This is a genomic window from Streptomyces sp. ISL-36, assembly GCF_018614205.1.
In the GTDB taxonomy this organism is placed as follows: domain Bacteria; phylum Actinomycetota; class Actinomycetes; order Streptomycetales; family Streptomycetaceae; genus Streptomyces.
Window position 1 is genome coordinate 1 of sequence record NZ_JAGGOS010000109.1, and the last position, 53,951, is coordinate 53,951.

The 53,951-nt window shown below is 72.3% G+C and carries 48 protein-coding genes and 1 pseudogene; 22 read left to right on the forward strand and 27 right to left on the reverse strand.

Annotated elements, in window-relative coordinates:
• Positions 1-15: 15 nt before the first annotated feature.
• The 6 genes from J7E93_RS38150 to J7E93_RS26330 form a co-directional block, all read right to left on the reverse strand.
• A complete protein-coding gene (locus J7E93_RS38150) occupies positions 16-1,032 on the reverse strand; it encodes a GNAT family N-acetyltransferase (RefSeq protein WP_215072435.1) in 1,017 nt (338 codons plus the stop codon).
• A 344-nt stretch (positions 1,033-1,376) separates the two neighbouring features.
• Positions 1,377-2,651: an ABC transporter substrate-binding protein gene (locus J7E93_RS26310; RefSeq protein WP_215072436.1), complete on the reverse strand. Its 1,275-nt coding sequence runs from the start codon at positions 2,649-2,651 to the stop codon at positions 1,377-1,379.
• The gene (locus tag J7E93_RS26315) at positions 2,648-3,757 is read right to left on the reverse strand and encodes a branched-chain amino acid ABC transporter permease (protein ID WP_215072437.1); all 1,110 of its coding nucleotides are present in this window, start codon (positions 3,755-3,757) and stop codon (positions 2,648-2,650) included. The genes J7E93_RS26310 and J7E93_RS26315 overlap by 4 nt, the downstream gene beginning before the upstream one ends.
• A complete protein-coding gene (locus J7E93_RS26320) occupies positions 3,750-4,640 on the reverse strand; it encodes a branched-chain amino acid ABC transporter permease (protein WP_215072438.1) in 891 nt (296 codons plus the stop codon). The genes J7E93_RS26315 and J7E93_RS26320 overlap by 8 nt, the downstream gene beginning before the upstream one ends.
• Positions 4,637-5,377, reverse strand: coding sequence for an ABC transporter ATP-binding protein (locus J7E93_RS26325; protein WP_215072476.1), 741 nt, complete (start codon positions 5,375-5,377; stop codon positions 4,637-4,639). The genes J7E93_RS26320 and J7E93_RS26325 overlap by 4 nt, the downstream gene beginning before the upstream one ends.
• A 245-nt stretch (positions 5,378-5,622) precedes the next feature.
• Positions 5,623-6,459, reverse strand: coding sequence for an ABC transporter ATP-binding protein (locus J7E93_RS26330; RefSeq protein ID WP_215072439.1), 837 nt, complete (start codon positions 6,457-6,459; stop codon positions 5,623-5,625).
• Between the two features lie 184 nt (positions 6,460-6,643).
• On the opposite strand from J7E93_RS26330, the gene J7E93_RS26335 reads away from it, so the two are divergent.
• On the forward strand, positions 6,644-7,846 hold the full coding sequence (locus tag J7E93_RS26335; protein ID WP_215072440.1) for a CdaR family transcriptional regulator: 1,203 nt from the start codon (positions 6,644-6,646) through the stop codon (positions 7,844-7,846).
• Between the two features lie 158 nt (positions 7,847-8,004).
• On the opposite strand, the gene J7E93_RS26340 is transcribed toward J7E93_RS26335, so the two are convergent.
• Positions 8,005-9,171: a glycerate kinase gene (locus J7E93_RS26340; protein ID WP_215072441.1), complete on the reverse strand. Its 1,167-nt coding sequence runs from the start codon at positions 9,169-9,171 to the stop codon at positions 8,005-8,007.
• Positions 9,172-9,282: 111 nt separating this feature from the next.
• Between J7E93_RS26340 and J7E93_RS26345 the strand changes: the two genes are divergently transcribed.
• From J7E93_RS26345 to J7E93_RS26355, 3 genes are all read left to right on the forward strand, one after another.
• Complete coding sequence (locus J7E93_RS26345; protein WP_215072442.1) at positions 9,283-11,004, forward strand: BCCT family transporter; 1,722 nt, start codon at positions 9,283-9,285, stop codon at positions 11,002-11,004.
• Positions 11,005-11,258: 254 nt separating this feature from the next.
• Positions 11,259-12,332 carry an ADP-ribosylglycohydrolase family protein gene (locus J7E93_RS26350; RefSeq protein WP_215072443.1) on the forward strand — a complete coding sequence of 358 codons (1,074 nt, stop codon included), beginning with the start codon at positions 11,259-11,261 and terminating at the stop codon, positions 12,330-12,332.
• Positions 12,329-12,820: an NUDIX hydrolase gene (locus J7E93_RS26355; RefSeq protein WP_215072444.1), complete on the forward strand. Its 492-nt coding sequence runs from the start codon at positions 12,329-12,331 to the stop codon at positions 12,818-12,820. The genes J7E93_RS26350 and J7E93_RS26355 overlap by 4 nt, the downstream gene beginning before the upstream one ends.
• A 223-nt stretch (positions 12,821-13,043) precedes the next feature.
• Here the strand turns inward: J7E93_RS26355 and J7E93_RS26360 are convergent, their stop codons facing one another.
• The gene (locus J7E93_RS26360; RefSeq protein WP_215072445.1) at positions 13,044-13,250 is read right to left on the reverse strand and encodes a type II toxin-antitoxin system VapB family antitoxin; all 207 of its coding nucleotides are present in this window, start codon (positions 13,248-13,250) and stop codon (positions 13,044-13,046) included.
• Positions 13,251-13,315: 65 nt separating this feature from the next.
• On the opposite strand from J7E93_RS26360, the gene J7E93_RS26365 reads away from it, so the two are divergent.
• Positions 13,316-14,032, forward strand: coding sequence for a Sir2 family NAD-dependent protein deacetylase (locus J7E93_RS26365; RefSeq protein WP_215072446.1), 717 nt, complete (start codon positions 13,316-13,318; stop codon positions 14,030-14,032).
• Here the strand turns inward: J7E93_RS26365 and J7E93_RS26370 are convergent.
• Both J7E93_RS26370 and J7E93_RS26375 read right to left on the reverse strand, forming a co-directional pair.
• Entirely contained in the window at positions 14,029-14,529 is a 501-nt protein-coding gene (locus tag J7E93_RS26370; protein WP_251067120.1) for a methylated-DNA--[protein]-cysteine S-methyltransferase, read from the reverse strand. The genes J7E93_RS26365 and J7E93_RS26370 overlap by 4 nt on opposite strands.
• Positions 14,530-14,544: 15 nt before the next feature.
• A complete protein-coding gene (locus J7E93_RS26375) occupies positions 14,545-16,227 on the reverse strand; it encodes a DNA-3-methyladenine glycosylase 2 family protein (protein ID WP_215072447.1) in 1,683 nt (560 codons plus the stop codon).
• 247 nt (positions 16,228-16,474) lie between these two features.
• Between J7E93_RS26375 and J7E93_RS26380 the strand changes: the two genes are divergently transcribed.
• Positions 16,475-19,252, forward strand: coding sequence for a SpoIIE family protein phosphatase/ATP-binding protein (locus tag J7E93_RS26380; protein ID WP_215072448.1), 2,778 nt, complete (start codon positions 16,475-16,477; stop codon positions 19,250-19,252).
• 101 nt (positions 19,253-19,353) lie between these two features.
• Here J7E93_RS26380 and J7E93_RS26385 read toward each other — a convergent pair whose 3' ends face one another.
• The 9 genes from J7E93_RS26385 to J7E93_RS26425 all read right to left on the reverse strand — a co-directional run bounded on the left by J7E93_RS26385 (position 19,354) and on the right by J7E93_RS26425 (position 28,601).
• A complete protein-coding gene (locus J7E93_RS26385; protein WP_215072449.1) occupies positions 19,354-21,414 on the reverse strand; it encodes a SpoIIE family protein phosphatase in 2,061 nt (686 codons plus the stop codon).
• A 572-nt stretch (positions 21,415-21,986) separates the two neighbouring features.
• Complete coding sequence (locus tag J7E93_RS26390; protein ID WP_215072450.1) at positions 21,987-22,430, reverse strand: hypothetical protein; 444 nt, start codon at positions 22,428-22,430, stop codon at positions 21,987-21,989.
• Positions 22,427-22,930: an RNA polymerase sigma factor gene (locus J7E93_RS26395; RefSeq protein WP_215072451.1), complete on the reverse strand. Its 504-nt coding sequence runs from the start codon at positions 22,928-22,930 to the stop codon at positions 22,427-22,429. The genes J7E93_RS26390 and J7E93_RS26395 overlap by 4 nt, the downstream gene beginning before the upstream one ends.
• Entirely contained in the window at positions 22,917-23,354 is a 438-nt protein-coding gene (locus J7E93_RS26400) for a DUF3995 domain-containing protein (protein WP_251067121.1), read from the reverse strand. Before J7E93_RS26400 ends, J7E93_RS26395 begins: the two co-directional genes overlap by 14 nt.
• Before the next feature lie 365 nt (positions 23,355-23,719).
• Positions 23,720-24,397 carry a carbohydrate-binding protein gene (locus tag J7E93_RS26405; RefSeq protein WP_374105437.1) on the reverse strand — a complete coding sequence of 226 codons (678 nt, stop codon included), beginning with the start codon at positions 24,395-24,397 and terminating at the stop codon, positions 23,720-23,722.
• Positions 24,398-24,547: 150 nt separating this feature from the next.
• Positions 24,548-25,231 (reverse strand): response regulator transcription factor, encoded by a 684-nt coding sequence (locus J7E93_RS26410; protein ID WP_215072452.1) that lies wholly within the window; start codon positions 25,229-25,231, stop codon positions 24,548-24,550.
• A gap of 516 nt (positions 25,232-25,747) precedes the next feature.
• The gene (locus J7E93_RS26415) at positions 25,748-26,272 is read right to left on the reverse strand and encodes an O-acetyl-ADP-ribose deacetylase (RefSeq protein ID WP_215072453.1); all 525 of its coding nucleotides are present in this window, start codon (positions 26,270-26,272) and stop codon (positions 25,748-25,750) included.
• A 7-nt stretch (positions 26,273-26,279) separates the two neighbouring features.
• Entirely contained in the window at positions 26,280-27,701 is a 1,422-nt protein-coding gene (locus J7E93_RS26420) for an NAD(P)/FAD-dependent oxidoreductase (RefSeq protein WP_215072454.1), read from the reverse strand.
• A gap of 63 nt (positions 27,702-27,764) precedes the next feature.
• A complete protein-coding gene (locus tag J7E93_RS26425) occupies positions 27,765-28,601 on the reverse strand; it encodes an inositol monophosphatase family protein (protein WP_215072455.1) in 837 nt (278 codons plus the stop codon).
• Positions 28,602-28,713: 112 nt separating this feature from the next.
• Here J7E93_RS26425 and J7E93_RS26430 point away from each other — a divergent pair, with 112 nt between their 5' ends.
• Both J7E93_RS26430 and J7E93_RS26435 read left to right on the forward strand, forming a co-directional pair.
• Positions 28,714-29,769: a biotin/lipoate A/B protein ligase family protein gene (locus J7E93_RS26430; RefSeq protein WP_215072456.1), complete on the forward strand. Its 1,056-nt coding sequence runs from the start codon at positions 28,714-28,716 to the stop codon at positions 29,767-29,769.
• Positions 29,770-29,967: 198 nt separating this feature from the next.
• Positions 29,968-30,852, forward strand: a complete 885-nt coding sequence (locus tag J7E93_RS26435) for a hypothetical protein (protein ID WP_215072457.1) — start codon at positions 29,968-29,970, stop codon at positions 30,850-30,852.
• Here the strand turns inward: J7E93_RS26435 and J7E93_RS26440 are convergent.
• Positions 30,849-32,417, reverse strand: a complete 1,569-nt coding sequence (locus J7E93_RS26440) for an NCS1 family nucleobase:cation symporter-1 (protein WP_215072458.1) — start codon at positions 32,415-32,417, stop codon at positions 30,849-30,851. The genes J7E93_RS26435 and J7E93_RS26440 overlap by 4 nt on opposite strands.
• A gap of 332 nt (positions 32,418-32,749) precedes the next feature.
• On the opposite strand from J7E93_RS26440, the gene J7E93_RS26445 reads away from it, so the two are divergent.
• From J7E93_RS26445 to J7E93_RS26505, 13 genes are all read left to right on the forward strand, one after another.
• Complete coding sequence (locus tag J7E93_RS26445; RefSeq protein WP_251067122.1) at positions 32,750-33,811, forward strand: lytic transglycosylase domain-containing protein; 1,062 nt, start codon at positions 32,750-32,752, stop codon at positions 33,809-33,811.
• A 60-nt stretch (positions 33,812-33,871) separates the two neighbouring features.
• Positions 33,872-34,981, forward strand: a complete 1,110-nt coding sequence (locus tag J7E93_RS26450) for an RNA polymerase sigma factor (RefSeq protein WP_215072459.1) — start codon at positions 33,872-33,874, stop codon at positions 34,979-34,981.
• 99 nt (positions 34,982-35,080) lie between these two features.
• Entirely contained in the window at positions 35,081-36,199 is a 1,119-nt protein-coding gene (locus tag J7E93_RS26455) for an ABC transporter ATP-binding protein (protein ID WP_215072460.1), read from the forward strand.
• A complete protein-coding gene (locus J7E93_RS26460) occupies positions 36,196-36,966 on the forward strand; it encodes an ABC transporter permease (protein ID WP_215072461.1) in 771 nt (256 codons plus the stop codon). The genes J7E93_RS26455 and J7E93_RS26460 overlap by 4 nt, the downstream gene beginning before the upstream one ends.
• 2 nt (positions 36,967-36,968) lie before the next feature.
• Positions 36,969-37,787, forward strand: a complete 819-nt coding sequence (locus J7E93_RS26465; protein ID WP_215072462.1) for an ABC transporter permease — start codon at positions 36,969-36,971, stop codon at positions 37,785-37,787.
• Positions 37,788-37,793: 6 nt separating this feature from the next.
• Positions 37,794-39,047 (forward strand): MCE family protein, encoded by a 1,254-nt coding sequence (locus J7E93_RS26470; RefSeq protein ID WP_215072463.1) that lies wholly within the window; start codon positions 37,794-37,796, stop codon positions 39,045-39,047.
• The gene (locus tag J7E93_RS26475; RefSeq protein ID WP_215072464.1) at positions 39,044-40,111 is read left to right on the forward strand and encodes an MCE family protein; all 1,068 of its coding nucleotides are present in this window, start codon (positions 39,044-39,046) and stop codon (positions 40,109-40,111) included. Before J7E93_RS26470 ends, J7E93_RS26475 begins: the two co-directional genes overlap by 4 nt.
• Positions 40,108-41,091, forward strand: coding sequence for an MCE family protein (locus tag J7E93_RS26480; protein ID WP_215072465.1), 984 nt, complete (start codon positions 40,108-40,110; stop codon positions 41,089-41,091). Before J7E93_RS26475 ends, J7E93_RS26480 begins: the two co-directional genes overlap by 4 nt.
• Positions 41,088-42,275: an MCE family protein gene (locus J7E93_RS26485; protein ID WP_215072466.1), complete on the forward strand. Its 1,188-nt coding sequence runs from the start codon at positions 41,088-41,090 to the stop codon at positions 42,273-42,275. The genes J7E93_RS26480 and J7E93_RS26485 overlap by 4 nt, the downstream gene beginning before the upstream one ends.
• Entirely contained in the window at positions 42,272-43,588 is a 1,317-nt protein-coding gene (locus J7E93_RS26490) for an MCE family protein (RefSeq protein WP_215072467.1), read from the forward strand. The genes J7E93_RS26485 and J7E93_RS26490 overlap by 4 nt, the downstream gene beginning before the upstream one ends.
• Entirely contained in the window at positions 43,585-44,772 is a 1,188-nt protein-coding gene (locus J7E93_RS26495) for an MCE family protein (protein ID WP_215072468.1), read from the forward strand. The genes J7E93_RS26490 and J7E93_RS26495 overlap by 4 nt, the downstream gene beginning before the upstream one ends.
• Positions 44,769-45,284: a hypothetical protein gene (locus tag J7E93_RS26500; RefSeq protein ID WP_251067123.1), complete on the forward strand. Its 516-nt coding sequence runs from the start codon at positions 44,769-44,771 to the stop codon at positions 45,282-45,284. Before J7E93_RS26495 ends, J7E93_RS26500 begins: the two co-directional genes overlap by 4 nt.
• 13 nt (positions 45,285-45,297) lie before the next feature.
• Positions 45,298-46,011 (forward strand): hypothetical protein, encoded by a 714-nt coding sequence (locus J7E93_RS26505; RefSeq protein ID WP_215072469.1) that lies wholly within the window; start codon positions 45,298-45,300, stop codon positions 46,009-46,011.
• A gap of 29 nt (positions 46,012-46,040) precedes the next feature.
• Here the strand turns inward: J7E93_RS26505 and J7E93_RS26510 are convergent, their stop codons facing one another.
• From J7E93_RS26510 to J7E93_RS26535, 6 genes are all read right to left on the reverse strand, one after another.
• On the reverse strand, positions 46,041-46,856 hold the full coding sequence (locus J7E93_RS26510) for a family 1 encapsulin nanocompartment shell protein (RefSeq protein ID WP_215072470.1): 816 nt from the start codon (positions 46,854-46,856) through the stop codon (positions 46,041-46,043).
• Complete coding sequence (locus J7E93_RS26515) at positions 46,853-47,845, reverse strand: Dyp-type peroxidase (protein ID WP_215072471.1); 993 nt, start codon at positions 47,843-47,845, stop codon at positions 46,853-46,855. The genes J7E93_RS26510 and J7E93_RS26515 overlap by 4 nt, the downstream gene beginning before the upstream one ends.
• 155 nt (positions 47,846-48,000) lie before the next feature.
• A complete protein-coding gene (locus J7E93_RS26520; RefSeq protein ID WP_215072472.1) occupies positions 48,001-49,005 on the reverse strand; it encodes a TIGR03842 family LLM class F420-dependent oxidoreductase in 1,005 nt (334 codons plus the stop codon).
• An 11-nt stretch (positions 49,006-49,016) separates the two neighbouring features.
• A complete protein-coding gene (gene hydA, locus J7E93_RS26525) occupies positions 49,017-50,420 on the reverse strand; it encodes a dihydropyrimidinase (protein ID WP_215072473.1) in 1,404 nt (467 codons plus the stop codon).
• 40 nt (positions 50,421-50,460) lie between these two features.
• Entirely contained in the window at positions 50,461-51,741 is a 1,281-nt protein-coding gene (locus tag J7E93_RS26530) for an aspartate aminotransferase family protein (RefSeq protein ID WP_215072474.1), read from the reverse strand.
• On the reverse strand, positions 51,738-52,580 hold the full coding sequence (locus J7E93_RS26535) for a nitrilase-related carbon-nitrogen hydrolase (protein WP_215072475.1): 843 nt from the start codon (positions 52,578-52,580) through the stop codon (positions 51,738-51,740). Before J7E93_RS26535 ends, J7E93_RS26530 begins: the two co-directional genes overlap by 4 nt.
• Positions 52,581-52,789: 209 nt before the next feature.
• On the opposite strand from J7E93_RS26535, the gene J7E93_RS26540 reads away from it, so the two are divergent.
• Positions 52,790-53,431, forward strand: coding sequence for a GNAT family N-acetyltransferase (locus J7E93_RS26540; protein ID WP_251067124.1), 642 nt, complete (start codon positions 52,790-52,792; stop codon positions 53,429-53,431).
• Between the two features lie 42 nt (positions 53,432-53,473).
• Here the strand turns inward: J7E93_RS26540 and J7E93_RS26545 are convergent.
• Positions 53,474-53,951: pseudogene (locus J7E93_RS26545) on the reverse strand (UL36 very large tegument protein); the annotation flags it as partial.

Genomic DNA, 53,951 nt, shown 5'->3' on the forward strand with positions numbered 1-53,951 from the left:
CCCGGGGCAATACACCTAGGGCAGCCGCTTGTAGTAGAGCGTCGTGGGGCGCAGGGTGCCCATGGGGTCCGCGGCGAAGTCCGGGATGGTCCCGGCCGGTGTCCAGCCCGCCTTGCGGTAGAGGCCCTCGGCGGGGCTGTCGGTCTGGGTGTCCAGGATCAGCAGGGTGAGGCCCTGGGCCGCCGCGTGGGACTCCGCCGTGGCGAGGAGGCGGGCGCCGAGGCCCTGGCCGCGCGCGGCGCGGTGGACGATCAGGCGGGCGATCTCTCCGCGGTGGCGGCCGTTCGGCTTGTCCGTACGGACGAGGGTGACCGCGCCGAGGATCTCACCGCCGGTGCCGTACGCCGCCCACACCTCCCGTACGCCCCGCTCGGCCTCGTCGGCGACCTCGCGCCACCAGGACGCGGCCTCTGCGGGGTCGAGGGGCGCCAGGAAGCCGAGGGAGGCTCCCCCGTCGACGGCGTCCACGAGGAGGGCGGCGAGGCCGTCGGCGGCGTGGGCGCGGATCCGCGCGGGGTCGAGCCGCTCGACGCTCGACGTGGGGTCCAGGACCTTCTCCAGGCAGAGCAGACCGGGGCGGTCGTCCCAGGGGTGGACCGTCTCGAAACCGAGCCGGCGGTAGAGCGCGAGGGCGTGCTCCCGCCAGAGCCAGACCGAGAGGCGTACGGAGCGGGCTCCGGCCGCCTCGGCATGCCGCAGGGCCCCGTCCATCAGCGCGGCGGCCGCGCCGCGGCCCCGGGCCGCGGGGTCGACCCAGAGGCGCTTGATCTCCGGTGCGCCGTGGGCGCGCGGCGCGGTCAGGACCACCACGCCGGCCGCCGTGTCCTCCCCGTCCACGGCCAACAGGACGGTGTCGCCCGCGAAGGCGGCCTCCGGGTCGAGCACCTCGGCGCGGTAGGCGGACGGCAGCTCGGCGGGCGAGTCGGCGGGAGCGCCCTTCTCGGCCTCCGTGCTCAGGTGGTAGGCGGCGACGAGGGCGGGGATCCGGGGGTCGCCGAGGACGGCGGGCCGGACGGTGACGAAGTCGTTCATGGCCCGAGCCTCACACTCCGTTGTTTCCTTCGGATGACGACATGCCCATGCCGACGATGATCACATGCGTGTATGCGTCGCGGGCGCCACGGGCGCGATCGGCCGGCGCCTCCTTGCCGCTCCTTCTCGACGCCGGGCACCGGGTGACCGGCCCATCCCGCTCGGCGGAAGGGGTCCGGCGGATCCGCGACGCCGGCGCGCAGGGCGTCCGGGCCGACGCCCTGGAGGGGTGAACCCGGCCCGGCGCGCAGCGGCTGTGCGGGCGCCGACGCGGGGGCGTCGTCGGACACGCCGTCGTCCCGCCGCGCGAGCCGCGCGGCGGGACGATGCGTGGTGCGCCCGGGTCAGCCCGCCTTCGGGGTGAAGCTCTTCGCCGCGTCCGAGACGAACGGCTCACGGACCGTCCGCATCCCGCCGGGGACCGTCTTGTCCGGCTGCAGGATGACGGACTCGCGGGACGACGGGGCCTTCGGGTCGCTGAAGTCGTGCTTCATGCCGAAGCCCGCGTCATAGCTGTTGAGCGTCAGGAGCGCCTTGTCGACACCCTCGCGGGTGAGGTCCTTGGCTGCGCAGGCCTTCTTCAGGGCCTCTCCGAAGACGCTCGCCGCGGTCCAGCCGGCGACGATGCCGTTGTCGAGGCTGTCGCCCGGGTAGGCGGCCTTGTAGTCGGCGACGAGCTTCTTGGCGACCGGGGTGTCCGCGCCGATCGGAAGGCTCGGGGAGGCGAACCAGTACATCTTCTCCAGGGCGGGGCCGGCCTGGGTGCCGAGCAGCTGCGGGGCGAACGCCGAGTTGTTGCCGACGACCGGCACCTGGAGCTTGGTCGCCGCCGCGACACCGACCAGCGAGGCGGCCTGGCGCGGGCCCGCGCTGATCACGATCGCCTTGACGCCCGCCTGCTTGAGCGCCGCGACCTGCGCCGACATGTCGTTGTCGGTCGGCTTGATCTTCTGCTCCACGACCGTGAGCCCCGCCTTCCCTGCGGCGTACTTCGAGCCGGCGAGCGCGTTCTCGCCGTAGTCGCCCTCGAAGTAGACATGGCCGAGCTTGTCGCCCGCCTTCAGGCCCTTCTCGGTGACCAGGAAATCGACGGCGTTGATCGTCTCGACGTCGTAGGTCGCCCCGAGGACCCGGATGTACGGGGAGCCGAGCAGCGAGGCCGACCAGGCCTGCGGCAGCACGACGCCCTTGTCCTGGCCGTCGACGCGCTGCTTGACGGCGGCGACGAACGGGGAGCCGATGAACTGGGCGTAGCCGACGACCTTCGGCTCCAGCTCGGTGTAGGCGGACAGCGCCTTCTGCGGGTCGTAGCCGTGGTCACGGACGGTCAGTTCCAGCTGACGGCCGCAGATCCCGCCGGCCGCGTTCACCTGCTTCACGTACAGCTGCTGCGCCTGCGTGACGCTCTTGCCGAGCGTGGCGTACACACCGGTCATGTCGGTGAGCGCGCCGACGGCGATCGTCTTGTCGGTGACGCCCGTGCCGGACTTCACGCCGCCGGCGTCGGTGCCGGTCGCGTCTCCGCCCTTGGCCTTGGAGCTGCAGCCGGCGGCGGTCAGGACGACCAGGGTGGCGAGCGCGGCGGCCAGGCCTCTGGACGCCTGTCGTCGGTGGATCATCGTTCCTCCCCAGAGGAGTGCGAGGGTTGGGCGGTTCGCTTGGTTTTCCGGGCGGCCGGCCGGACCAGGCCTCCGGGCAGGAAGAGCACCACCGCGACGACGGCGGCGCCGTAGAGATAGCGCGAGGCCTCCCCCGGTGCGATCCCGCCCGTCCCGGGGGCGGAGACCAGGGGAAGCACATCGCTGTACCGGTTGAGGAGCTGCGGGAGCAGGGAGACGAAGACGCCTCCGACGACCGCGCCGGCGACCGAGCCGAGACCGCCGATGACGATCATGGCGAGGTATTCGAGGGAGAGCATCATGCCGAAGTACTCCGGCACGGTTCGCTGGAAGACCAGCGCGAGCAGGACGCCGGCCAGCCCCGCGTACATGGATGACAGGACGAAGACGGCGGCGCGGTAGCGGGCCACGGGGATACCCATGACGCCCGCGGCGATCCGGTGGTCCCGGATGGCGTTCATGGCGCGGCCGGGGCGGCCGCGGAGCACCCCGCGGGCGAACAGCGCGCCCGCGAGGAGAAGGACGAGCCCGAGGTACCAGAGCTTCTCGGCCGAGCCGAACGGGATCTGGGCGACGAGGAGTTCGTGGTCGTCAAAGGTGATCCCGAAGAGGCTGAGCGGCGGTACCGCCCGGCCGTTGAAGCCGCCGGTGAGATCGTGCGCGTTGAAGAGGACGTGCTGGCCGATGAAGATCAGCGCGAGGGTCGCGATGCCGAGGTACGCGCCCCGCAGCCGGCCCGCGATCGGGGAGAACACGCCGCCGGCCAGACCCGCGAGGGCGACGGCCAGGACGGCGGCGAGCCAGCCCGGCAGGCCGAGGCCGGTGAGGCCGTCGGCGCCGTCGCCGGCGAAGGCGCAGTAGCCGTAGGCGCCGACGGCGAGGAAGAAGGCGTGACCCATGGAGAGCTGGCCGGTGGCGCCGGTCAGCAGGTTGATGCCGATGGCGCCGATGGCGGCGGCCATCGCGAACAGCCCGGCCTGGAGCCAGAAACGGTCCAGGTAGAACGGGAAGGCGGCGAGGACGACGCCGGCGACGGCCCAGACCCAGGTGCGGGGCCGGATGAGGGCGGCGCGTGCGGCGACGGGCCGGGCGAGGAGATCAGACACGGGCCAGCTCCTTCGTGCCGAAGAGTCCTGCCGGGCGGATCAGCAGGACCGCGACCATCACCAGGTACGGCGCGAGGTCGCCGATCCCCCGGCCGAGGAAGGTCAGGTCGCCCTGGTAGCCGGTGGCGAGGGACTCGGTGACCCCGACCAGGAGTCCGCCGACGAGGGCGCCGGTGGTGGAATCCAGGCCGCCGAGGATCGCGGCCGGGAAGGCCTTCATCGCGGCGAGCGAGGTGGAGCGCTCCAGACCGGGGGTCGGGAAGACGGTCAGGAAGAGCGCGGCGACGGCGGCGAGCCCGCCGGCCACGGCCCAGGCGCCGATCGAGACCCGGCCGAGGCGGATGCCCATGAGGGCCGCGGTCTCCTGGTTCTCGGCGGCGGCGCGCATGGCGACGCCCCATGAGGTGTGGCGGAAGGCCAACAGGAACGCGGTGATGAGCAGGGCCGCGGCGAGGAAGGCGGCGATCCGGGTCTGGGCGATGGAGACCGGGCCGAGGGTGACGACGGCGTCGCCCCACGGGTCGCCGAGCGAGAGGATGTCGGTGCCGATGCGGCGGGTCAGTTCGGTGGCGAGCAGGATGTCGACGCCGATGGTGACGATGGCGAGGACGCTGTGGTCCGAGCCCCGGTAGCGGCGCATGACGAGGAACTCGATGGCCGCGCCGACCAGGGCCGCGCCGGCGATGCCGGCGAGCAGGGCCGGCCAGAAGCCGATCTCGTCGTGCAGGACGGCGGTGAAGTAGCCGCCGGCCAGGAGGAGCGAGGCGTGGGCGAAGTTGACGACCTCGGTGGCGCGGAAGATCACCACGAAGCCGAGGGCGATGAGGGCGTAGATGGAGCCCAACGAGACACCGTTGAGCAGGAGTTCGGCGAACGTGGTCACTCGGCGGTCTCCTCTCCGAGATAGGCGCGGACGACCGCCGGGTCGTTCTGTACGTCTGCGGGGGCGCCGTCGGCGATGCGACGGCCGAAGTCGAGGACGGTGACGGAGTCGGCGAGCCGCATCACCACCCCCATGTCGTGCTCGACGAGGACGATGGAGATCCCGAGGCTGTCGCGTACGCCGGCGATGACGGCGGCCGTACGGCGCCGCTCGTCGGCGGTCATGCCGGCGACGGGCTCGTCGAGGAGGAGGAGCCTGGGCTCCATGCAGAGGGCGCGGGCCAGTTCGGCGAGCTTCTGCTGCCCGTACGGGAGGGAGCCCGCGGGCTGTCCCAGCTGCTTCTCGAGGCCGACGAACGAGGCGATCTCGCGGACGCGGGCGCGGTGGCGGGCGTCCTCGCGGGAGGCGGAGGGCAGCCGGAGTCCGGCGGCGAGGAAGCCGGTCCTGGTGAGCCGGTGACGGCCGAGCATCAGGCTGTCCTCGACGGTGGCGCGGGGCGGCAGCGCGAGGTTCTGGAAGATCCGGGCGACCCCGAGGTCGGCGATCTTGTGCGGGGGCAGTCCGGTGAGCTCGTGCTCGCCGAAGCGGACCGAGCCGGAGGTGGCCTTGTAGACCCCGGAGAGCACGTTGAAGCAGGTGGACTTGCCGGCTCCGTTGGGGCCGATGACGGCGTGGACGGTGCCGGGGCGGACGGTGAAACCGATGGAGTCGAGGGCGGTGAGCCCGGCGAACCTCACGGTGACGTCGTCGACGTGGAGGGCGGGGACGGGCGCGTGGGCGGTGCCCGCACCCGTACGGGACGACCGGTCGCCGGTCGGGGTGCCGGTCTCGCCGGTCGGGGTGCCGGTCTCGCCGGTCGCGCCGGCCGTGGTGCCGGTCTCGCCGGCCGCTCCGGCCGTGGTGCCGGTCTCGCCGGCCGCTCCGGTCGGGGGGCCGGTCGTCCCGTACGGGGTGCCGGTCTCGTCGGGGGGCGGGGTCTCGCTCATCGGGCGTCCTCCCAGCGGGACAGCACGGGGTGGGCCGTGGCGGCGCCCGCCGCGTCGGCGGCGGCGTCCTCGTCCACGACGCCCAGATAGCGGCGGCGTACCTCGTCGGATGCGGCGAGTTCGGCGGCCGGTCCGGAGAGCGTGACCTCGCCGACCTCCAGGACGTACGCCCGGGAGGCGAGCCGCAGGGCGAGCGCCGCGTTCTGCTCGACGAGCAGCACCGCCGTGCCCTGGGCGTTGATCTCGCGGATCGTGTCGGCGATCCGGGCGGCCATCAGCGGCGCGAGGCCGAGCGAGGGCTCGTCGAGGAGCAGCAGCTTCGGCGAGGCCATCAGCGCGCGGCCGACGGCGAGCATCTGCTGTTCGCCGCCGGACAGCAGCCCGGCGCGCTGGTGGGCGCGGTCGGCCAGGACCGGGAAGAGTTCGTGGACCCGCTTCAGGGCCGCCGCCTTCGTGGCACGGTCACCACGGGCGCCGCGTTCGCCGCGGGCCCCGAGCGCTCCGGCACGCAGGTTGTCCTCGACCGTCATCCGGGCGAAGACCTGGCGGCCCTCCGGCACCTGGGAGACCCCGGCGGCGACGACCCGGTCGGGGGCGAGCCCGCCGAGCGCCCGGCCGCCGAAGGTCACCGTGCCGGAGGTGACGGTCCCGCCGTGGAACGACAGGGTGCGCGAGACGGCCCGCAGCAGTGTGGACTTTCCCGCGCCGTTGCCGCCGAGCACCGTGACGACGGCGCCCTCCGGCACGTCGAGCGAGACGTGCCGCAGTGCACGCACCGGTCCGTACCCCGCCGACAGGTCCGCCACCTCGAGTGCGAGTGCGGTACCTCCCATGGTTCCCCTTCCACCGATTGCCCCGTTCAGTGGCGCTCACCCCAGCACCGCTCGGGCCGCCCGTCCACGTTCGGCGGCCGAAACGCTGCCGGTGACCATCGGGCGCGGCGGCGGGTTGTGCACGCGCACAACACTGCGTGTCAGGGGCCTGTCGGAACGGGCGCAGGGGTGGCATCCTCCGGGCATGGGACGGCGCAGACCGCGGACCGGCGACGACTGGAAACTGTTGGCAGAGGCATGCACGGCGCTTCTGGAGCGGCTGCCGGAGCTGGTGGACGAACATCTGAGGGAGCTGCACGAGTACGAGCCGGCGTACGCCCGGATCGTGCCGTACGACCAGCACTGGCAGGAGGCCCACGAGGCGATGCGGATCGGGATCGAGATGATCTCGGCACCCCGGGACTCGCCCCGGCGGGACCTGGAGCACGCGGACGAGATGGGACGGCGGCGGGCCGAGCAGGGCATGCCGCTGGAGCTGGTGGTGCACGCGTACCGGCACGCCGGCCATCTGGTGTGGGACGCGCTGATCGAGGACGCGTCCGCGTTCCCGCCGCGGATGGCCGCGCTGACGCAGGCCGCGACGATGGTGTGGTCGGCGGTCGACGCGCAGGCGGACACGGCCTCGGAGGCGTACCGGGCGACGGAGCTCGAGCTGCGGCGGCGCACGGACGAGCAGCTGCAGGCGCTGCTCGACGCCCTGCTCCAGGGGCAGCGCTCACCGGAGGTGACCTCGCGGGCGGCGGCGGGCCTGGACCTGCCGGAGCACGGGCGGTACGCGGTGGTGGTGCTGCGCTACGACCGGCGGGAGATCCCGGAGCCGTTCCACCGGCGGGTGCAGGGGGCCGGGGTGCGGTTCCTCTGGCGGATGCGGGCGGACTGCGAGATCGGCGTGGTCTCGCTGACGGAGGGCACGGGCCTGGACGCGCTGTCGGAGCTTCTGGAGGGCCGCTGCCCGGGTCCCGGCGGGATCAGTCCGGTGGTCACCGGCCTCTCGGAGCTCGGCCGCGCCCGGCACCTGGCCGAGCTGGCGCTGCGCACCTGCCCTCCGGAGTCCCAGCAGATCGTCCGGCTGGACCGGCGGATGGCGGGCGCGCTGGTGGTGGGCCAGCCGGAGCTGGCCGGTCTGCTGGTCGCGGACGTGCTGGGCGGTCTGCTGGAACTGGACCCGGCGGACCGGGCGATCCTGCTGGAGACCCTCGACGTGTGGCTCGACTGCGAGGGCTCGGCGGGACGGGCGGCGGGCCGCCTGTACTGCCACCGCAACACGGTCTTCAACCGCCTGCGCCGCCTGGAACAGCTGACGTCACGGTCCCTGTCCCGGCCCCGGGACCTGACGGAGATGACTCTCGCTCTGGACGCGTTCCGCCTGACGGCGCCGGCGGCGTAGCGAACCGGGGCTGGGCCGCCGCCCCGGCCCCGGTCCCGGCCCTGGCCCCGGATCCCGGCCCCGGGGCGGCGAGTTTCCGCCGCCGGAGGGCCGGGGCACCCGGGGACGCCGGACACCCCGACAATGGCTTTGGGGCCGCCGGCTACGCCTCCCGGGTCCTACGCCAAGAAGTCACGGGCGATGTTCGCCGCGACCTGTTCGAGCAGCGGGCCCGCGTTCGCGATGCACTTCGCCGTGTCCGGTTCGAGGTCGGTGAGCGGGTAGGCGCGGCGGATGCCGGCCGCGCCCAGCGTCTCGGGGGCCAGGGCCAGACGGCCGCAGACCGCGACGACCTCCTTGCCGGCCGCTCGGGCCGCCGCGGCGACGCCCGCGGGGGCCTTGCCGTGGAGGGTCTGCTCGTCGAGGGAGCCCTCGCCGGTGATGACCAGGGTGGCCCGCTCCAGCGCCGGGGCGAAGCCGAGGACGTCCAGCATCAGCTCGATGCCGGGGCGGAAGCTCGCGTCGAGGCCGACCAGCGCGCCGTAGCCGATGCCGCCCGCGCCGCCCGCGCCCGGAGCGACCGCGCACTCGGAGGCCTTGGGTCCGATGGCCTTCTCGAGGACGGTGACGAAGTGCGAGAGCGCCGCGTCCAGGGTCTCGACGTCCTCGGGCGAGGCGCCCTTCTGCGGACCGTAGACCGCCGGGGCGCCCTTCGGACCGGTCAGCGGGTTGTCGACGTCGCTCGCGAGGATCAGGTCGACGGAGGCGAACCGGGGGTCGAGCCCGGAGAGGTCGGCGGTGGCCAGCGAGGCGAGCGGCGCGCCGCCCGGGCCGACCGGCTCGCCCGCCGCGTCGAGGAAGACCGCGCCCAGCGCGGCCAGCATGCCGGCGCCGCCGTCCGTGGTCGCGCTGCCGCCGACGCCGAAGACGATCGTCGTCGCGCCCGCGTCCAGTGCGGCCCGCAGCAGCTCGCCCGAGCCGTACGTCGTCGAGGTGAGCGGCGCGAAGACGCCCGCGGGCAGCAGCTGGAGGCCGGAGGCCTCCGCCATCTCCACGACGGCCGTCGTGTCGCGCAGCGCGAACGCCGCCGTCACCGGCTCGCCGAGCGGCCCGGTCACCCGTACCTCACGGCGCTCGAAACCGGCGGCCACCGCGGCCGCGACCGTACCGTCGCCGCCGTCCGCGACGGGCAGCGTCTCGACCTCCAGCTCCGGGACGACCCGTCGCAGTCCTGCTGTGACCCGCTCCGCGACCTGTACGGCCGTGAGCGAACCCTTGAACTTGTCGGCCGCGACGAGCACGCGTGCTCGCCCGTGTGCGACCTCAGTTACTGCTCCGTCCGTCACCTTGCATCCCTTGCTTTCGAACAGGCAGTCGCGCCGAGGCCGACCTTATCCGCACCGCCAGACGGCGTGCCACCCCCTGATAAGGCGATATTCCGCACGATAGTGGGCCACATGCGCGAGGAACCGATCGATCAAACCGATGACGCCTCCCCCGATCCGAAGGTCGTCGGCATCGGTATCGCGGCCGTGGTGGCGGTGGTGGCCTGGGCGGCATTGGCCGGGGACTCCTTCGACAGGGCCTCGTCCTCCGCCCTGGACTGGGTCCTTGGCGACTTCGCCTGGCTGTTCGTGATCGCCGCCGACATCTTCCTCGTCCTGTGCGTGGTGATCGCGTCCAGCCGCTTCGGCCGGATCCGGCTGGGCGCCGACGACTCCGAGCCCGAGTTCACCAACCTCGCCTGGATCGCGATGATGTTCAGCGCGGGCATGGGGATCGGCCTGATGTTCTACGGGGTCGGCGAGCCCCTCCAGCACTACCTCTCGCCGCCCCCGGCGACCGGCGCCGAGGCGGGAACGGGTTCGGCCGCCCGTACGGCCATGGAGTACTCCTTCTTCCACTGGACCCTCACCCCTTGGGCCATCTACGGCATCGCGGGGCTCTCCCTCGCGTACGCGGGCTTCCGCAAGGGCCGTGGCAGCCGGCTCAGCTCGGCCTTCGTGCCGTTGATCGGCGCGCGTCGGGCGGCCGGGTGGCAGGGCACGGCCATCGATCTGCTGGCCGTCTTCGCCACGGTCTTCGGCACCGCGACGAGCCTCGGGGTCGGCGCCCTGCAGGTCACCAAGGGCCTGAATCTGACGATGGACGTCGAGGACTCCACCGCGACCCAGCTGATCGTCATCGCGTCGCTCTCGGCCGCGTTCGTCCTGTCGGCGTTCTCCGGGCTGCACAAGGGCGTCAAGTGGCTCTCGACGATCAATATCGTCCTCGCCGCGTGTCTGGTGCAGTTCGTCTTCCTGCTCGGACCGACGGTCTACATCCTGGACACCCTCCCCGCGTCCGTCGGCGGCTATCTCCACCAGCTCCTGCCGATGGCGAGCCGGACCGGCGCCTTCTCGGACCCGGAGTGGCTGGGCACGTGGACGATCTTCTACTGGGCGTGGTGGCTGTCCTGGGCTCCCTTCGTCGGGACCTTCATCGCCCGGATCTCGCGCGGCCGCACGATCCGGGAGTTCCTGATCGGGGTGCTCCTCGTCCCCTCCGGCGCCACCGTCGTCTGGTTCTGCGTGATGGGCGGAACGGCGATCCGACTGGAGTCGACGGGTGCGGCGGATCTGGCCGGCGCGGTGAAGGACGGGGCGGAGGCCTCGCTCTTCGCGATGTTGGACGCGCTGCCGATCGGCACGGTGACGTCGGTGCTCGCGATGGTCCTGGTGATGACGTACTTCATCACCAGCGCCGACTCCGCGTCGCTGGTGATGGGGTCGCTGTCGAGCCGCGGCTCGCTCCATCCGCCGACGTGGCTGGTGGTGACCTGGGGGATCCTCATGGCCGCGGTCGCGGCGGTCCTGCTGCTGGCGGGCGGGCTGAACTCGCTGCAGACGGCGACGATCCTGGTCGCGCTGCCGTTCGTGATCGTGATGCTGGGGCTGTGCTGGGCGCTCCTGAAGGAGCTCCGGGAGGACCCGGGTGCCGGTCCGGCCCGTCACCACGCGCTGCACGGCGTACGGGACGCGGTCCTGGCGATGGTCGGGGAGGCGATGACGGAACAGGGCGCGTCCCGCCACCACCGCCTGCGGCGTGCGGCGAGATCCCGGACGGAGACGGAGACGGGGACGGGGACGGACACGGACACGGACGGCAGGACGGACGAGGACGGCCGGGGAGGGGGCTGAGCGCCGGGCGAGGAGCCGGGTCGAGGTCCGGGTCGCGGTCCGGTCGAGGTGCGAGGCGAGGTGCGAGGCGAGGAGCCGGGTCGAGGCCCGGGTCGAGGTCCGGGTCGCGGTCCGAGCCGAGGTCCGGTCGAGGTGCGAGGCGAGGTCCGGTCGAGGTGCGAGGCGAGGTCCGGGTCGAGGTCCGGGTCGAAGGCCGGCCGCCACTCGGGTCCCTTCGGCGCGCGGTGGAGTCCCCGGTTCGGTAGACCGGACGTATGGCGCTCAACCACGGTGAACTCGCCGACCGCATCCTCGGCGGCTGGACGGGCCGGATCGCGGGCAACATGCTCGGCAAGCCCGTCGAACGCGGCGACCACTGGACCCCCGAGCGCATCGACCGGTATCTGCGCCTGACGGACGCGCTCCCGCTCACCGACTACCTCCCGCCGCCGCCCGCCGACGCCCCGGCCGAGGAGTTCGAGCTGCGGCCCGAGTGGCCGCAGTGCGTCCGCGGCCGCATCCACGGGAGCTGCCGGGACGACGACGTCGACTACTCGATCCTCGGGCTGCACCTGCTCGAGACCCGCGGCTTCGCCTTCACCACCGAACAGGTCGGCGAGCACTGGTTGCTCCGCCTCCCCTATCTGCAGACCTTCACCGCCGAGCGGACCGCCTACCGCAATCTCACCAACGGCCTCAAACCCCCGCTCACCGCCACCTTCGACAACCCGTACCAGGAGTGGATCGGCGCCCTGATCCGGGCCGACGTCTACGGCTGGACCTCCCCCGGCGACCCGCGCCGGGCGGCCTCGCTCGCCCGGCGGGACGCGGTGCTGTCCCACACCGGCAACGGGGTGTACGGAGCGATGTGGGCGGCCGCGCTGATCGCCGCCGCCTTCACGGCGCCGACCCCACAGGCCGCCCTGGAGGCCGCCCTCGAACGGATCCCCGCGAGCAGCCGCCTCGCCCGCACGGTGCGGCACACGATCGCCCTGTACGAATCGGGCGTGGAGTGGTCCGACGCCCTCGCCGAGCTCGCGGAGCGCACGGACGGCCTCGGCTGGATCCACACCGTCCCCAACGCGGCCGTCCTGGCGGCGGGAGTGCTCTACGGCGAGGGCGACTTCACCGCCACGATCGCCCTGACGGTGCGCGGCGGCCTGGACACAGACTCCAACGGCGCGACGGCGGGCTCGGTGGCCGGGGTGCTGTGCGGGGCGGCGGCGATCCCGCCGCAGTGGTCGGAGCCGCTGCGGGACCGGGTGCGCAGCGCGGTGTTCGGTTTCGACGGGGTACGGATCACCGAGCTGGCCGAGCGGACGCTGCGGCTGGCTACCCTGGCGGCATGACGACGACCGACTACGCCACGTACATCGCGAGTCTCCCGCGCGTCCTGGCGGGGGCCGCGGTGCTCTTCCGGGACGGGACGGGCCGCGTCCTGATCGTCGAGCCGAACTACCGTGAGGGCTGGGTGCTGCCCGGCGGCACGATCGAGTCCGACACGGGTGAGACGCCCCGGCAGGCGGCCCGGCGGGAGACGGCGGAGGAGATCGGCCTGGACGTGGAGCCCGGCGCGCTCCTCGCGCTCGACTGGGCGCACGGGACGGCTCGGCCGCCGATCGTGGCGTACGTGTACGACGGCGGGGTGCTGACCGACGCGCAGCTCGCGGCGATCCGCCTCCAGGAGGAGGAGCTGGTCTCCTGGAAGCTGATCGACCGCGAGGAGGTCACCACCTATCTGCTCGGCAGCCTGGGCCCGCGGGTCCTGGCGGCGCTGGACGCGCTGGCGGACGGCCGTGGCCCGGCGGAGCTGGAGAACGGTCGACCGCCGCGCTGAGCAAGGGCCGGTGACTCGGAGGGCGGGCCGGTGGAACGTACGGCCGCCGGGAGCTCCGCCGGCTCGGGCGGCCAGAGGGCCTCCTCGCCCGCCGCTCTCGCTCGACCGGGCTCCACCGGCGGCTGTACCGGATCCGATCCGCCGCGTCTGCGGCGGCCACCGCGTCGGCCGGCTTCCCGACGCGGCCCGCACGCGAGGTGGATGTGCTCGTGCCGTCAGGAGGTCAGCCCTGCGACGGCTCCGGCGGGGTGAGGCCCTCGCCCGTGCGGTGGGGTTCGTCGCGGGAGGCCACGCGGGCCTCCGTGCGGTGGCCGCGGGCGATGTAGTCGCGGACGACCGCCTCGACGGCGTCCTGGGGGTTGCCCACACCCGCGAGGACCATGACTTCCACGACGAGTTCGGCGTCGAGCGCGATGTTCACCTTGGCCATGCGGGGAACGTAGCACCGGGAATTCCGTTCGCGGGAGCCGCGGGCGGGGTTCTACGCTCGCTCTCATGACCATGGTCGCGATTCTCACCGGCGCCGGTATCTCCACGGATTCCGGCATCCCCGACTACCGGGGTCCCAACGGAGTGTGGACGCGCGACCCGGAGGCCGAGAAGCTCGCGACGTACGAGCACTACATGGCCGATCCGGAGATCCGGCGCAGGGCGTGGCGGATGCGGCTCGACGGGCCGGTGCTGCGCGCCGAGCCGAACGCGGCGCACCGCGCCATCGCGGCGTTCGAGCGGCGCGGCCACCCGGTCCGGGTCATCACCCAGAACGTCGACGGGCTGCACCAGATCGCCGGGGTCCCGGAGCGCAAGGTCCTCGAACTCCACGGTTCGGCACGGTCGGTGGTGTGCACCGGGTGCCATGCCCGTTCGTCGATGGCGGACGCCCTGGAGCGGGTGAAGGCCGGCGAGGACGATCCGAAGTGCCGGACGTGCGGGGGCGTCCTCAAGTCGGCCACCGTCATGTTCGGGCAGCGGCTCGATCCCGTCGTGCTCGGGGAGGCGATGGGGATCGCCAAGGCCACCGAGGTGTTCCTCGCCGTGGGTACGAGCCTCCAGGTCCAGCCCGCCGCCTCGCTGGCGGGGATCGCCGCCGAGCACGGCGCCCGGCTGATCATCGTGAACGCCGAGCCCACGCCGTACGACGCACTCGCCGACGAGATCGTCCGCGAGCCGATCGGGAGTTCACTGCCCGCGCTGCTGGAACGGCTGGGTTAGAAGAGCGCGTCCGGTGCGGCGGCGCCCGATTCGAAGGCGAGCAGTCGCTGCTTGCGGCCGAGCCCGCCGCCGTACCCGGTCAGAGAGCCGCTCGCGCCGATCACCCGGTGACAGGGGACGACGATGCTGACCGGGTTCTTGCCGTTGGCGAGACCCACCGCGCGGGAGGCGCCGGGGCTGCCGAGGGCTTCGGCCAGTTCGCCGTAGGTGCGGGTCTCGCCGTACGGGATCAGGCACAGCTGCTCCCACACCCGCAGCTGGAACGGCGTACCGATCAGCTTCAACGGCAGGTCGAACGTGGTGAGTTCACCGGCGAAGTACGCGTCGAGCTGGCGGATCACCTCACCGAAGGGGCGCGGGTCGGGGTCGCCGAAGGTCTCCTCGGGCGGGCGGTGGCGCTGGTCTGTCATGTGGATGCGGCTGAGGACGCCGTCGACGGCGACCAGCGTCAGCGCGTCGTACGGACTGTCCACGACCATGTGCTGGACGGTCGGCATGGCTCGGTGACTTCCTTACGCGGGGAGGTGGTTGATCGGGTGGCTCTCGGTGGCCCAGAGGTACTGGACGGCGTAGGCGCGCCAGGGCCGCCAGTGGGCCGCGCGGGCGGTCAGGGCGGCGGGGGTGGAGGGCAGCCCGAGGCCCTGGGCGGCTCGGCGGATGCCGAGGTCGCCGGGGAGGAAGGCGTCGGGGTCGCCGAGCGCCCGCATGGCGATGACCTCGGTGGTCCAGGGGCCGAAGCCGGGGAGGGCGAGGAGCCGGGCGCGTGCCTCGTCCCAGTCGCCGCCCGGTCCGAGGCTGAGGGAGCCGTCGGCGAGCGCCTCGACGAGGGTGAGGAGGGTGGCGCGGCGGCTGCGGGGCAGTGCGAGGGCTTCGGGGTCGAGGCCGGCCAGGGCCTCGGGGGTCGGGAAGAGGTGGGTGAGGCCTCCTTCGGGGTCCTCGAGCGGCACGCCGTGCGCGGTGACGAGGCGGGCGGCGTGGGTGCGGGCGGCGGCCGTGGAGACCTGCTGGCCGAGGACGGCCCGTACGGCGAACTCGGCGGCGTCGACGGTTCTCGGGACGCGCCGCCCCGGCGCCCGGTCGACCAGCGGGGCGAGCAGCGGATCGGTCCGCAGTTGTTCGTCGACGGCGACCGGATCGGCGTCGAGGTCGAGCATCCAGCGGCAGCGGCTGATGGCGAGGGTGAGATCGCGCGGGTCGGTGAGGGACAGGCGGCAGGCGATGTGGTCGGGGCGGGGGGTGAGGGCGACGATGCCGTGCCCGTGGGGAAGGGTCAGCGTCCGGCGGTAGGCGCCGTCGCGCCACTCCTCCACGCCGGGAACGGCGGTCGCGGCGAGGTGGCCGAAGAGGTTCGAGGGGTTGAGGGGGGCGCGGTAGGGCAGCCGGAGCGCGATCACCCCGGGCGTCCCCGGCGCGGACCGGTCGGGGCGGGACGCCCGGTCGGTCCCGTCGGTCCCGTCGGTCCCGGGAGCCCCGTCGGTCCCGGGAATCCCGTCGGTCCCGGGAATCCCGTCGGTCCCGGGAATCCCGTCGGTCCCGTCGGTCTCCGCGGTCCGGCCGGCTCGGGCGGTCGCCTCGGTCCGGTCGGTCCGGGGAGTCCGGGGAGTGCGGGCCGTCGCGGCGGTGGCCGAGGACCGTGCCGCCCGGGCGCGCAGTTCACCGGGGGCGAGGGCGAAGACCTCGCGCACGGTGTCGTTGAAGGCGCGGACCGAGGAGAAGCCGGCCGCGAAGGCGATCTCGGCCATGGGCATCGACGTCGTCTCGATGAGCAGCCGGGCCGTCTGCGCACGCTGGGCGCGGGCCAGCGCGAGCGGTCCGGCGCCGAGCTCCGCGAGGAGCTGACGCTCGATCTGGCGGGTGGACCAGCCCAGCCGGGCGGCGAGCCCCGGGACGCCCTCGCGGTCGACGACACCGTCCTGGATGAGGCGCATGGCCCGGGCCACGGCGTCGGCCCGGACGTTCCACTCCGGCGAGCCGGGGCTGGTGTCGGGTCGGCAGCGCTTGCAGGCCCGGAACCCGGCGCGCTGGCAGGAGGCCGCGCTGGGATGGAACACCATGTTCTCGACCTTGGGCGGCACGACCGGGCAGCTCGGACGGCAGTAGATCCCGGTGGTCAGGACCGCGGTGAAGAACATCCCGTCGAATCGGGCGTCCTTCGACCGGACGGCCCGCACGCAGCGCTCGGTGTCGGTGTGCATGTACCCATCGTCGCCGACCGGCCGCGGCGCGGCTGGCGAGAAAACGACATCGACGTCCGGTCGATCCAGCGTGTTCGGTCCACTCTGTGCGGACACCCCGTGTCACCAGTCGCCCACCTCGCCTCGATATCCCGCCGTACCAGGAGCAGCATGGAAGGAGCGGATCCCCCGACGCGTCGGCGAAGCGAGGAAGTGAACGGGTGACAGTCGAGTCCGTGACGACAGCCGAATCGCAGAGAAGCACGCCATGACCGGACGTCTCGGCCGGCCCAAGGGGCTGGGGCTGCGCAGCGTCGCCGGTCAGGTGTTCGCGCTGCAGGCGATCATCGTGGTGCTGCTGGTGTCCGTGGGGGCGCTTGCCCTGATCCTGCAGACCCGTTTCGACAGCGAGCGCGAGGCGCGTCAGCGCTCGCTCGCCGCCGCCGAGGCCTTCGCCCACGCGCCGGGTCTCGTGGACGCCCTGAAGACCCCCGACCCCACCGCCGTACTGCAGCAGCGGGCGGAGGCCGCGCGACAGGCCTCGGGGCTCGACTTCCTCGCTGTGATGACCCCCGACGGGATCCGCTACACCGACCCCCGGCCGGAGCTGATCGGGCAGCGCGCCACCGGCGACATCGCACGGGCCAGGGCCGGCGAGTCCTTCACCGAGATCTTCACCGGTGAGCCGACGGACGCGGTCCGGGCGATCGTCCCGGTACGGACCGACGACGGCGACATCGTCGGTCTCGTCGGTACCGGTATCGAGATCGAGAACGTCGGCAATGTGGTCGAGGGTCAGCTGCCGTTGCTGTTGGGCACCGCGGCGGGCGCCCTGCTGCTGGCGGTGGGCGGAGCGGCGCTGGTGAGCCGGCGGCTGCGCCGGCAGACCCACGGCCTGGGCCCGCTGGAGATGACCCGGATCAACGAGCACCACGAGGCGGTCCTGCACGCGGTACGCGAGGGTGTGCTCATCATCGACGCGGACCGCCGGCTGCTGCTCGCCAACGACGAGGCCCGGCGCCTGCTCGACCTCTCCCCCGACGCCGAACAGCGGCACGTCACCGAGCTGGGGCTCGACCCCGGCACCGCGGCGCTGCTCGCCTCCGGACGGGTCGCGACGGACGAGGTGCATCTGGCGGGCGACCGGCTGCTCGCCGTCAACGTACGCCCCACGGAGCCGTACCGGGGCCGGCCCACCGGGACCGTGATGACGCTGCGGGACACGACCGAGCTCGCCACGCTCACCGGCCGGGCGGCGGTCGCCAGGGGCCGGCTGCAGCTGCTGTACGAAGCGGGGGTACGGATCGGAACCACCCTGGACATCGTGCGCACCGCCGAGGAGCTGACGGAGGTCGCCGTACCGCGCTTCGCCGACTTCGTGACCGTGGAGCTGCTCGAACCGGTGCTGCGGGGCGAGGAGCCGTCGGGCGCGTACACCGAGATGCGCCGTACGGCGCTGACCGGGACCCGCGAGGACCATCCGCTGCAGCCGGTCGGCGACGCGATCCGGTGCGTGGTGCCGACCACGCCGATGGCCCAGGCGCTCGACAGCGGTCACGCGGTGCGGGAGGTGGACCTGCACACGGCCGAGGGCTGGCGGGCCCAGGATCCCGAGGGCGCCACGGCCGCCCTGGAGTACGGGTTCCACTCGCTCGTGTCCGTCCCGCTGCTCGCCCGGGGGGTCGTGCTGGGCATGGCCAATTTCTGGCGGGCCGACACCCCCGAGCCCTTCGGGGAGGAGGACCTCTCCTTCGCCGAGGAGCTGACCGCGCGGGCGGCCGTCTCCATCGACAACGCCCGCCGGTTCACCCGCGAGCACACCATGGCGGTGACGCTCCAGCGCAGCCTGCTCCCCCGGGCCCTGCCGGAGCTGTCCGCCGTCGACGTCGCCTTCCGCTACCTGCCCGCGAAGGCGGGTGTGGGCGGCGACTGGTTCGACGTCATCCCGCTGCCGGGGGCCCGGGTGGCGCTGGTGGTCGGCGATGTCGTCGGGCACGGGCTGCACGCCGCCGCCACCATGGGCCGGCTGCGCACGGCGGTACACAACTTCTCCACCCTCGACCTGCCCCCGGACGAGCTCCTGGGCCATCTCGACGAGCTCATCGACCGGATCGACCGGATCGACCGGCCCGAGGCGGATGACGGGGACGACGAGAGCGAGGCCGACGCGATCGAGGGCGAGGGCGCCCAGCCACGCGACCGCATGACCGGCGCGACCTGCCTTTACGTCATCTACGACCCGGCGGACGGCCGCTGTGTCCTCGCCCGCGCCGGGCACCCCGGGCCGGCGCTCGTGCACCCCGACGGCCGGGTCGAGTTCCCCGAGTTGCCCGCCGGCCTCCCCCTGGGCGTCGGCGGGATGCCTTTCGAGGCGACCGAGCTGCGTCTGGCGGAGGGCAGTCGGCTGGTGCTGTTCACGGACGGTCTCGTGGAGGACCGCGACCGGGAGTTCGACAGCGGCCTCGTCCTGCTCGGCGATGCGCTGGCCCGGCCCGGGCGCAGCCCGGAGGAGGCCTGCGCGGACGTCCTGACGGCGCTGCTCGTCCCCGCGCCGGACGACGACATCGCCCTGCTCATCGCCGACACCCGGCGTCTGGAGCCGGAGCGGATCGCGCAGTGGGACGTACCCGCCGACCCGTCCGCCGTCTCCCGGTTGCGCAACGCGGGCGCCGCGCAGCTGTCGGAGTGGAAGCTGGACGACATCGCGTTCACCGCCGAACTTATCCTCAGCGAGCTGATCACCAACGCCATCCGGTACGGCGCCGAGCCGATCCGGGTGCGTCTGCTGCGCGACCGCCGTCTCATCTGCGAGATCTCGGACGGCAGCAGCACGGCGCCGCATCTGCGGTACGCGGCGACCACCGACGAGGGCGGCCGAGGGCTGTTCCTCGTCGCGCAGTTCGCCGAACGCTGGGGGACCCGCTACACCGAGCGCGGCAAGGTCATCTGGGCCGAACTCGCGCTGACCACGGGAGGGAGGCCGGAGGCGGCGGCCATGGACGGGCTGATGCCGGACCTGGACGCGCTGGAGAACCTGGCCTGGTGAACCGCGCGGCTCGTCGGCCGACGGTCCGGCCGTCCACGCGGGCCGACGACGCCAGGCCATGCATGACGTGCCGAGCATGACGTGCCGACGACGAAGGTCCGTCACCTCAGTGACGTACGGGCCAGGAGCACCGCCACGTCGTCGGCCGGCGCGCAGGGCAGCAGCTGCTGGAGGATGTCGTCGCAGAGCTGGGTCAGCGGCCGTTCGAGGTGGAGCAGCGCCTGGGCGAGCTGGTTCATGCCCTCGTCGAGGTCCCGGTCCCTCGCCTCGATGAGCCCGTCGGTGTAGAGCACGAGCAGACTCCCCGGCGGCAGCCGCAGCTCCTCGGTGCGGAAGTCCTGGCCGCCGGTGCCGAGCGGGGTGCCGGGCGAGCCCTCCAGGAAGGTGATGGCGCCGTCGGCCGTCGCCACGGCCGGGGGCGGGTGCCCGGCCCGCGCGATGGCCACGCGGTCTGACGCCGGGTCGTGGACGGCGTAGACGCAGGTCGCCATCTCGTCCTCGCCCAGGTCGGCGACGACGGCGTCGAGGGAGCGGAGCAGCTGGGCGGGCGGCACACCGTGCCGGGCGAGGGTCCGTACCGCCGTACGGAGCTGGCCCATGACGGCCGCGGCGTGGATGCCGTGGCCCATGACGTCGCCGATGACGAGCCCGGTGCGGCCGTCGGGCAGGGCGATGACGTCGAACCAGTCGCCGCCGACGTCGTGGTCGCTCGCGGGGAGGTAGCGGCCGGTGAGTTCGAGACCGGCGACCTTGGGCAGGGCGCTGTTGGTCAGACTGCGCTGGAGGGTCAGCGCGGCCTCGCGCTGGGTGGTGTAGAGGCGGGCGTTGTCGATGTTCAGGGCGGCGCGCGCCACCAGTTCGTCGACGAGGACGCTGTCCTGCTCGTCGAACGGCTCGCGGTCGCGGACGCGGGTGACGGCGACGGCGCCGAGCACCTTGCCGCGGGCGACGAGCGGGACGAGGCGCGCCGAGCCGATGCTGGAGGCGAGATAGGTCCGCAGCGCGCCGGCCCGGGGATCGGGGAAGAGGGCCGGGATGTCGACCTGGTAGAGGTTCATCGGCCGGCCTTCGGTGATGACCTGCTCGTACACCGTGCCGAGCGGGATCTGGAAGGTCTGTCCCGCGGCGAGCAGCGCGGTGGGCGCGGACGGGTCGGGGAAGACGGCCGCCAGCCGGCGCAGCAGGCCCTGGGTGGAGGCACCCGCCTCGTCGGGTTCGAGGACGGCTTCGAGCATCTGCACGTCGGCCGAGTCGGCGAGCTGCGGCACGAGGACCTGGACGACCTCCTCGGCGGTCTGCGCCAGGTCGAGGGTGGTGCCGATGCGGGTGCTCGCCTCGGCGAGCAGGGCCAGGCGGCGGCGGGCCCGTTCGGCCTCGACCAGCGCCCGCTGGCCTTCGGTGATGTCGATGAGGGAGGCGATCAGACCGAGTCGGCGGCCGGATCCGTCGAGCAGGGGGGCGTAGGAGCAGGACCAGGTCCGGTCGTGGTCGGGGTCGGCCGGGGTGCGGCCGGTGCGGCGCACGTCGACGACGGCCTCGCCACGCTCCAGGACCTGCCGCATGGTGGCCTCCAGCGCCACGGCGTTGACGCCGGGGACGACCTCGGTGAGCCGCTTGCCGAGGTGTTCCTCGGCCGAGACGCCGTTCATCCGGGCCAGTGCGTCGTTGACGCGGAGGAACCTGAGGTCGGGGCCGAGGGTGCCGAGACCGATGGGTGACTGGGTGAAGAGGCTCTGCAGGGCGGCGAGCGAGTCCCGCATGCGCAGGACCTCGGAGGTCTCCACGGCGATGAGCATGGCGCCGGGCCGGCCCTGCGGGTCGGCGTCGGGGACGATCCACATCTCCATCGTCACGTCGTGGCCGTCGCGGTGCCGTACGGGGAGGGTCCCGACGACGGTCTCGCCCGACTGGACGCGCCGCGTCAGCTGATCGGCGAGCTCCCGGTTGCCCTCCGGGGCGAGAATGGGGGTGGCGAGGCGGCCGAGCAGGTCCTCGGGGCGGTAGCCGAGCAGGTCCTGGGCGGCGAGCGACCACTCGACGACCCGCCCGTCGGCGTCCTCCCGCCACAGGGCGATCGGCAGCAGTTCGCGCAGTACACCCGCGTAGCCGACGGCGGCCGGCGGTCGCTCCGGCGTCTCGCTCGGCGACTGAAAAGTGTCCAACGCATCGACCTAACCCCGGGGGGTGCCTTTCCTACCCAATCACCCTAGCCGAGGGGCCGATGCCGGGCTCAGCGTGCACGGCCGTTCGGTTCCGGGTGCCCCCGTGGGCGGCCCACGCTCCGTCGGCGGCCCCGGCCACCGCACGCGCGCGGCGAAGGCGCGCGGCGAAGGCCTGTTACGCCGGCTCGTCGAAGAGCACGAACCGCACCTCCCCCACCGCCGTCGTCGCCGTCGCCCGTACGGTCTCGTGGGCGATCGGCGGCGGTGAGTCCTGCGCGCGCCATGGGGCAACAGCAACAGCAACAACGGTGGACCCGGAGTCGACAAGTGCACCAACGCCAGCTCGGGCCCGGGCTGTCGCCGAGGAACCGTTCCCGACGCGCACGGCCCCGAATAGCCCCCACCGGACTCCATCCGCACCCGGTGGCCCGGCTGATCTCTCAGCCGGGCCACCGCCCTGTCCACCGGACGCGGCCACAGCCGAGTTCGGGCCCAGGCCATGCCGGAGCGGAGCGGGGGCCCGGTCGTGCCCGGCAAGCCAGGGACGCAGGGCCGCCGTCGGCCCCCATGCCCTACCCGACGCGTTCCGCCAGGCGCTCCATCGCCACTTCCAGTTCCCGGCGCGCACCGGGAAGGAGCGCGAGGCGTCCCGGAACGCGTACACCCCCCGTGAGCGCCACGCGCGTACCGCCGCCGGCCTCCTCCGTCGCGGCCATCCCGATGATCAGAAACCGGCTCTGGAGCCAGCACCAGCCGGGCCGCAGCACCCCACGGAGATGGGCCCGCAGGCCGTAGCGGCTGCGGGCGAGGGCTTCGACCCGGTCGCCTTCGACGCGGACGACGCGGACGGACCGCATGTCGGGCTGGAACGACCCGAAACCGCCCTCCAAGTCCCCCATCACCGCCCACACGTCGTCCAGGGACGCCGGCAGCACCCGCTCGACGATCCGCGCGCCGTGGACGCCGGCGCCCATGACCCGCAGCCGCCCCACGTTGTCGATCGTCTGCCCCGTCATGCGGACCACGCCTTTCGGAAACTCTGCCGGGCCCGGTGCAGCCGGGACTTCGCGGTACCGGGGGCGACCCCGAGCACGGCCGCCGCCGACTCCTCGTCGAGGCCTTCGACGTCCCGCAGCACGAGGACGGCCCGGTGGTGCGGGGACAGCCGGGACAGCACGTCCCCGATGTCGGCGGCCAGTTGCGGATCGCCCCGCTCCGGTACGTCGGCCAGCTCGGCCGGCCGGTCCCGGGCCGCGCGCCGGGCGACCCGTACCGCCTCGTGCACGGCGATCCTGCGCACCCAGCCGTACAGCGCGTCCGGCTCGCGCAGGGACTTCAGCGAAGTGAAGACGGCGACCAGTGCCTCCTGGGTGGCGTCCGGGCCGTCGTCGAGGGCGATGGGGCGGCAGATACGGGAGATGTACGGGGTGAGGTGATCGAGCAGGTCGTGCAGCGCGAGTGTGTCCCCGCGCCGGGCGGCCCGGACGAGAGAGACGCCCCGGTCAACGGGCGGCACGGACGGCCGCCCATCCGAAGCCGAAGCACAGCGGCGTGTAGAGCAGCGCGTTCAGCCACGGGAAGACGTCCCCGGCCCCGTCCTTGCCGACGACCACCCACACCACCCCGATGACGCCCCGCAGCAGCATCCCGGCGGCGACGGCCGCCGTGACCAGCCGCGGAACCTTCCCGCCCCGCCCGCGCGCCCGCGCGAGGACGGCGGCGGCAGCGCCGCCCTCGAGGGCGGCGAGCGGCAGTACGACGACGGGCCCGAAGGACACGACACTGCCGAGCACGGCGAGCGAGAGCCCCCGCTCGTCGGCGGCAGGCCAGGCGGCGCCGGTGGCCCAGTAGAGATGAACCAGCGCGAGCAGCGCGAGCAGCGCGGCGACGGCGTATCCCGCGGCGGTCCGTCGCCGTCCCTCGACATCCATGACGATCATGTGTCTCCTCCTCCGACACACAAAGGAGGAGACGGGAGGCCAGAACGTTCCCTGTGATCCAGGTCACGAATGCCTGCGGGTCCCGGAAACGCAGACGACCCGCGGGTCTGGTCCGTCCGCTCGAGTTCGGACGGAGCCGGCCGGACTTACCGGCGGCCCACGGGTCGGGTGACTGCGTTGGTGTTCGGCAGTTGGCCTGCCGAGGTGCACAAGAGTGCGACGGCAGGCCTTAGCCCGCAGTCACCTCGCTGGTCCGGTCAGAAAACACTTCCGGATCACCTCCTTTCAAAGCGTGAGTAACACACTAGGAGGCATAGTCGGGCGGCTCAACCTGTTTTTCAGGTCTCTTGTTTTCGGGAGGAGTTCTAAGAGCGGCCGCTGTTCGACGGGCCGAAGAACTCGATCTCGGCGATGGCGACCTGCTTGTCCGCGGCCGCTCCGTACGCCGAGCGCAGGACGAACCGGACGGCGGTGACGTCGCCGACCCGGAACGGCCGGCGCTGGCCGCCTGCTCCCTGGTCGAGGGTGAGGACCTGCGTGAACGTCCTGCCGTCGGCGGTCGTGACCACGGCCTCGACGCGGTGGGGCAGGGCCGAGCGTGAGAGCTGGTCGGGGCGGGTGGAGACGCCCGGGGTGATCACCAGGTCCAGGAGCCGGGTGGGCCGGTCGAAGCGGGCTTCGACCCATTCGCCGTCGCCGGACTGGGTCACTCCCGGGCCCCACCAGGTGTTGTTCAGCTTGTCGAAGACGAGTTGCGGCGTGTGGCCGGGGAAGGACCGCGAGGCCTTGTAGCTGTCCGGTCCGACCGGGGCCCGCTTGGCGAAGTGGTCCCGGACCGCGTTCACGGCCCTCTCCGTGTTCAGGCCCGCGGTGATCAGCAGGGCAAGGACCACGACGCCGACCACCACGTTCATGATCCGCCCGAAGCCGCGCCGCAGCCGCGGCCGGTCGCCCGCCCACGGCGTCTCTCCGGTGCCGGGGCCGAACAGCCGCCGCCACCAGGGCCGTTGGGGGCGGCCCGGAGACTCGGGGGCCTGGGACATCGGCATGGCGCAGCGGCCGCAGAAGTGCCGGTCGGGCCGGTTGGGAGTGGCGCACCAGTACCCGCTGCCGCAGGCGCTGCGGGGAAGGTGAAGGGGCGGACCGGTGGGCCGCGGGGACCTCGGCGGCTGCCCCTGGGTCTGCCCTTGCGGTCAGATGTAGCCCTCCCGCAGGGCGTAGGCGACGGCGTGGGCGCGGTTGCGCAGATGGAGTCGGGTGGTCAGCCCGTGCATGACGTTCTTGACCGTGCGTTCGGAGTAGGAGAGCTTGCCGGCGATCTCGCCGGTGTCCAGCCCTTCGGCGACCAGTCGCAGGACGTCGACCTCGCGTGCCACCAGGCCCGCGGTGGGGGTACCGGGGTGGCCCGCCGCGGAGCGCTGGAGCGTGCCGACCTGGCTCATGAGGCGGCCCAGCAGGTCGGCCGGGAGGTCGCCGTCGCCGCGGGAGGCGGCGACCACGGCCTGCAGGAGTCGGTGCGCGGTCGCTTCGTGGCGCCAGACGACGGCGCCGACGCCGCACTCGATGACGTCGAGGAGCTCGGCCTCGCGGACCGCGCTCACGACAAGGACGGCGCGGGCGCCTTCGCTGCGGACCAGCCTGCGCAGCTGGGCGAGCATGGGCTCGTCCGGTGTCTCGCCGATCAGTACCGCCACGGTGCCGGGTCGGGTCTCCGCCTCTTCGCGGAGTTCGACCACCGGGTGCTGGCGCAGCTGGCTGACGGCGCCCGCCCGGGATATGGGATCCGCCGTGTGGACGACGACCGGGATGCGCCGGCTCGAGTCCGCGCCGCCGACCGCCGTAGTCAGTAAGGAAGTACGCACGTGATTTCCCCCCATGTCAGAGCGCCGCCGGCCGCCGTGGCGAGGCTGCGACACACAGGCACCGAATCGGATGTATGTGCCATGGTTCTCCCCATCGTATGGTCGCGCCGAGCGCCGCACGGGGTCGAACACGCCGCGTCCACGACGGGGCGGCGCGGGGGTGGCCGAAACGGAGCGACTGTTGGGCGTCCGGGGCCCGGCACGGGGGGCCGCCGAGGTCGCACAGGAGGTCCGTCCAGCGGCTGTTCCCACTGGTCAGACGCCTTGGCGCGCCCCATCCGCAGCGGCTCGGGAAAGCCGTGGCGACACCGTGCGCGACGACCCCCTTCCTGAGAGCGCTCCCAGGGTCGACCGAATGTCGATCCCGCCCAGGCGAGCCGCCCGCGAGCCGCCCGCGAGCACCGTCCCGCGACTCGGCACGGGACCAGAACCAGGCCACAGGTCGGCGTGGACGACGGGGCGCCGGGCGGCCGAGCGGTCGGGGGGTCGTCAGACCCACGCCCGGACGGTCGTGATCACCTGTGCACCGCACTACGTGGAGCGGACCTGCTCGGCGAACGCCTGGTATGCCGCCTCGTCGAACAGGACGAACCTGATCTCTTCGACGTCGGTCTCCGCCTCCCGCACCGCCTCTACAGCGATGCGGGCAGCGTCCGCCATCGGCCACCTGTACACCCCGGTCGAGATGGCCGGGAAGGCGACCGTCCGTGCCCCCAGCTCGTCGGCGACCCTCAGTGACTCGCGGTAGCAGGAGGCCAGCAGCGAGGGATCGCTGCCGGAACCCTGATGGACCGGGCCGACGGTGTGGATCACCCACCGGGCGTCGAGTCGGCCCGCCGTCGTGGCGACGGCTCGCCCTGTGGGCAGGCCCCGGCCGTAGTGGCCCGCGCGCAGCCTGCGGCACTCCTCCAGGATGGCGGGGCCGCCGCGGCGGTGGATGGCTCCGTCGACGCCGCCGCCGCCCAGCAGGGAGGAGTTCGCGGCGTTGACGATGGCGTCGACGTGCTGCTCGGTGATGTCACCGCGGACGAGGACGAGGGCCGGTGCTTCGCTCATGGGTCCATCATCGCGCCGCCACGCGCAGGCGCCGCCACACCGCCTTGGCCGCGTTGTGCCCGGACATGCCGTGCACGCCCGGGCCCGGCGGGGTCGCGGAGGAGCAGAGGAAGACGGCGGGGTGCGGGGTGTTGTAGGGGAACAGGGAGAGCCGGGGCCGCAGGAGCAGCTGCAGCCCGCGGGCCGCACCGCAGGCGATGTCGCCGCCCACGTAGTTGGCGTTGCGGGCGGCGAGCTCCGGTGGCCCGGCGGTGGCGCGGGCCAGGACGCGGTCGCGGAAGCCGGGGGCGAAGCGCTCGATCTGGCGCTCGATCGCGTCGGTGAGGTCGCCTTCCCAGCCGTTGGGGACGTGGCCGTAGGCCCAGAAGACGTGTTTGCCCTCGGGGGCGCGGCCGGGGTCGACCAGGCTGGGCTGGGCGGTGATGAGGAACGGCGTCCGGGGGGCCGTCCCGGAGGAGGCCTGGCGCAGGGCGGCGCCGATCTCGCCGCTGGTCGGCCCGACCTGGACGGTACCGGCGTGGCGCGGGGCCTCGGCCGTCCACGGCACGGGGCCGTCGAGCGCGTAGTCGATCTTGAAGGCGGCGGCTCCGTACCGGAAGTGGTCGTAGTAGCCGCCGAAGCCCGCGATGCGGGCGAGCGCGGTGGGCGAGGTGTCGAAGACGTACGCGCGGGCGGGCGGCAGGTCGTCGAGCCGCTTGACCTCGTAGTCGGTGTGGACCGCGCCGCCGAGGTCCTTCAGGTACGCGGTGAGGGCGTCCGAGATCGACTGGGAGCCGCCGCGGGGCAGCGGCCAGCCGGCCTCGTGCGCGGCCAGCGCGAAGACGAGACCGACCGCCGTGGTGGCGAACCCGCCGAGCGGGGCGATCACATGGCCGACGAGCCCGGCGAACAGGGCACGCGCCTGCTCGTCGCGGAAGCGGCGCATCAGCCAGGCCGACGGCGGCAGGCCGCTGAGGCCGAAGCGGGCGAGGGTGACCGGGTCCCGGGGCAGCGCGGTGAGCGGCAGCGACATGAAGTCCCGTACCAACGTGTCCCATCGGCCGAGGAAGGGCGTGACGAGTCGGCGGTACGTGCCGGCGTCACGCGGCCCCAAGGAGGCGGCGGTCTCGGCGACGGAGCGGGAGAGCACGGCGGCGGTGCCGTCGTCGAAGGGGTGGGCCATGGGCAGCCGGGGGTGCAGCCACTCCAGGCCGTACCGCTCCAGCGGCATCGCCTTGAAGGCGGGCGAGCCGATGCCGAGCGGGTGCACGGCGGAACAGGGGTCGTGGTGGAAGCCGGGAAGGGTGAGCTCCTCGGTCCTGGCGCCGCCCCCGACGGTCGACCTGGCCTCGAACACGGCGACGGAGAAGCCTCGTCGGGCGAGCTCCACCGCGGCGGTCAGTCCGTTGGGTCCCGCTCCCACGACGACGGCATCGAGCATCGACGGCACCTTCGGACTCCTTCGTCAGCCGATGGCCAGGGGGCCCAGGATATTCCTGCCCCGCGCCGGGGCTCACCGCCCCCTCAGCACTGTCCTGATCCGGTCGGCGGTGGCCCGGTCCCGTGCCGCGGTGAACGGCAGTGCGTTGCCTCCGGTGATACGGAACGGCTCGCCGGCGACCGTCGTGTGGGCGCCGCCCGCCTCGGTCACCAGGAGCAGGCCGGCCGCGTGGTCCCAGGCGTACTCCCAGGAGAAGGCGATGGCGTCGAGGAGACCGCGGGCCACGTCCAGGTACTCCAGGCCGGCCGAGCCGCAGGGGCGTGCGTGGACGCCGTCGGTGTCGAGGCCGAGCAGGGCGCGCTTCTGCTCGGGGGTGGTGTAGTCGGGGTGCGAGGCGGCGACCTCCAGGACGGCTCCCGGCGCCGGTGAACCCGACCGTATCGGCCGCCCGTTGAGCGTCGCGCCGCGTCCGCGCACCGCCACGGCCATCTCGTCGAGGGCCGGCGCGTACGTCCAGGAGGCCAGCAGCTCGCCGCGCCGGGCGAGCGCGACGAGGGTGCAGAAGCCGGGCTCTCCGCGCACGAACTGGCGGGTGCCGTCGACCGGGTCCACGATCCAGACCGGCGCGTCGCCCTGGAGCGCTTCGTAGACGGCGGGGTCGGCGTGCACGGCCTCCTCGCCGACGACGACGGAGCCGGGCAGCAGGGCCGTGAGGGACACCGTCAGATGGGCCTCGGCGGCGCGGTCGGCGATCGTGACCAGGTCGTGCGGCCCGTTCTTCTCGACGATCTCGTGCGCGGCGAGCTGCCGGTACCTCGGCATGATCTCGGCGGCGGCAGCCTTGCGGACCGCCTCCTCCACCTCGGTCGTACCACCGGCGAGGACATGGGCAAGGAAGTCTTCGATCATGCGTCCAGCTAAGCACGGTGGACTGACAAACGGAGTACCGCACTTGTCACTCTCCGTTTCCCCGCGGAGTACGCTTCGGCCCAGTTCACCCCTTACGGGGAAGGGAGATTCCGTGCACGGCGAGTACAAGGTCCCCGGCGGCAAGCTGGTGGTCGTCGATCTCGACACGGAGGGCGGCGTCCTGCGGAACGTCCGGGTCGCGGGCGACTTCTTCCTGGAACCGGACGAGGCGATCCTCGCCATCGACCGCGCCCTGGAGGGCGCCCCGGTGGACACGGACGCCTCGGGTCTCGCGGCCCGGATCGACGCGGCGCTGCCGCCGGGCACGGAGATGTTCGGGCTGACCACGGAGGGCATCGGGGTCGCCGTCCGCCGGGCGCTCGCCCACGCCACGGACTGGACGGACTACGACTGGCAGCTGATCCACGAGCCGGCCCGGCCGCCCGCCCTCCACATGGCGCTGGACGAGGTCCTGACGGCCGAGGTGGCGGCCGGCCGGCGGCCGCCGACCCTGCGGGTCTGGGAGTGGGGCGCTCCGGCCGTGGTCATCGGCAGTTTCCAGTCCCTGCGCAACGAGGTGGACCCGGAGGCGGCCGAGCGGCACGGCATCGAGGTCGTCCGTCGGATCAGCGGCGGCGGCGCCATGTTCATCGAGCCCGGCAACACCATCACGTACTCGCTCTCCGTCCCCGACGCCCTGGTCCAGGGGCTCTCCTTCGCCGACAGCTACGCCTATCTCGACGACTGGGTGCTGGGCGCGCTCGGCGACATGGGGGTCAAGGCCTGGTACCAGCCGCTCAACGACATCGCCACGGAGGCCGGCAAGATCGCGGGCGCGGCGCAGAAGCGGATGGTGGCGGGCGAGGGCGCGGTCCTGCACCACGTGACGATGGCGTACGACATCGACGCCGACAAGATGACCGAGGTGCTGCGGATCGGCCGCGAGAAGCTCTCCGACAAGGGCACCCGGAGCGCGAAGAAGCGGGTGGACCCGCTCCGCCGCCAGACGGGTCTGCCGCGCGAGGCGGTGATGGAGCGGATGATCGGCTCCTTCCGCGGCCGGTACGGCCTGAGCGTGGGCCGGGTCACGGAGGAGGAGATGGCCGCGGCCGAGGATCTCGCGGCGTCCAAGTTCGCCACGCGGGAGTGGACGGCCCGGGTCCCGTAGCGACACCGCGGCCGAGGGCGGCGGGGGCCGGGGCGAGGCCAGGGCCGGGGGGCCGGGCAAGGCCAGGGCCGAGGGCGGCGGGGAGCCCGAGCCAGGCCAGGGCCGAGGGCGGCCGGAGCGAGGCCGGCGGGGAAGCGGGCCGGGTGCCGTGGCGGCACCGGGGCCGGGTCGACCCGGGGGGCTTCGTACGATCGTCGTATGCGTGTCGAACAGCCGGTGAGGCCGGCGCTGCGGATGGAGAGCGCCGACGGGCGACGGCTGGTGCTGGTCCAGAGCGACACACCCGTCCTCTTCGCGCGGCAGCGCGCGACCCATCGCGGCTTGCATTACGCCCGCACCGGCCGGTACGTCTCCCCGCTCCCTCCGCTGCGGGCCCAAGAGGCTCGCAGCGTCGCCGAGTTCGCGGTGCCCGGCTCCGAGGCGTGGACGGCTCGCTGGGCCGCCCACGCCGAGGACGCCTTGCGGAACTCCCCCAACGGCCCGCTGCACGAAGGTGAATGGAACCTCCCCGGGGCGCTCCACCGCTGGTTCATGGACGTCAACTGGCCCAAGCTCCTCGCCCACGACCCCGACCGGGGCCATCTGACCTGGTTCGGCTACGGCGACCCGGACGAGGACGCCCGCGACCTGCTGCCGCTGCGGGCCCTGTCGCACCCGGAGGCGCCCCGGGTGAAGGCGTACCGCCGCCAGTACCGTGAAGGGGTGCTGCCGCCGGTTCTCACGTGGTGGGTCAGCGGCCTCCACTCCCCCGTGGTGCTCGACGGTCACGACCGGCTGACCGCGGCGCTGGCCGAGGGCGGCCGACCGCGGCTCCTGATCCTGTCGCGGAAGGTCGACGAGGACTGGGTGGCCCGGTGTGCCGCGCTGCCTGTGGAACAGTACGAGAAGACGGTCGCCTCCGCCGAAGGACCGCTCGCGCCGGTCCACATCGCCGAAGCGGGGCGCCGCCTCGCCGATGCCCTGCGGCAGCTCGCCGACTCCCCCGAACTCACCCGGGCCTGGCCGCTCCCCGGGGGCGCGGCCGCGTGGGAGGCGGCGGTGGCGGAGCATGTTCCGGGCTGGTCCCCGGACGCCGACCGCTAGGGAGTCTCCTGGAACCGCCTGTCAGGCCTGCGCGCCATCAGGGCGGTGTAGAGGACGAGGGAGGCGGCCAGACCGACGGCCCAGCCGTAGTCGGCGAGCGGTTCGAGGAAGGGGATGAGGCCGTCCTCGGGGAAGGGGCCCTTGCCGGGCGCCGAATGGGAGCCGCCGACCGCCAGGACCCCGCCGACCGCGAAGGCGAGCACCGCGGCCGGGTTCCAGCCGCCCCGGTACCAGTAGGGGCCGCCGGGCCGGTAGAGGCCGGCCAGGTCGAGGACGGTCCGGCGGACGATCCAGTAGTCGGCGATGAGGATGCCCGCCACCGTACCGAGGAGTCCGCCGACGAGGCCTAGCCAGGTGAAGATGTACAGCTCGGGGGTCTCGGTCAGCTTCCACGGCATGATCAGGACGCCCACGACCCCCGTGATCAGCGCGCCCCTACGGAAGTTGACGAGTTTCGGTGCGAGGTTGGCGAGGTCGTACGCCGGGGAGACCACGTTCGCAGCGATGTTGACCGAGAGGGTGGCGACGAGCACGGTGACCAGGGCGAAGAGCAGTCCGAAGACGTTGTCGGTCTTCGCGGCGAGCGCGACCGGGTCCCAGACGGGCGCTCCGTACACCGCCTGCGAACCGGAGGTGACGAGGACGGAGAGCAGCGCGAACAGCGTCATCGTGGTCGGCAGGCCCAGCGTCTGTCCGCGGACCTGCGCCCGCTGACCGGCCCCGAAGCGGGTGAAGTCGGGGATGTTGAGGCTCAGGGTCGACCAGAAGGCGATCATTCCCATCAACGACGGGAAGAAGACCGGCCAGAACTCCGCTCCCCAGCCCAGCTTCGAGGGCTGGTCGAGCAGGGGTCCGAATCCGCCCGCCTTCACCGCGATCCAGCTCAGCAGCACGAGCGCGCCGATGATGACGAAGGGCGCGGCCCAGTTCTCGAAGCGGCGCAGCGCCTCCATCCCCCGGTAGATGATGGCGAGTTCGAGGATCCAGAAGAGGACGAAGCAGAGCCAGAGCGTCCACGGCTGGCCGCCGACGACGGAGGCCTCGGCCCAGCCGCCGAAGACCTTGTCGAGCAGGACGAAGATGCCCTGGCCGCCGATCCAGGTCTGGATGCCGAACCAGGCGCACGCCACCCCGGCGCGGATCAGGGCGGGCAGATTGGCGCCGCGCAGCCCGAAGGAGGCGCGCGCGAGGACGGGGAAGGGGATGCCGTACTTGGGGCCCGCGTGCCCGGTCAGCAGCATCGGCAGGAGCACGATCACGTTGGCCAGCGCGATGGTGAGCACCGCCTGCTTCCAGTCCATGCCGAGCGCGACGAGACCGGAGGCGAGCAGCCAGGAGGGGATGTTGTGGGCCATGCCGACCCAGAGGGCGGCGAAGTTGTACGTCGTCCAGCGGCGGCGTTCGACGGGGACGGGCAGCAGGTCGTCGTTGACCAACCGGGGATCGGCCGGGACCGTGCCGGGCGGCAGCTCGACACGGTCCTCGGGCAGGCCGGTTCGCGGACTTCCCGCTCTTTCCGGTCTTTCCGGTCTTTCCGGTCTTTCCGGGGGGAGGGTTGCGGTCATGGCGGCGTGCCCCTTCTTCGGGGGACCGAACTCCACGTCGAACTCTCGTGGTTCGGTTCCGTTCAGGTACTGGCAGGTGGAGCGGGGGCCCTCCGACGTCGCCTCACCATCGTGGCAGGACACGGGGGCTTCCGGAAGGGTGGCGCGACAGGGCCGAGGGCGGGATCCCGGTGAGGGCGAGGCCGGGCGCGCGTACGGCGGCGGAGAAATCCGCGGACCGATGCGACGGACCCGTCCCCTCTCCCCGTAGAGCAGGTGACGGAAACGGGGCGATCGGGAGGGGATGACGGATGGTGGGGCGGTTTTCACAACGGCACATGCGTCGAGGTGTGATGGCTACGGTGGTGACGGCGGCGGTCATGGCGACGCTGACCGGCTCGCAGGCGCCGGGGCTCTCGGCGCGGGCCGCCGGCGCGCAGACCGGCACGGAGCCGGACTCGGAGACTTCGGGCGACACCTACTACCTGACCGAACTGCCCCCGCTCCCGGTGCAGAACCCGGCTCCCTCCGCGGCCCGCTCCGTGTTCGTGACCGACCGTGGGGCCCTTCCCGCCACGGTCTTCGCCGCGTACCGGCGGGCGGAGACGGCGCTCGCGACGAGCGCCCCGGGCTGCGCCCTGCGCTGGGAGCTGCTCGCCGCGATCGGGCAGGTGGAGTCCGGTCAGGCGCGCGGCGGGAGGGTGGACGCGAACGGGACGACCCTCGCGCCCATCGTCGGCCCGCAGCTGAACGGCCGGGGCTTCGCCCTGATCGGGGACAGCGACGGGGGCGCGTACGACGGCGACCCGTCCTTCGACCACGCCGTCGGTCCCATGCAGTTCATCCCGTCCACCTGGGCCAGGTGGGGCTCCGACGGCAACGGCGACGGCAGGGCGGACCCCCACAACGTCCACGACGCGGCGCTCGCCGCGGGGCGCTACCTGTGCGCGGGCGGCCGCGACCTCTCCCGGCCGCAGGACCTCGACCGCGCGATCCTCTCCTACAACCGGTCCCAGGCGTACCTGAGTGTCGTCCTGTCCTGGTACGGCTACTTCCGGAACGGCCACCGGGTGGTACCGGACCTGAGCGGCACGGGCGTCGGTACGGGTACGCCCTTCGGTTCGGCGCCGGACACCGCGCGGACCGGGCCGGGCGGCCAGGGGCCGGGCGGTGCCGGTGCGTCGCCCTCCGAGCCGGCGCCGGCGCCCTCGGCCGCACCGAAGCCCACGCCGAAGCCGGCACCGAAGCCGGAGCCGGAGCCGACCACCGGGCCCTCGCCGACTTCGGTGCCGGCCCCGGTGCCGACGACCGCGCCGAAGCCCGTACCCTCCCTGGTCACCGGCCCCGGCACGGGCATCGAGCCGCCGGCCGGCGGTGTTCTTCCGGACGCGGGGGCGCTCCCCGGCAACGGTTAGGACTCACTCCCGGGCCTCCCCCTCCACAACACCCGATACCCGGCGGTAACCTCCCCGGTCATGACGACGGACATGCACCCTGCCCACCCGACCGGATCGGGGGACCGCGCGGCCCACCTGCGGTGGCAGCGCATGTGGAGCCATCGCGAGCAGCTGCTCAAGGTGGCGCGCCGTAGGTCCATGAGCGCGGAGGACGCCGAGGACGCCGTCCAGGAGGCGATGCTGCGCGGGGCGCAGAACACCCACCTGGACGAGGCTCGGCTCGGCGCGTGGCTGACGACGGTGACCATGCGCCTGTGCGTCGACCGGTACCGGCAGGTCCACCGCGAGGCCGAGGTCGGCAGTGCTCCCAAGCTCACCGTTCCCGGCCCGGTCCCCGTCGAGGAGGCGGTGTGCGACCGGGCGGAGGCCAGGTGGGTGGCGTACCGCAGCAGGGAGCTGCCCGCCCGCCAGGCGCAGGCGCTCCGGCTGAAGTCGGAGGACCGGGACGTCGAGGAGATCGCCCGGGAGATGGGCCTGAGCTGCCGGGCGGTCGAGTCCCTGCTGGCCAGGGCCCGCCGTACGCTGCGCAATTCGCTGGCCGGCACGCTTGCGCTCGGCCTGTGGCTGATCGGGCGGGGCCGTGACCAGGCGGGTCAGGCGGGCGTGCCCGCCCATGCCCTGGCCGCGACGTCGGCGGCGGCGACGCTGGCGGTGGTGGGTCTGATCATTCCCTTCGCGTACGAGTCGGCTCCGGCACGGCCCGCGCCGCCCGCGACGTCGGAGGGGGTCGACGTCACGGAGGAGAACGCCGGTTACACGGTGCCGGCCGCCGCCCCCTCCGTACGCCCGGCGAACCCGGCGGGAACGGCGTCACCGTCGCCCGGCGCCCTCCCTGGGGAGTCGTCGCCGGTGACGGTGCCGGTGCCCGCGGTGACCCTGCCGGAGGCGGCGTTGCAGAAGGTGACCCTGCAGGACGTGGCGCTGCCGACGGCGGACCTGCCGGCGGTGCCCGCGCCGCCGGCGCCCTCGCTGCCGCCCCTGCCAGCCACCCCCGCCGTATCGGTGCCACCGCTCCCGATCCCGGACGCCGCCGTCCCGGATGCCCCGGCCCTTCCGGAGGTTTCGGGCATTCCGCGCCCTTCGAGCGACGTGCCGGACGAGCTCCCGCACACCTCCGTGCGGCCCTGATGTCCGCCGCGTAAAAAATCTTCGCTTCTCCGCGACGGACCGGGCGCCCTTCCCCGTAGAGCAGATGTACGAGCTGCTCCCCGCTGAAGGGTGAACACCATGGGTGTCGAGATCTGCGTGGAAGGACTGACGAAGTCCTTCGGCCGGCAGGTCATCTGGCAGGACGTGTCGCTGACGCTGCCCGCCGGCGAGGTGTCCGTCATGCTCGGCCCCTCGGGCACGGGAAAGTCGGTGTTCCTGAAGACGCTCGTGGGCCTGCTCAAGCCGGAGCGGGGATCGATCCGGATCGCCGGTGAGGACATCACCCGGCTCCGCGAGCACGACCTGTACGAGGTGCGCAAGCTCTTCGGCGTGCTGTTCCAGGACGGCGCCCTGTTCGGGTCGATGAATCTCTACGACAACATCGCCTTTCCGCTGCGCGAGCACACCCGCAAGCCGGAGAGCGAGGTCAGACGGATCGTCCTGGAGAAAATGGACATGGTCGGTCTGATCGGTGCCGAGGAGAAGCTGCCGGGCGAGATCTCCGGCGGCATGCGCAAACGGGCGGGCCTGGCACGGGCGCTGGTGCTCGACCCGGAGATCATCCTGTTCGACGAGCCGGACTCGGGGCTCGACCCGGTGCGGGTGGCCTATCTGAACCAGCTGATCGTGGACCTGAACGCGCAGATCGACGCGACGTTCCTGATCGTCACCCACGACATCGCCTCGGCCCGCCAGGTCCCCGACAACATCGGTCTGCTCTTCCGCCGCGAACTGGTGATGTTCGGCCCTCGGGAGCAGCTGCTCACCAGCGACGAGCCCGTCGTACGGCAGTTCCTCAACGGCCGGATGCAGGGGCCGATCGGCATGGCGGAGGAGAAGGACGCCGCCCAGGTCGAGCAGGAGCTCGCCGGCCTCGACGGCGAGGACGACGCGCTTCCGGCGATGACCCCGCGCCTGCTGCCCAGCCCCGGCGTCACCCGGCCGCCCCGCTGGCAGGCGATCGCCGACCGCGAGGCGGAGCTCCACCGCAGGACCGAGCCCCGCGGCAGGACGACCGGTCGGCACGGCAAGGCGCAGCCGCACCGCGAATCCGGTCCGCACCGCGAGGACGAGCCGGACCGCGAGGCAGAGCCGGGCCGCAGGGCCGAGCCGGGCCGCAGGGCCGAGCCGGGCCGCAGGGCCGAGCCGGGCCGCAAGGACGAGCCGGGCCGCACGAGCGAGGCGGCGGACGCATGAGCCTCTCCCCGACCGGCGCGCTCCGGCACTCCGGGAGCCTCTTCGCGATGGCCCTCGACGTCCTCAGGACACTCCCCCGGCGGCCCTTCCAGCTACGCGAGTTCATCCAGCAGTCCTGGTTCATCGCGAGCGTCACCATCCTGCCCACCGCCCTCGTCTCCATCCCCTTCGGCGCCGTCATCGCGCTCCAGATCGGCAGCCTGACCCGGCAGCTCGGCGCCCAGTCCTTCTCCGGCGCCGCCTCCGTGCTCGCCGTACTCCGCGAGGCGTCCCCCATCGTCACGGCGCTCCTCATCGCCGGAGCCGGCGGCACCGCGATCTGCGCCGACCTCGGGGCGCGCAAGATCCGGGAGGAGATCGACGCCATGCAGGTGCTCGGCATCGATCCGATCCACCGCCTCGTCGTCCCGCGGGTGCTCGCCACGATGCTCGTGGCGGTGCTGCTCAACGGCCTGGTCTCGGTCGTCGGCGTGGCCGGCGGCTACTTCTTCAACGTCGTCCTGCAGAACGGCACCCCCGGCGCCTACCTGGCCTCCTTCACCACCCTCGCCCAGCTGTCCGACCTGTGGGCGGCCGAGCTGAAGGCGCTGGTCTTCGGCGCCATCGCCGCGATCGTCGCCTCGTACAAGGGGCTGACCGCCAAGGGCGGCCCCAAGGGCGTCGGTGACGCCGTGAACCAGTCCGTGGTCATCACCTTCATGTTGCTCTTCGTGACCAACTTCGTCCTGACCGCGGTGTACTTCCAAATCGTCCCGCAGAGAGGTTAGTTGTGCGACGACTTCTCGACCGCCCGCTCCACTCCCTCGAGGAACTGGGCACCCAGCTGGTCTTCTACGGCCGCTCCCTCGCCTGGACCGGCCGCACCCTGCGCCGCTACAAGAAGGAGGTCCTGCGCCTGCTGGCCGAGGTGAGCTTCGGCCGCGGAGCCCTGGCCGTCGTCGGCGGCACGGTGGGCGTCATCGCCTTCCTCTCCTTCTTCACCGGCACCGAGGTCGGCCTCCAGGGCTACGCCGCCCTCAACCAGCTCGGCACCTCCAACTTCGTGGCGTTCCTCTCCGCGTACTTCAACACCCGCGAGATCGCCCCGCTCGTCGCCGGGCTCGCGCTGTCGGCGACGGTCGGCGCGGGCTTCACCGCCCAGCTCGGCGCGATGCGGATCAGCGAGGAGACCGACGCGCTGGAGGTGATGGGCGTCCCCTCGCTGCCGTTCCTGGTCACCACCCGGATGATCGCCGGCTTCGTGGCGGTGATTCCGCTGTACGTGATCGGGCTGCTCTCCTCCTACTTCGCCGCCCGGACCATCACCACCGGCTACTACGGCCAGTCCACCGGCACGTACGACCACTACTTCCAGCAGTACCTGCCGCCGGTCGACGTGCTGTGGTCCTTCGGCAAGGTGATCGTCTTCGCCCTCGTGATCATCCTGGTGCACTGCTACTACGGCTACTACGCGAGCGGCGGCCCGGCCGGGGTCGGTGTCGCGGTCGGCCGCGGTGTGCGGACCTCCATCGTGGCGATCAACGTCCTCGACTTCTTCCTCAGCCTCGCGATCTGGGGCGCCAACACGACCGTACGGATAGCGGGGTAGGGGCCGGTGCGTCGCATCATCAGACTGAGGCTGTACGGCATCGTCTTCCTCGCCGTCATCGCCCTGCTGCTCTCGCTCTCCGTCGCCGTCTACCAGCAGGCGTTCACCTCCGTCGTCCGGATCACCTTGGAGGCCGACACCCTCGGCAACCAGCTGGAGCCGCGGGCCGACGTCAAACTGCGCGGCCTGCTCGTCGGTGAGGTGCGCGAGGTACGGGCCGACGGCGAGAAGGCCACGCTCGGCATCGCGCTCAAGCCGGAACACGTCTCCCTCATCCCGGCCGACGTGCACGCCCGGCTGCTGCCGAAGACCCTGTTCGGCGAGAAGTACGTCGACCTCGTCGACCCGGCCGCCCCCGGGAAGTCCTCGGCGCGGCCCATCCGCGCCGGTGACGTCATCACCCAGGACCGCACGACGGTCGGCATCGAGCTCCAGCGGCTGATGAACGACCTGCTGCCGCTGCTGCGCACCGTCCAGCCCGCCAAGCTGAACGCCACCCTGTCGGCGTTCGCCATGGCGCTCGAAGGGCGCGGCGACGACATCGGTGACAACCTCATCCGCCTCGACGCCTACCTGCGCCGGCTCAATCCGCACATGCCGTCCCTCAAGGAGGACATCTCGCGGTTCGCCGACGTGGCCGAGGTGTACGGCGAGGCCGCCCCCGACCTGCTGCGGGTCCTGGACAACACCGTCACCACCAGCCGGACCATCGTCGAGAAGCGGCAGCAGCTCTCCTCGTTCCTCACCTGGACCGCCACGGCCGCGAACACCACGGAGGGCGTGCTCGACGAGAACGCCGCGCGGCTCATCACCCTGGGCCGCGTCTCCCGCCCGACGCTGGCCCTGTTCGCCCGCTACTCGCCCGAGTACCCATGCCTGCTCGCCGGTCTCGTGCGCCAGGAGGCGGCCTCCGAAGAGGCGTTCAAGGGCGGGAAGATGCACATCACCCTGGAGTTCGTCCGCTCCCGTCCCCCCTATCGACCCGGCGAGGAACCGCGCTATGCCGACCGCTCTGGGCCCCACTGCAGAGGTCTGCCCCACCCCCAGGTCCCGGCCCCGCCGAGAAAGCTCGACGACGGTACGTCGCGTCACGCGTCGAGCGATCCCGGTCCCGGTGCCGTGTCCGGCACACCGGCCGAACAGCATGCGATCGCCTCGCTCATGGCCCCGGTCATGGGCGTGCCCGCCGACGAGGTCCCGGCCGTCGCGACCCTGCTGTTCGGACCGCTGGCACGGGGAACGGCGGTGAGCGTCGCATGAGTTCGACCAGCGCCCGTCGTACCGGCTCCCGCCGTACCAGCGCCCGCTCCACCGCCCCCCAGCTCATCAAGCTCGGCATCTTCGCCGTGGTGACGATGGCGGCGACCGCCGTGCTCGCCGCCACCATCGTCAACCTCTCCTTCACCCCGCAGGAGAGCTACAGCGCCGTGTTCAGCGACGTCACCAGCCTGGAGGAGGGCGACGACATCCGGGTCGCGGGGGTGCGGGTCGGCGAGGTGGAGGAGATCCGGATCAAGGACCGGACCCTGGCCGAGGTCACCTTCAGCGTCTCCCGCGACCGGCCGCTGCTCACCAGCACCCGCGCCGTCATCCGCTACCGGAGCCTGGTGGGACAGCGGTACATCGCGCTGACGGAGGGCGTGGGGAACGGGCAGCGGCTCGCTCCCGGCGGCCGGATCCCGCTCTCCCGCACCGAACCGGCGCTCGATCTCAACGCCCTGCTGGGCGGGTTCAAGCCGCTGTTCGCCGCGCTGAGCCCCGAGGACGTCAACCAGCTCGCCACCGAGATCGTCAAGACCCTCCAGGGGGAGGGCGGTACGGTCCGCAGTCTGCTGGCGCACACCGCCTCGCTCACCACCACGCTCGCCGAACGCGACCAGCTCATCGGGTCGGTGATCACCAACCTCAACACCGTCCTGACCACGGTCGACCGGCGCAGCACCCGCTTCTCCGACCTGATCACGCAGCTGCAACGGCTGATCTCCGGCCTGTCGGCGGACCGCAAGCCGATCGGCGATTCCCTGGCCGGCATCAACGGCCTCACGCAGGCCACCGCGGGCCTCCTCAAGGACGCCCGCCCGCCCCTGAAGACCGACATCGCCGAGCTGGCCGAGCTCACCGGAACACTGAACGACCACGAGAAGACCGTGGAGGGCGTCCTGCAACGGCTGCCGAACAAGTTGAACAAGCTGACCGGCACCGCGTCGTACGGCTCCTGGTTCAACTTCTACCTCTGTGACTTCGACGGCCGGATCGTGCTGCCGAAGACCGACGAGGTCATCACCCCCGAACTCCATGTCGCCCGGGCGAGGTGCGGTCGTTGATCCCCTTCCGTGAACGCAATCCCGTGGTGATCGGCGCCGCCGGTCTCACCACGATCGCGCTGCTGATCGCCGCCGCGTTCAACGTCGAGAGCCTTCCGCTGATCGGCGGCGGCGACACGTACAGCGCGGCCTTCTCCGAGGCCGGCGGGCTGCGGCCCGGCGACGAGGTACGGATCGCCGGCGTCAAGTCCGGCAAGGTCGACGACGTCGAGCTGGCCGGCGACCACGTCAAGGTGACCTTCCGGGTCGAGGGAGACCCTGAACTCGGGGCCAGGACCGGCGCGTCCATCCGCATCAAGACGATCCTGGGCGCGAAGTACCTCGCCCTGGAGCCGAAGGGCTCCGGCCGGCTGAAGCCGGGCAGCGAGATCCCGCTGAGCCGCACGGTCCCGGCGTACGACGTGGTGGAGGCCTTCAGCGACCTCACCACGACCACCGAACAGATCGACAAGCAGCGGCTGGCCTCCGCCCTGGACACCCTCTCCACCACCTTCGAGGACTCCCCCGCCGAGGTCAAAGCCTCCCTCCAGGGCCTCTCGAAGATCTCCCGGACCGTGGCCTCCCGCGACCAGGCGCTGAGCGAACTCCTCGACCACGCCGACGGCGTCACCGGTGTACTGGCCGACCGCAAGGGCGAGTTCGGCAAGCTGGTCAAGGACGGCGACAAGCTGTTCCAGGAGATCCACGCCCGTCGCCAGGTCATCCACTCCCTGCTGACGAGCTCCGTCGCCCTCGGCATCCAGCTCTCCGGCCTGGTGAGGGACAACCGCGCGGCGATCGGACCGGCGCTCACCCGCCTGAACACCGTGGTGAAGATGCTGGAACGCAACCAGGCGAGCCTCGACCGCAGCGTCCAGCTCCTGGCTCCCTTCGCCCGGGTCTTCACCAACACCCTGGGCAACGGCCGCTGGTTCGACAGCTACATCCAGAACCTGGTCGCCCCCACGCCGGTGGTCCCACGGACCGGAGGGACACGATGAACAGGCAGACCAAGCTGAACAGGCCGATTAAGCTGAACAAGCGGGTCGTTCGCCGTCTCGCGCTCGCCACCGTCCTCGTGGTGGCCGCGGCCGTGGCCGTCGTCCATCTGCCTTCGGAGCCCACGGTCCGCGTGACCGCGTACTTCCCCCGGACGGTCGGCATCTACCCCGGCTCCGACGTGCGCGTCCTCGGCGTGCGGATCGGCGAGGTCAAGACCATCACGCCGGAGGGCGACCGGGTGCGCGTCGAGCTGGAGTACGCGGCCGAGTACAAGGTCCCGCCGGACGCCAGGGCCGCGATCATCAACTCGTCCGTGGTCAGCGACCGTTACCTCCAGCTGCTCCCCGTCCACCGCGGTGGACCGGCCCTGAAGAGCGGCGCCGTCATCCCACTGGATCGCACGGCCGTGCCGGTGGAGCTGGACCGGGTCTTCGACAGTCTCCGTACGACGTCGGACGCGCTCGGCCCCCGGGGCGCCAACAAGGACGGATCGCTGTCTCGGCTGCTCGCCGTCAGCGCGGAGAACCTCCAGGGGCAGGGCGGACAGCTGCACCAGACCGTCGAGGACCTCTCGCAGGCCGTCACCACCCTGTCCGACGGCCGGCAGGACCTGTTCGCAACCGTGCGGAACCTCCAGGTGTTCACCGCCGCGCTGGCCGCCGACGACGCCTCCGTCCGGTCGTTCAACACCAGCCTGGCCCAGGTCGCCGAGCAGCTGGCCGGAGAGCGCAAGGACCTCGCCGCGGCGATCACCCACCTGGCGGCGGCCCTCGCCGACGTGTCCGACTTCGTGAAGAAGAACAAGAAGGCGCTGACCGCCGATGTGAAGGGCCTCTCCAAGGTGACCAAAGTGCTGGTCACTCAGCGCGCGGCGCTGGAGGAGCTGCTCGACGTCGTCCCCGCCGGACTCTCCAATCTGCAGAACGCCTACAACCCGGCGGCCGGCACGCTCGACACCCGCGGCAACCCCGAGCAGCTCCAGGACCCGGCCGCCCTGCTGTGCTCCCTGCTGAAGACGACCGGCGAGAACGCCGGGGACGCCGACTGCCGGAACCTGAAGAAGCTGTTCGACTCGCTGCCCGAGCTGCCCGAGGCCGATCCGCTCACCGGAGCGGCGCTCCCCGTGGCGGGGACGGGCCCGATCGACAAGACGCTCGGCGGAATCCTGGAGGCCCGTACATGAGCACTCCCCGAAACGCAGCGCTGTGGACGGCCGCCGGTTCACTCCTGCTGGCCACCGGCTGCGAGTTCAACGGTCTCTACGACGTTCCGCTGCCCGGCGGTGCGGCGGCGGACGGCCACAGCTACCAGGTCACCGTCGAGTTCCGGGACGTCCTCGACCTCGTACCGCAGTCCACGGTGAAGGTGAACAACGTCACCGTCGGCGCCGTCGAGAAGGTCGAACTGGTCGGCTGGCACGCCCGGGTACGGCTGCGCGTCGCCGACTCGGTCCGGCTGCCCGGCAACGCGATCGCCGAGCTGCGGCAGACCAGCATGCTCGGCGAGAAGTACGTGTCGCTGTCGGCGCCCACGGACACGGCGCCGATGGGCAGGCTCACCGACGGCGCGCGGATCCCGCTGTCGCGCTCCGGCCGCAACCCGGAGATCGAGGAGGTCCTGTCGGCCCTGTCCGCCCTGCTCAACGGCGGTGGTGTCGCACAGCTCAAGACCATCACCACGGAGCTGAACAAGGCCCTGGACGGCCGCGAGGACCGGGTCAAGTCCCTGCTCACCGAGTTGAACACCTTCGTCGGCGGCCTCGACGCCCAGAAGAAGGAGATCGTCCGCGCGCTGGAGGGCATCGACAAGCTGTCCGCGACCCTCGCCAAGGAGAAGAAGACGATCGACCAGGCCCTCACCACCGTGCCGCCCGCCTTGAAGATCCTTGCCGACCAGCGGACCAAGCTGACCGCCATGCTCACCTCGCTGTCGGCACTGGGCGCGACCGGCACGAAGGTGATCAACGCCTCGCGCGCCGACGTGATCGCCAACCTGCGCGCACTCCAGCCGATCCTGCGCCAGTTGAACAAGGCGGGCGCGGACCTGCCCAATGCCTTGGAGCTCCTGACGACCTATCCGTTCCCTCGCAATGTGGTCGACGCGGTCAAGGGCGACTACGTCAATCTCGAGGTCACCGCCGATCTCGACCTGCGCAGCCTCTACGGGAACCTGGCCGACGAGCCCGCGCCGCCGAAATCGCCGTCGACGCCCGGAAAGCCCGGGCAGCCCACGCAGCCCTCGCTGCCTGGCCTCCCCACCCCCGGGCTCCCCGGCGTGCCCGCCCCGACGCTCCCCGGCGCCCCGCTGCCATCGGCGACCCCCGGAGCCCCGGCCCCGGCCCCGACCGCGCCCGGCGGCGGCACCGACCTGGAGTGTCTGCCGCTCTGCACCTCGGCCGACCCCGTCTTCTACGGGAGCGAGGGCCACCGTTCCGGGCCGCCGCCGGGTATCGACCTCGCGCTCGCCGAGCTGCTGATGAAGGGACTGGTGCCGTGATCACCCGTACGGTCCGGGCCCAGCTGCTCGCGTTCGCGCTCGTCACGGCCGTCGGCGTGTCCTACGTCGGCGCCCAGTACACCGGCCTGGTCGACCGGCTCCTGGACCGCGGCTACGCCGTCCGGGCCGAGTTCGCCGACTCCGGCGGCATCTACGAGGGCGCCGAGGTCACCTACCGCGGGGTGCCCGTGGGCCGCGTGGGCGATCTGCGACTGACCGATTCCGGAGGTGTGTCCGTTGCGCTGTTCCTGGAGGACTCCCCGACGATCCCCGCCGACACCCTGGCCGTGGTGGCGAACCGCTCGGCCGTCGGCGAGCAGTACGTGGATCTGCAGCCGCGCTCGGTGGGCGGCCCGCGGCTGCGGGACGGCAGCACCATCCCCCGCCGGAACACGCGTGTGCCGGTACCGGCCACCGAGATGATCCTGAGCCTGGACCGGCTGGTCGGCTCGGTGGACAAGCGGGACCTGCGGGTCACGGTGGACGAACTCGGCAAGGCCTTCGCCGGCACCGGCCCGCATCTGACCCGGCTGGTGGACTCGGGCAACGCCCTGGTCGAGTCGGCGTCCGGCTCGCTCCCCGAGACGATCGCCCTGATCGAGGACTCCCGGAAGGTCCTGAAGACCCAGGCCGACCAGGGCTCGTCGATCACCTCCTTCTCGCGTGATCTGGCCGCGCTCACCGCCCAGTTGAAGACGAGCGACGGAGACCTCCGCGCCCTGATCGGCAACGGCACCTCCGCGGCTCAGGAGATCGACGCGCTGATGAAGGGCAACCGGCCCCACCTGCCGGTGCTGCTCGGCAATCTGATCAGTGGCGGTCAGATCACCCTCGCCCGGCTGCCCGGCGTGGAACAGGCACTGGTCACCTTCCCCGTGGTCGTCGAGGGCAGCTACACCGTCGTTCCGGGCGACGGCACCACCCACTTCGGTCTGGTCGTCAACGCCGACGACCCGCCGCCCTGCCGTCAGGGGTACGGCACCCAGCGCCGCGACCCCGCGGACACCTCCGACCGCCCGGCCGACACCGGCGCCCACTGCGCGGCTCCGCGTGGCGGCCCCACCTCCGTCCGGGGCGCCCAGAACGCCCCCGGACAGTCCGTCCGGATCGGCTCGACGGGCGGAGCACAGACCGTGTTCGGAAAGGACTCCTGGCAATGGCTGCTCGTGGGACCCATGGCATGACCCGCGTCCTCCTCACCCACGCGGCCCGGCTGCTGCGCCACCGCGGGACCGTGGCGGTGCTGGCCGTCCTGGCCGCCGTCCTGACAGCCGCCTCGGGTTGGCTGGGCCTGCGGCTGTACGAGCGTCACGAGGCGGACCGGCGCAACCAGGACATCCTGGCCGCCGCCCGCCAGTCGGCGCTCAACTTCACCTCGCTCGACTACCGGCACTACGGCCAGGACAGCGAGAACGTCCTGCGTGGTGCGACCGGGGAGTTCAAGAAGCAGTTCGCGGCCCAGACCAAGGAGCTGACGAAGATCGTCGCCGACAACAAGTCGGTCTCCGAGGGGCAGGTCCTGGACGCGGGCATCGCACGGGCCGACGAACGGTCCGCGCGGGTCCTGGTGGTGGCCGACAGCAAGGTCACCAACGTCTCCGCCCCCGGGGGAACGTCCCGCAACTACCGCCTTCAGCTCGACCTCGTCCTGGAGGACGGGCACTGGCTGACGTCCAACGTCGAATTCGTCGGCTGACAGGAGATCCACCGTGGCGAACCCGACCCTCCGAGCCGCAACCCTCCGCGCCGCCGCCAGGCGCGCCGAACGCGCCCGGCAGCCCCAGGAGCCCACCACCGACCCGGGACCCGGCCCGGACCGGGACCCCGACACGGAAGGGGAGGCGGCGTCCGGGCAGGAGCCGGCCCCGGACCCGGCTCCCGAGGCGGACCCGGAGCCCGGGCCCGCCCGGACGGGCGGCCGGCCCGGGCTGCTCGGCGGGGTGCTCGCCGTCCTGGTCCTGCTCGCCGTGGCCGCCACCACGGTGCTGGGCCTGGAGTACCGAGAGGCCGAACGCACGGCACAGGCCCGCACGGCCGCGCTGGCCGCGGCGCACAAGGCGGCCCCGGTCATCCTGTCGTACGACTACCGGCACCTGGACCGCGACTTCGCGGCGGCCCGCTCCCACCTCACCGGCCCGTTCCTCGACGAGTACGGCAGGACCACCACGACGGTGGTCGCGCCCGCCGCCAAGAGCTACCACGGCGTGGTCAAGGCGACCCTCGCGAAGCCGCCGGGCGGCGACGCCTCCCCGGCGTCGTCGGTGGTGTCGGCCTCCCCGGACAGGGCCGTCGTCCTGCTCTTCATGAACCAGGTCACCACCAGCACCCAGGTCTCCACGCCGCGCCTCGACCTCAACCGCGTACGGATGACTCTCGAGCGCACCCCGCGGGGCTGGAAGGTCAGCGCCGTGGACGCGCTGTAGCCCCGGCAGCCAGTGGTTCACGGGGCGGCTCAGGGCTTCAGTACGACGACGGCCTCGTCCGTGTAGGTCAGGAAGGTCAGCGTTTCCTGGAAGTACAGTTCGATGGCCTTCGCGTCGTGGGAGGTGTAGCCGATCGCCACGTCCTGGCCGAGACGGAGCTCGAAGTCGCCGCCGCGGGTGGACAGGACGAAGGCTCCGCTGAGCGCCGGCGCCCAGATCGGCGGGCCGTCCAGCATCCGGGCCAGATGCGCCGCGATCGGATAGCCGTGGTCGGAGGTCTCGCTCACCGCCCGGTACTCCTCCGCCCCCAGGAGCAGTGCGTACGGGCCGCCGACTCCGGCGAGTCGCAGGGAGGTCAGGGCGCGGCTGATCGCGTCGGGGTAGTCGCGCGGTTCGGCGGGGAGGTCCAGTACCGGATTCGAGCTCCGGTCCCGCAGCCCGTCGACGCCGGCGGCCGCGTACCCGTCGAAGACGGCGCGGTCCTCGGCGAACGCCATCGCGCGCGCCGCGTCCTTCACCGGCTGCCAGTCGGAGTCGTTCGCGCCGCGCTCGACGTCGTCGACGGCGGCCCTGCTGACGGAGAACTGCACGCGGAGTTCGACGAGCGGTTTCGCCTCGCGCACGCGGGCCGTGACGCCGGGGGCGGGCGACGCGATCTCGGCGAGGTGGCCGGTGCCGATGGCGGCGAGGCCGGGCCCCGCCGGGTCGGGCACGTCGACGACCCGGCGGCCGGCGACATGGCGGCGGAAGGTGCGGCGGGCCTCTTCCTCGATCTGCGCCCATGCCTCGGGGGTGATCGGGGCGAGTCCGCGGTGCAGGTTGTTCGTGGCGGCGGGGGTCGTCATGACGCTCCGGCTCCTTTCAGACTGCCGATGCCGAGGGAGCGGCCGTCGTGGGCGGCCGCGGGGGACGGGGAGGGGAGGTCCTCCAGGAGGTCGGCGGCGGGTACGAAGAAGAGGCCGCCGGTCACGGCCGTGGAGAAGTCGAGGATGCGGTCCGTGTTGCCCGGTGGGTCGCCGAGGAACATGTTGCGCAGCATCTTCTCGGTCACCGCGGGTGTGCGCGCGTAGCCGATGAAGTAGGTGCCGAACTCGCCGCGGCCGACCTGTCCGAACGGCATGTTCTCGCGCACGATCTTCTGCTCGGTGCCGTCGTCGTCGACGACCGAGTTGAGCACGACGTGCGAGTCGGCCGGTTTGATGTCGTCGGGCATTTCCACGTTGGTCATCTTGGTGCGTCCGATGACGCGTTCCTGCTGTTCGACGGTGAGGGACTGCCAGGCCGTCATGTCGTGGACGTACTTCTGCACGATCACGTAGCTGCCGCCACGGAACGACGGATCCTCGTCGCCGATGAAGACGGCGTCGGCCCCCCTCTCGCCGCCGGGGCTCTCGGTGCCGTCGACGAAGCCGAGGAGGTCGCGCTCGTCGAAGTATTTGAAGCCGTGCACCTCGTCGACCACGGTCACCGCGGATCCCAGCCTCTCCACGAGGAGCCGGGCGAGTTCGAAGCACAGGTCCAGGCGCCGGGCGCGCAGGTGGAACAGGAGGTCGCCCGGTGTGGCGGGCGCGCGGTGGCGGATGCCGTGCAGCGGCTGGAAAGGCCTGAGCTCACGCGGTCGTGGTCCGCCGACGAGGCGGTCCCATCCTGCGGAGCCGATGCCGGTGACGCAGGTGAGCTCGGCGTCGGGGGCGCGGAACGCCACCGAGCGGGTCAGCCCCGCCAGCTCCTGGAGCCCTTCCCGCACGGTGGCCTCACCGCCGGGGGCCAGGGTGGCGACCAGAAACACCGCGGCTTTCGACGGCGGTACGACGACGGGCTGCGTGGTGGCCATACGACTCCCACCGGTCAATGAGTGACAAAAGGCGCGAAGAGGACGGCGTCAGGGTATCCACCCCTGGGCCGGTACGCAGTCCGAAGCGCCTTCCCCGCCCGCCGGCCACCTGATCACGGCCGCTCCCGGTCAGGTGGCGGGGGTGATGGTGACCTTCACAGGGCGTTGATCGCCGGGATGATCTCGGAGCCGTACGCGTCGATGGTGGCCTCCCTCGCGTCGTGCATGGCGTACACGGCGAACTGGTCCACGCCCATCTCCCGCAGCCGCCGCAGCTTCTCGATGTGCGCCTGCGGCGGGCCGAGCAGGCAGAAGCGGTCGACGATCTCGTCGGGGACGAAGTCGGTGGAGGGGTTGTCGGCGCGGCCGTGGTGGCTGTAGTCGTAGCCCTGCCGGTCCTTGATGTACGCGGTGAGCTCCTCCGGCACCATCCCGGAGTGCTCGCCGTACCTGGACACCAGGTCCGCGACATGGTTGCCGACCATGCCGCCGAACCACCGGCACTGCTCACGGGCGTGCGCCAGGTCCTCGCCCACGTAGGCGGGCGCGGCCACGCAGACGGTGACCGCGTCGGGGTCGCGGCCCGCGTCGGCGGCGGCCTGCCGGACGGCTTTGACCATCCACTCGGTGAGGAAGGGGTCGGCGAGCTGGAGGATGAAGCCGTCGGCCTTCTGTCCCGCGAGCGCCAGCGCCTTCGGGCCGTACGCGGCCATCCAGACCGGCAGCTTCCCGTCCCGTACCCAGGGGATGCGGATCGGATTGCCGTCGACGACGGCCTCGCGGCCCTCGGCGAGGTCCCGGATGACGTCGATGGCCTCGCCGAGCCGGGCCAGGGTGTTCGGTCTGCGGCCGGCGACGCGCATGGCGGAGTCGCCGCGGCCGATGCCGCACACGGTCCGGTTGCCGTACATGTCGTTGAGGGTGGCGAAGGTGGAGGCGGTCACCTCCCACGTGCGCGTCCCGGGGTTGGTGACCATCGGGCCGACGCGGAGTCTGGTGGTGTGCTCCAGGATGCGGCTGTAGATGACGAAGGGCTCCTGCCAGAGCACGGCGGAGTCGAAGGTCCAGCCGTAGCGGAAGCCGTTGCGCTCCGCCCGGCGCATCAGGCCGACGACCGCGGAGGCGGGCGGGTCGGTCTGCAGGACGAGTCCGAAGTCCACGGCTGCTTCTCCTAGTTCAGGTACTGACAGGTGGAGCGCGGGATGAAGACACCGTGCCCGGCGCGGCCGGTGAACTTCCGCTGCTCGATGACCGGTTCGCCACGGGAGAGGACCGTCTCGACCTGGCCGGTCACGGTCTTCCCCTCGTACGCGGAGTAGTCGACGTTCATGTGGTGGGTCTCCGCCGACAGGGTCTGGCGGACGTGCGGGTCGTAGATGACGACATCGGCGTCGGCCCCGGGCGCGATCGTGCCCTTCTGCGGATAGAGGCCGAACATCCGGGCCGGGGTCGCGCAGGCGATCTCGATCCAGCGGCGGCGGCTGATCCGCCCGTCGACGACGGCCTGGTGGAGCAGGTCCATGCGGTTCTCGACGCCCGGAAGACCGTTGGGGATCTTGGAGAAGTCGCCGCGCCCCAGGTCCTTCTGGCCGGTGAAGCAGAAGGGGCAGTGGTCGGTGGAGACGACCTGGAGGTCGTTGGTCCGCAGGCCGCGCCAGAGCGCCTCCTGGTGCTCGCGGGGGCGCAGCGGGGTCGAGCAGACGTACTTGGCGCCCTCGAAGCCGGGCTCGGCGAGGTTGTCGGTGGAGAGGAAGAGGTACTGGGGGCAGGTCTCGCCGAAGACGTTGAGCCCCTTGTCGCGGGCTGCGGCCAGCTCCTGCACCGCCTCCTCGGCGGAGACGTGCACGACGTAGAGGGGCGACCCGGCGACCCGGGCGAGCTGGATGGCCCGGTGGGTGGCCTCGGCCTCCAGCAGGACCTTGCGGACCTCGCCGTGGTAGCGCGGATCGGTCTCGCCGCGGGCCAGCGCCTGTTCGACGAGGACGTCGATGGCGATGCCGTTCTCGGCGTGCATCATGATGAGCCCGCCGTTGTGCGCGGAGCGCTGCATCGCGCGCAGGATCCGGCCGTCGTCGCTGTAGAAGACACCGGGGTACGCCATGAAGAGCTTGAAGGAGGAGATGCCCTCCTCCACCAGCTTGTCCATCTCTCCCAGGGTGTGCTCGTTGACGTCGGAGAGGATCATGTGGAAGCCGTAGTCGATGGCGCATCTGCCGTCGGCCTTGGCGTACCAGGTGTCGAGGCCTTCGCGCAGGGAGTGTCCGACGCTCTGCACGGCGAAGTCGACGATGGTGGTGGTGCCGCCCCAGGCGGCGGCCCTCGTCCCGGTCTCGAAGGTGTCGGAGGCGGAGGTGCCGCCGAACGGCAGCTCCATATGGGTGTGCGCGTCGACTCCGCCCGGGATGACGTAGCGGTCGGTGGCGTCGATGGTGCGCTCGGCGGTCCAGCGGGCGGCGGCGTCCGAGCCGTGGGCGGCGAGGGCGGCGATCCGGCCGTCCTCGATCAGGACGTCGGCGTGGAGCTCGTCCGCGGCGGTGACGACCAGTCCGCCGCGGATGAGGGTACGGGTACTCACGGTTCTCCCCCTGACATGGGCGTGGCGGGGTGCGGGTGGACTACAGCTCCCTGAGCGCCTGTTCGAGGATCGCGGCGCCCTCTTCGGCCTCGGTGACGGTGAGGGAGAGCGGCGGGGCGATGCGCAGGGAGGAGGTGTTGTGGCCGCCTCCCTTGCCGATGAGCAGCCCGTTCTCGCGGCAGGCCTCCAGGACCGCCGCGGCCGCCGCCGGATCGGCCTCGTCCGTGCCCGGTACGGTCAGCTCGATGCCGATCATCAGGCCGCGCCCGCGGACCTCCCGTACCGCCTCGACGCCCGCGCCCACGGCCCGCAGCCGTTCGATGAGCAGGCCGCCGACGCGTCGGGCGTTGGCCTGGAGGTCGTGCTCCAGGAGATGGCCGAGGTTGGCGAGGCCGGCCGCCATGGTGATCGGTGAACCGCCGAAGGTCGAGATGGAGTTGGCGTCCAGGCAGTTCATGATCTCGGAGCGGGCGACGACGCCGCCGAGGGACATGCCGTTGCCGATGCCTTTGGCGAAGGTGAGGACGTCGGGCGGTCCGGCCTGGTCGTGCGCCTGCCAGCCCCAGAAGTGATCGCCGGTGCGGCCCCAGCCGGTCTGCACCTCGTCGGTGATCCACAGGATGCCGTGCCGGTCCAGGACCCGGCGGAAGGCGGCGTAGAGACCGTCGGGCGGCGAGGTGAAGCCGCCGACCCCCTGGATGGGTTCGGCGATCAGCGCGGCGACGTCCCGGGTGTGTCCGAGAAGGTCCTCGAGGTCGGCGACGCAGGCCTCGATGAACCGCTCGTCGCTGTACTGGGCGTAGGGGCCGCGGGTGCGGACGCCGCCGTGCACGTACAGGGTCTGCAGCGGGGAGAGGCTCGTGGGGGACCAGGCGCGGTTGCCGGTGATGCCGACGGTGGAGAAGGAGCGGCCGTGGTAGCTGTTGCGCATCGCCAGGATCTGGTTCGAGCGCCGGTACGCGGTGGCCAGCAGCAGGGCGGTGTCGTTGGCCTCGGTACCGGAGGTGGTGAAGAAGACCCGGGCGTCGGGGATGCCGGAGAGGGTGGCGATGCGCTCGGCGAGCTCGACCATCGGGCGGTTGAGGTAGAGCGTGGAGGAGTGGATGATCCGGCCGGCCTGCTCGGCGACGGCCTTGGTGACCTCGGGCACGGCGTGGGCGGTCATGGTGGTGAGGATGCCGCCGAAGAAGTCGAGGTACCTGCGGCCTTCGGCGTCCCAGACGTGGCGGCCCTCGCCATGGGTGATCTCGATCGGGTCGCGGTAGTAGAGGGCGACCCAGTCGGGGATGACGGCCTTGTGCCGGTCGTACAGGCTGGTCACGGCTGCACCAGCCCGTCGTACGCGTCGGGGCGGCGGTCCCGGTAGAACGCCCACTGCTGCCGCACCTGGTCGATGAGACCGAAGTCGAGGTCGCGTACGAGGAGTTCCTCGGTCTTGTCGGAGGCGACGTCGCCGACGAACTGGCCGCGCGGGTCGACGAAGTAGCTGGTGCCGTAGAAGTCGTTGTCGCCGTACTCCTCCTGGCCGACGCGGTTGATGGCGGCGACGAAGTATTCGTTGGCGACGGCGGCGGCGGGCTGTTCCAGCTGCCAGAGGTGGGAGGAGAGACCGCGGTGGGTGGCGGAGGGGTTGTAGACCAACTGGGCTCCGTTGAGTCCTAGTTGGCGCCATCCTTCCGGGAAGTGGCGGTCGTAGCAGATGTAGACGCCGACCTTGCCGACGGCGGTCTCGAAGACCGGCCAGCCGATGTTGCCGGGGCGGAAGTAGTACTTCTCCCAGAACCCCTTGACCTGGGGGATGTGGTGCTTGCGGTACTTGCCGAGGTAGGAGCCGTCGGCGTCGATGACGGCGGCGGTGTTGTAGTAGAAGCCGGAGCCCTCGACCTCGAAGACGGGCACGACGATCACCATGCCGGTCTCGCGGGCGAGGTCCCGCATCCTGCGTACGGTCGGACCGTCCGGCACGGGCTCGGCCCAGCGGTAGTGCTCGGGCTCCTGCACCTGGCAGAAGTAGGGGGCGTTGAACACCTCCTGGAATCCGATGACCTGGGCGCCCTGGTGAGCCGCCTCACGGGCGTGCTCCTCATGCTTGGCGATCATTGATTCGCTGTCGCCGGTCCAGGTCGCCTGGACGAGCGCGGCGCGTACGACGTGGGTCATGAGCTGCTCCTTCGGCACGGCGTCAGAGAGCCTCTACGCACGTAGACGCGGTGCGTAGGAGGAGAACGTAAGCCCCGTCACACCTCGGAGCAAGACCACCGCCGTGAACCGCCGGAGTCGATCATGTTTCATACCCGAGTGGTCCACGTCGGACACACACCGACACGTCCGTGTCTGTTCCGGTTGACGGTGACCGATGGAGGGGAAGGATGAGCGGAGTGCTGACCTTGGCGGCGGTCGCCGCGGATCCGAGGGTCCTGACCCGCGCCCTGGAGGTGCGCGACGGCCGGCTCGTCACCTTCCGCCCGCTCACCCACAGCGACGCGGAGGGCCTGGCGGGTTTCCTCGCGGGCCTGTCGGCCGAATCGAGGCGGCTGAGCCGCTTCGACGGGTACGACCTCACGGCGGCCCGGGGGCTGTGCGCCGCGATCGCGCGGTACGACAAGCTCAGGCTGGTGCTCGAGGAGGCGCCGTCCGGCAGGATCGTGGGCCTGCTCGAGTTCAGTCTCGACCTTCCGCCTTCGGACATCGCGCGCTTCCGGGAGGCCGGCGTCGAGCCGGCGGCGACGGACTGCCGCTTCGGCCCCACCCTGGCGGACGACTACCAGGGGAAGGGGGTGGGGACGCGGGTGTTCCCCCTCGTCGTGGACGTCGCACGGCGCTTCGGGAGGAAGCGGATCATTCTGTGGGGCGGGGTGCTCGCCGACAATCCGCGCGCTCTTCGCTTCTACGCGAAGCAGGGCTTCCGGACGGTCGGCTCCTTCACCGAGGCCAATGGTCAGCGGTCCTTCGACATGATCCTGGACCTGGACGCGCCGGACGTACCCGGCAGCGCCGGCGGCGAGGGCTGACACCCCTGTGGCCGGCCCGGGTGTTCGGCACGGTGCGGGAGGTCACGGCCGGGCGAGTCCGGCCACCCGCAGGGCATGGAGGACGTCCCGTTCACGGGCCGGGGACACCGCGCGGGCCGCGTGCAGGAGTTGTGGAACGAGGCCGTGCGGGTCGGCGCTCGCGAGGCGGGCGGCGTCCTCGGGCGTGCGGACCCGGACGAACGCGGTGAGGAGGGCGTGCGCCTCGCGATGGTGGCCCTCGGCTTGGAGGGCGGCGCAGGCTCCCGCGAGCTCCTCCACGGGGCGTGCGACCCCTTGGCGAAGGAGCTGGTCGCAGTCCTGGGCGCGGCCCGCGTCCGCGAGGGCGCCGGCCACGGAGGCGAGGCGGTCGGGCGGCAGCGAAGCCGCCTCCCAGAGCAGGGTGGCCCAGTCCGCTCCGAGCCCCACACGGTGCAGCTCCGCGGCGAGGGCCGGCAGCCAGGCGGGCGGCCCGGCCGCGGCCTCGCACAGCAGGGCGTCTGGTCTCTTATACACATCTGAC

Coding starts and splice junctions, on each gene's coding strand:
- J7E93_RS26375 (WP_215072447.1), bottom strand. CDS start 16,227: ATGCACACCGACACCGAGCGCTGCGTGCGGGCCGTCCGGTCGAAGGAC.
- J7E93_RS26400 (WP_251067121.1), bottom strand. CDS start 23,354: ATGATCGTCATGGATGTCGAGGGACGGCGACGGACCGCCGCGGGATAC.
- J7E93_RS26460 (WP_215072461.1), top strand. CDS start 36,196: ATGAGCCTCTCCCCGACCGGCGCGCTCCGGCACTCCGGGAGCCTCTTC.
- J7E93_RS26475 (WP_215072464.1), top strand. CDS start 39,044: ATGAGTTCGACCAGCGCCCGTCGTACCGGCTCCCGCCGTACCAGCGCC.
- J7E93_RS26335 (WP_215072440.1), top strand. CDS start 6,644: ATGGGACGGCGCAGACCGCGGACCGGCGACGACTGGAAACTGTTGGCA.
- J7E93_RS26515 (WP_215072471.1), bottom strand. CDS start 47,845: ATGGCCACCACGCAGCCCGTCGTCGTACCGCCGTCGAAAGCCGCGGTG.
- J7E93_RS26540 (WP_251067124.1), top strand. CDS start 52,790: ATGAGCGGAGTGCTGACCTTGGCGGCGGTCGCCGCGGATCCGAGGGTC.
- J7E93_RS26310 (WP_215072436.1), bottom strand. CDS start 2,651: ATGATCCACCGACGACAGGCGTCCAGAGGCCTGGCCGCCGCGCTCGCC.
- J7E93_RS26485 (WP_215072466.1), top strand. CDS start 41,088: ATGAACAGGCAGACCAAGCTGAACAGGCCGATTAAGCTGAACAAGCGG.
- J7E93_RS26510 (WP_215072470.1), bottom strand. CDS start 46,856: ATGACGACCCCCGCCGCCACGAACAACCTGCACCGCGGACTCGCCCCG.
- J7E93_RS26415 (WP_215072453.1), bottom strand. CDS start 26,272: ATGAGCGAAGCACCGGCCCTCGTCCTCGTCCGCGGTGACATCACCGAG.
- J7E93_RS26450 (WP_215072459.1), top strand. CDS start 33,872: ATGACGACGGACATGCACCCTGCCCACCCGACCGGATCGGGGGACCGC.
- J7E93_RS26490 (WP_215072467.1), top strand. CDS start 42,272: ATGAGCACTCCCCGAAACGCAGCGCTGTGGACGGCCGCCGGTTCACTC.
- J7E93_RS26500 (WP_251067123.1), top strand. CDS start 44,769: ATGACCCGCGTCCTCCTCACCCACGCGGCCCGGCTGCTGCGCCACCGC.
- J7E93_RS26445 (WP_251067122.1), top strand. CDS start 32,750: ATGGCTACGGTGGTGACGGCGGCGGTCATGGCGACGCTGACCGGCTCG.
- J7E93_RS26370 (WP_251067120.1), bottom strand. CDS start 14,529: ATGCCGACCGTCCAGCACATGGTCGTGGACAGTCCGTACGACGCGCTG.
- J7E93_RS38150 (WP_215072435.1), bottom strand. CDS start 1,032: ATGAACGACTTCGTCACCGTCCGGCCCGCCGTCCTCGGCGACCCCCGG.
- J7E93_RS26535 (WP_215072475.1), bottom strand. CDS start 52,580: ATGACCCACGTCGTACGCGCCGCGCTCGTCCAGGCGACCTGGACCGGC.
- J7E93_RS26360 (WP_215072445.1), bottom strand. CDS start 13,250: ATGGCCAAGGTGAACATCGCGCTCGACGCCGAACTCGTCGTGGAAGTC.
- J7E93_RS26365 (WP_215072446.1), top strand. CDS start 13,316: ATGACCATGGTCGCGATTCTCACCGGCGCCGGTATCTCCACGGATTCC.
- J7E93_RS26380 (WP_215072448.1), top strand. CDS start 16,475: ATGACCGGACGTCTCGGCCGGCCCAAGGGGCTGGGGCTGCGCAGCGTC.
- J7E93_RS26455 (WP_215072460.1), top strand. CDS start 35,081: ATGGGTGTCGAGATCTGCGTGGAAGGACTGACGAAGTCCTTCGGCCGG.
- J7E93_RS26345 (WP_215072442.1), top strand. CDS start 9,283: ATGCGCGAGGAACCGATCGATCAAACCGATGACGCCTCCCCCGATCCG.
- J7E93_RS26440 (WP_215072458.1), bottom strand. CDS start 32,417: ATGACCGCAACCCTCCCCCCGGAAAGACCGGAAAGACCGGAAAGACCG.
- J7E93_RS26355 (WP_215072444.1), top strand. CDS start 12,329: ATGACGACGACCGACTACGCCACGTACATCGCGAGTCTCCCGCGCGTC.
- J7E93_RS26435 (WP_215072457.1), top strand. CDS start 29,968: ATGCGTGTCGAACAGCCGGTGAGGCCGGCGCTGCGGATGGAGAGCGCC.
- J7E93_RS26425 (WP_215072455.1), bottom strand. CDS start 28,601: ATGATCGAAGACTTCCTTGCCCATGTCCTCGCCGGTGGTACGACCGAG.
- J7E93_RS26330 (WP_215072439.1), bottom strand. CDS start 6,459: ATGGGAGGTACCGCACTCGCACTCGAGGTGGCGGACCTGTCGGCGGGG.
- J7E93_RS26390 (WP_215072450.1), bottom strand. CDS start 22,430: ATGACGGGGCAGACGATCGACAACGTGGGGCGGCTGCGGGTCATGGGC.
- J7E93_RS26405 (WP_374105437.1), bottom strand. CDS start 24,397: ATGTCCCAGGCCCCCGAGTCTCCGGGCCGCCCCCAACGGCCCTGGTGG.
- J7E93_RS26410 (WP_215072452.1), bottom strand. CDS start 25,231: ATGGGGGGAAATCACGTGCGTACTTCCTTACTGACTACGGCGGTCGGC.
- J7E93_RS26350 (WP_215072443.1), top strand. CDS start 11,259: ATGGCGCTCAACCACGGTGAACTCGCCGACCGCATCCTCGGCGGCTGG.